The following is a 57671-nucleotide window of genomic DNA, read 5'->3' on the forward strand; positions in this document are numbered from 1 at the left end:
TCGGGGCGCGCGGGACCGGGCGCCTCGACGGATGCGATTTGTGGGTCACACTGGAGCCCTGCGCGATGTGCGCGGGCGCAATCGCCCATGCGCGTATCGACCGGCTTTATTATGGCGCGTCCGATCCCAAGGGCGGGGCGGTCGAGCATGGCCCGCGCTTTTTCGGACAACCGACTTGCCACCATCGTCCGGAAATTTTCGCTGGTATCGGTGAGGACCGGGCGGCGGCGCTGCTGACCGAGTTTTTCACCGAGCGGCGTTAGGGTTCTTTGTCAGAAACTTTCTGGCGAAAGTTCGCGGCACCCGCCCACTCCCCCTCCCGACCTCCCAAGAGTGTATCCTGATTGGGAGGTCGGGAGGGGGAGTGGGCCGGTGCCGCGCCTGAGCGAAGCGAAGGTCTGACAAACAGCGTCGGGTGCCGCGCTCGAACGGCACGTCTAGTCTGACAAATCAGTCTCCGACGGCGTTCACATCCTGCTGGGTGATCGGCACGATCCGGATCTCGACGCGGCGATTCTGCTGCTTGCCCGCTGCCGTCGCATTGCTGGCGATGGGCTGGCTTTCGCCGAACCCTTCGGTGGCGATGCGCGCGCGGTTGACGCCACGGCTCGCTAGATAGCTGGCGACGGACTGTGCCCGCCGGTTCGACAAATCGAGATTATAGGCGTCCGACCCGTCCGAATCGGTATGGCCGTACACATCGATATAGGTTTCCGGATAGCTGGCGAGGGTCTGCGAGATCTCGTCAAGCGTTGCCCGGAATTGCGGGCGAATCTGGCTCGAATCGACGTCGAATTCGGCCACCGAACCCGGCATCTGCAGGTAGAGATTGTCGCCTTCGCGAATCACATTGGTGCCGGTGCCCGCAGTCGCTTCTTCCAGCTCGCGTTGTTGGCGGTCCATATAGGTGCCGATCGCGATGCCCGCGACCGCGCCGAGGCCCGCGCCGACGATGCGTTCGGTCCGGTCGCGGCGTCCGCCGACGAGATCGCCGATCAGATAGCCGCCGACCGCGCCTGCGACGCCGCCGATGGCGGCGCGCGAAATGCGCTGTTCGCCCGTTTGCGGGTTGGTCGTGCAGGCGGCTGTCGTGCCGAGCACAGCGATGGCCGCGGTTCCCGCCAATAGCCCCTTGGAAAGTCTCATTGTCGTCCTCCTCATTTCCCATGCGATACGGCATCAACCCCCGCATTGACGCGCTTGTTCCCTGTCGATCGTGAACAGAAGCTGATCGCATGCTTGTCCCGCTTGCGAAAAGCGGGCAATGAGCGGGAGCGGTCCCATCATGCCACCCGACCTATCTCCCTTTCCCTGGTTCGATCTGTGCATCATCCTCGCGCTGGTGTTCCTGAACGGCGTGTTCGCGATGTCCGAGCTCGCCATCGTCTCCTCGCGCCGGGCGCGGTTGCAGGCGCTGGCGAAGGATGGTCGGCCGGGTGCGCAGACGGCCATCGATCTGGCGGCTGAGCCGGGCCGGTTCTTGTCGACCGTCCAGATCGGCATCACCCTGATCGGTATCCTCGCCGGCGCCTATTCGGGCGCGAGCCTTGGCGGGCCGGTGGGCGAGAGACTGGCCTATATCGGCGTCGAACCGTCGCTCGCCGAAACGCTCGGCTTCGCGCTCGTCATCATCCTCACCACCTATGCGTCGCTCGTGATCGGCGAACTGGTGCCCAAGCAGCTCGCGCTGCGCAATCCGGAGCGCATCGCCGTCGTCATCGCGATACCGATGCGCTCGCTCGCGACGCTTACCGCGCCGCTCGTCTGGCTGCTCGATCGCACGAGCGCGCTGATCTTCCGCCTGCTCCGGATGAGCCGCAAGTCCCAGTCGCGCGTGACAGCCGAAGAGCTGCACATGCTGGTTGCCGAAGCGACCAAGTCTGGCGTTATCGAGGAAAGCGAGCGGGCGATCATCTCCGGCGTGGTCCGGCTCGCCGACCGGCCGGTGCGCGAGGTGATGACGCCGCGCACGGAAGTCGACTGGATCGAGGCCTCGTCCAGCCCCAATGAAATTCGAGAGGCGTTGCTTGCCACGCCGCACACACGCCTGCCGGTCGCCGAAGGGTCGATCGACGAGATTATCGGGGTCGTGCAGGCGCGCGATATCGTCTCCGCGCTGTTCGAGGGCCGCTCGCTCGATCTGCGCGAACTGATGCGCCAGGCGCCGATCGTCCCCGATCAGGTCGATGCGATGGATGCGCTGGAGGAATTGCGCGAATCCGATGTGCCCATGGCGCTCGTGCATGACGAATATGGGCATTTCGAGGGGATCATGACGCCGCTCGACCTGATGATCGCGATCGCGGGCGAGTTCGTATCCGACCAGGAGGTCGGCACCGATCCCGCCTATGTCGAGCGCGCGGACGGCAGCTGGCTGTTCTCCGGATCGCTTTCGGCCGACAATATGGCCGAAAAACTGGAAATCGACCTGCCGGAAGACCGCGATTATGCGACCGTCGCCGGCTTCGCCCTGTCGGTCCTGAAACGATTGCCGACGACGGGCGAAATCTTTCAGACGGACGGCTGGCGCTTCGAGGTCGTCGACATGGACGGACGCAAGATCGACAAGCTGCTCGCCCAGAGCGTGGATACGGACCCGGACGAGCATTCTTGAAACCTGCGGCCCGATGTATTATGTGCGTAATACAGTAGGTGGAGAATAAACGTGTTGCGGATCATTCTGTCCATCGTCGCCGCGATCATCCTGATCGTCGTGGCCGTCGCCATCGTCCGTTCCGTCGTGTCGATGGTGCTGTACGGGCTGGCATTGCTGCTGATCGGCTATGTCGTCTGGTATTTTCTGAGCGGCGCCAAACGATCCGGCTGACGCGCGAATTTACGCCGCGCGGTTGGCGAGCTTCTTCTGACGCCGGCGTTCGACCGACGAACCGATACCCATCGCCTCGCGATATTTGGCGACCGTGCGCCGGGCGATATCGAACCCCTGTTCCTTGAGCAGCGCGACGAGCTTGTCGTCGGAGAGGATCTTGTCCTCATTCTCGATCAGCGTGCGGATATGGCTCTTCACGGCTTCCGATGATGCCGCTTCGCCGTCCGTGCCGGTGCTGATCCCGCTCGTGAAGAAATATTTGAGTTCGAACAGCCCACGCTCGCACGAGAGATACTTGTTGGACGTCGCGCGGCTGACGGTCGATTCATGCATGTCGATCGCCTCGGCGATTTCGCGCAATGTCAGCGGCTTGAGATGGGTCACGCCCTTGCGGAAGAAATCCGCCTGGCGTTTGACGAGTTCGCCGGCGACCTTGATGATCGTGCGCGCGCGCTGATCGAGCGCCTTGGTCAGCCAGTTCGCGTTCGCGAGGCACTCGTTGAGCCATGCGCGGCTTTCCTCGTCGTCGCCGGCTTCGGACAGTTCGTGATAATAGCTGCGGTTGACGATCAGCTTGGGCAGCGTCGCATTGTTTAGTTCGATCGCCCAGCCCTTCTTGCGCTCCGCCACGAAAATGTCGGGCACGACCGCCTGAACCGGCTCGCCGCCGAACTGGCAGCCGGGCTTGGGATCGTAATTGCGCAGCTCGGCGATCATTTCGGCCATATCCTCGTCGTCCACCCGGCACATCCGCTTGAGTCGCCCGAGCTCGCCGCGCGCGACGAGATCGAGATTGTCGATCAGCTTCGCCATGCAAGGGTCGTAACGATCGGCCTCCCGCGCCTGGATCGCCAGGCATTCGGAGAGGTCGCGCGCGGCGACGCCTGTCGGTTCGAATGTCTGGATCGTTTCGAGCACGTCCTCCAGCATCGCGACCGGTACACCGAGCTGATGCGACAGGCGCAGCAGATCGGCGCGCAGATAACCGGTTTCGTCGATCCGCTCGATAAGCTGGCCGGCGATCATTTGCTCCTGCCCGGATAGCGCGCTGCCGGCCTGGGCCAAAAGATGATCGTGCAGCGAAACCTCGTCCGCGGCGAGCAGATCGAGATCGGGCCCGTCTTCGCCGCCCGCATGGCCGGCGATGCCGCCCATGCCGAGCGCGCCGTCCATGCCGGCATCCGAACCCGTGTCGTCCGATAGCGCGCTCTCCTCGATGTCGAGCCGCGCCTCGTCGTCGGCCCCGCCGTTTTGCAGCAGGCTGTCCGCGGTGGCCGGGTCTGGCGTGTCCTCGAAACCGTCGCCTTCGCTCGGCGCCGCCGCCTCGCGGCTTTCCTCGCTCGCGGTTTCGAGCAGCGGGTTCTTCTCCAGCTCCTCGGCGATAAAGCCTTCGATTTCGAGGTTGGACAGCGCCAGCAGCTTGATCGCCTGCTGGAGCTGCGGCGTCATCACCAGAGACTGGCTCTGCCGAAGGTCGAGGCGTGGTCCTAGTGCCATCCCGGCACCCTAACGCTGGAACCCTTCGCCGAGGTAAAGCCGCCGTACCTCGTCATTGGCCACCAGATCGTCCGGTGTGCCGGAAAACAGCACCTTGCCGTCATAGATGATGCAGGCCTGATCGACGATCCCGAGCGTTTCGCGGACATTATGGTCGGTGATCAGCACGCCAATATTCCGGTTCTTGAGGTCGGCCACGAGATCGCGAATATCGGCGATGGAGATCGGGTCGATGCCGGCAAAGGGCTCGTCGAGCAGCATGATCGAGGGGTTCGCGGCCAGCGCTCGGGCGATCTCGCAGCGTCGCCTTTCGCCGCCCGACAGCGCCATGGCCGACGAATCGCGCAAATGGCCGATCGAAAACTCCTCGAGCAACTGTTCGAGCCGTTCCGCGCGGGCTGCGGGATCGGGCTCGCTCATTTCGAGCACCGCAGAGATATTTTTTTCGACGCTCAGCCCCCGGAAGATCGACGTTTCCTGCGGCAGATAACCGAGGCCGAGGATCGCGCGGCGATACATGGGCAGGCCCGTGATATCCGCGCCATCGAGCATGATCCGCCCCGAATCCGGCCGGACGAGACCCATGATCGAATAGAAGCAGGTCGTCTTGCCCGCGCCATTGGGGCCGAGCAGGCCGAGGACATGACCGCGCCCGATATGCAGGGAAACGTCCGACAGGACCTGCTTCTTGTCATAGGATTTGGCGATCGAGATGACCGACAGGCCTTCGGTCTCCGAATCGAGCCCCTCCGGCGCCGCGGGCGGTTCTATGATCTCCGCTTTGTTCATCGTTTCGCTATCTGGCATTATCCATGCATGTTGGAAAGCGGGGCGGCAGTTTCAACAGGTTTTTCCCGGAAATCCGGCCCGTCGGCCGGGCGGCATCAATTGCCGCGCTGGGGAACCGTGAAGCGGCCGGTCACACGGCCGCTTGGCGTTCCTTCCGTGACAATGCCGTCTGCGCCCTGCGAGCGTCCGTCGATTACGGCGCGGCCGCTGTTCAGATCGATCACGAGCCGCCCGCCGCGAATGACATTGCCGTTCTGGTTGAGCTCAACTCCGCCCACCAGCGTGATCAGCCGGCGATTGAGATCGTAGACGCCGAACTGGCCGCGCGCCGTCTCGCTGGGGCTGCGCACCACCACGCCACCGCTCGCATCGAGCCGCTGTACTTCGACGCCGCCGGTAACGCTGCCCGTATAGGCGACGGTGATCCGCGCGGCGTCGAGCGAAAGATTGCCCTGGCGGACCTGGACGTTGCCGGAAAAGATCGCCCGATCGGCCCGGTCCTGCACTTCGATCCGGTCGGCCGCGACATCGACCGGCGCATTCGTGTTCATGCCGCTCAACGCCGACTGGCTGGACGCCGGCACGGCTGCGAGCATCGCCAGGGCGAATCCGGTGATGAGCGGGGCGAGGAAGGGTTTGGCCATGGCCGCTATCTGCCCGCCCCTTGCACGATCCGCAAGCGTGCGCGGCCGTCGAGAAATACCGTCCGGCTCGGCAGGTCGACGCGCATACGCTCGGCGCTGAACGCGCCGAGCGGGATTTCGCCGTCGACTTCTCCGGCGCTGCGCATCTCGCGTTCGCTGAGCTCGACCAGCACATTGCTCGTGCGCAGCCGGTATCCGTCCGCGGCGCGGAATTCGAGCGGCCCGTCGATCGTGACGATTTCCTCCTCCAGATCGTACAGGCCGTGATTGGCGACGATGAAGGCGAGGCCGTCCTCCAGCTCGAGTTGCGCGGACATATCGTCGAGCTCGACGATCGGCGTCGCCGAGCTGCGCTGCAGGGCCGAGGCGGCATTCAGTTCGAACGGGCGCCCCACGCCGTCTATGCCGCTGTAGCGGGCGGCCTCCACGCGCAGCCTTTCATTGGCGACTTCCACCGTATCGCGCGACAGGAGGAAGCTTAGCTCGTTGCTCTTCTGGAGCGGTGCCATCGCCAGGAACGCCGCGAGTATGCCCACGGCGCTCGGCAGTATGAACTGCAGATATTTGACGATCCTGTCGTGCCGGCCGCCCGGCGCGGCCCAATCCTGCCGCCGATCGCGTTGTTCGCGGGCTGCCTCAGACATGCGCGAAAATGTCGATCTCGGGCCAGCCGGCGAGATCGAGGCGGGCGCGATGGGGCAGGAAATCGAAACAGGCCTGGGCGAGATGCATGCGGCCCTCGCGCTTCAGCCGGGTATCGAGTTCGTCCTTCAGCCGGTGCAGGAAACGGACGTCGGAGGCGGCATAGTCCTTCTGCGCGTCGCTCAGATCGGGCGCCCCCCAGTCGGACGATTGCTGCTGCTTCGATATTTCCGCGCCGAGCAGCTCGCGGCACAATTCCTTCAGGCCATGCCGGTCCGTATAGGTGCGCACCAGCCGCGATGCGATCTTCGTGCAATAGACGGGGGCGGCCACGACATCGAGATAATGCTCGATTGCCGCGAGATCGAACCGGGCGAAATGATAGAGTTTCAGCCGCTCCGGATCGCCGAGCAGCGCCTTCAAGACGGGCGCCGCATAATCGCTGTCCGGCGCGAAGCGCACCAGATGCTCGTCCCCGTCGCCGTCCGAAAGCTGCACCAGGCACAGCCGGTCGCGCGGCGTCTGCAAGCCCATCGTCTCGGTGTCTACGGCGATCGCGCCCGGGCCGATGGCGTCGGCGGGCAGGTCTTCTTCGTGGAAATATACGGTCATGCCTGCGCACATAGGCGCAAAGCGGCGGCCGCTCAATGGTTCGGCGCATTGCCTTGACGGCGATGACCGGGCAGAAACGGGAGCGATTTGGCGCAGAACGGGTGACAAGGATGAACGACGATCGCGAACGGGGCAGCAAGCTCGAAGTAGAGGCACCCAATACGTCGCGGCCGCCACGCCAGGACCGCGAGACCGTGCGCCTGAAAACCGGCGAAGAACGCAGCGACGATGCGCCAGAGCCGCCGCGCGAGACGTCCACGGGCGCCGCCCGCGGAGCGGCCGCATCCGATACCAATCGCCCGGTCATCATCTCGGCATTGTACCTGTCGAGCGTCGTGCTTGGCCTGACGGGGCTCGTCGCCTTCATTCTTGCGCTGGTCTGGAAGTCCGAGCCGGGCGAGCCGTGGGAGGCTTCGCATTATGATTATCATATCATGACTTTCCTGCTCTGGGCCGGGACGACGCTGTTCGCCGTGATCCTGATCTTTACGATAATCGGCGCGCTGCTCGGTTTCCCGCTCCTGCTCCTCGCACTGGTCTGGCTGCTGATCCGTTCGATCATGTCGCTGATCCGGGCGTTGAACAGGGAGCCGATGCCCAATCCGGGCACCTGGCTGGCGTAAATCGCTCGCGAAACAGGCTGATTTCGGCTATACCGAATCGCGGCACGGCTGAATCGTGCCATGAAGTTGGCGCGCATCGCCCTGCGCGAGCTCCTTCGATTTAGAGCTTTGGGCGAACAGGAAGACCTTAGGACAAATGAGTTTCGACAGGGACCGGCGGGGACGCCGGCGGGATAAGCGCGACAGTTTCGGCGACGAAAACTACCAGGGCTATAACGAACAACCGGGCGGGTTTGGCGGTTTCCGCGAATCCGGCGGCTATGAAGATCGCGGCGGCGGCGGTGGTGGCGGTGGCTATCGCGGCGGCGGTGGCGACCGGATGCCGGCCCAGGTCGTCGGCGAAGGCAAGGGCGTCGTCAAATTCTTCAACGCGCAAAAAGGATTCGGCTTCATCGTCCGCGACGATGGCGGCGACGATGTCTTCGTGCATATCAGCGCGGTCGAGCGCGCCGGACTGACCGGCCTCGCCGAAGGCCAGCCGCTGAGTTTCAATCTCGTCGACCGCAACGGCAAGGTTTCGGCCAGCGATCTCGTGATCGACGGCGAGCCGCTGCCGGTTCCCGATCGGCAGGATCGCGGACCGCAGCGCCAGCTTACCGGCGAGAAGGCGAGCGGCACCGTGAAGTTCTTCAACACGATGAAGGGCTTCGGCTTCATCCAGCGCGACGACGGCCAGCCCGACGCGTTCGTGCATATCAGCGCCGTGGAACGTGCCGGTATGCCGACGCTCAACGAAGGCGACCGGCTCGATTTCGAACTGGAGGTCGACCGGCGCGGCAAGCATGCCGCTGTCAATCTCGTGCCGAAGCACGACTAGCGACCAAGCGATAGCGGGGTTCGCGGCAACGCGGATCGCGCATGAAAAAGGGCTCCGGCAGATTGTCTGCCGGAGCCCTTTTCTTTAGCTGGGGCGCCTTTCCTAGAAGCGGAAGGTCGCCGTCGCGCGGTACGTCTGGTTGCGCACATCATTGCGCCAGATCGTGCTGTCGACCGCAAAGTCGATGTCGAAGTTGTCGGTCACGAACTGCAGACCGCCGCTGACTTCCACCCAGTTGCTGTCCTGCGCCACGCCGAGGGCGAACGGGGCAAAGGCGCCGCCGCTGCCGCCGACGAAGTTGGCGAGGAAGACAGCCGGCGTGTCCGCGAAATCGTGGACATAGGTGGCATTGAAGCGCGGGCGGAACGAACCCGTGTTGGCCGTCACGTCGATGCCCAGGCGGCCCTGCAGGCTGTCGAGCGTCGCGCCGCGGCGGAACTGCATGGCCGGTCCACCGCCCGTTTCGGACGAGTTGCCGAAGCCCAGATAGCCGTAGCGCAGGGCCGCGTTCGGCGTGAACTGGATCGCACCCGACTGGAATTCCTTGCCGAGCATGACCTCAGCCGAAACCGCCAGTGCATCTTCGTCAAGCTGCAGGTTGAACGTGTTCGGCCCGACTGCGACAGTGCGCCGCGTCTGGTTGTCGAACACACCGGCGCTCGCCTGGCCCGAGAGAACCAGTCCGTTGGACATTTCCCAGGAGCCGTACAGCGTGCCCTGCCACAGCTTGCCATCGGCCGTCTGGCCGGCCGACGCATCGGCATCCAGATCGGAGAAGGAGAGCGAGTAACCGATCAGCACATTGTGGCTCGCCATATGCTCGATACCGGCGGCAAGGAAATAGCCGTCGAAATTGTCGCGGCCCGTTGCGATCGCCGCAGGCATGGCCCGCGAGCTGCCGTCGATAAAGCCGCCGGCGAGGTAGATGGCCATGGTTTCGTCGAGACCGCCATGTTCGCTCATCGAGCCTTCATGGTTGTCCATCGCGACCTGGCTCTGCCACGGCGCGCCGAGATTGCCGGCTGCCGCGACCTGGATCGGCTGGCCGATCGAGGCGATCGTGCCGCCCTGGAAACCGCCCGAGCGCGCGGCCCGGATGCGATCCCGGTAGAAGCGCGACATGCTCTCCGTCGCGGCCATGCCAAGCGCGGTCCGCGTCGTTTCGGTGAGCGGAGCGAGCCCTTCGAGCGTCGACTGGATCGTCGCGGCATCGGCGAAATCGAGGAAACCGTAGATTTCGGGGAACCCGCCGGCCCGGCTGCGATTGTCGTCGAGGATCGACGCATAGGAAGTCTGCACCGCTGACGCCGGATCCACGACGCTCGCATAGGTGCCGATGTCGATCGTTACCTGTGCGCTGTTCGCGGTGTAGCTGAACACCGGCTGCAGGATGGCACTGAGCGTACCGTCGTTGAACGTGCCCGTAACGCCGCCAGCTGCGGTCAGGAAGGTGTAGGTCGTATCTTCGGTGAAGATCGAACCCGGCACCGCACCAAAGGCCACGTTTCCGCCGAGATTGGCGGCGCCGGTAACGGCGACGACATCCGAAGCCGGTGCCGTGCTGAGATCGATCATCAGGACCGAGCCCGATGCGAGGATCAGATTACCGTCAACCGTCAGCGTGCCGATCGTGCCCATCGTACCCGGTGCGATGCCGCCCGCGACGTTGGTCAGGAACGGCGTCTGCACGGTGCCGGTGCCGGAAAGTACGCCGGTAACCATCAGGAAGTCGCCGAGCGTATTCAGCGATCCGTCGACATTGATCATGCCACCCGTCTGGGTGATGTCGATCAGCGAGGTCAGATCCCCTCCGGTCGCGACATTCAGGCCGGCAGCGCCGGTGACCGTCAGGCGGTCGATCGTGACAGCGCTGCTGAGCGTCGTCGTGCCGGCCCGGCTCAGCGTGACGTCGAAATAGCGGCCGTTGATGCCCGCGGCGACATCGTCATTGATGTTATCGGGCACGAAACCGGTTGCGCCCGGAAGGCCGTTGTCGAGCGTCGGCGCCGGGTTCGGCGTGTCGGCAAACTCGGGTCCGCCGCCATTGATACCCTGCGGCTGCTCCTCAGCCATCTCCGCGCCGTCGCCATCATGCGGCTGGTTCTCGACCAGGTCGACGCCATTGTGCGGTGCTTCGATGGCGAATTCGACGCCGTTCTGCGACTGATGCTCGGCGCCCATGATCATACCGGCGCGGGTGCCCGGCGCGCTTGCCGATGCTTCCGTACCGGCCGCCGGAGCCGCATTCGCAGCGACAGCCTCGCCTTCGTCGCCCGAATCCGGGCTGACATTCGGGTTCAGCAGATCGTCGACATTGGCCGTGCCGATGCCAGAAACGACCGTACCACCGGTTTCGCGGGCTGGCGGTGTCGGATCGCCGCTTTCGAGATCCTGGCAACCATCGCCCGGGTTGGCGCCTTCGGGGTCGAAACAGACTTCGCCGAAATCGGGCGAACCGCCTTCCGGCCCAAGACCCGGCGTGCTCGGCAGGCCGTTAACGACCGCACCCGTGTCGTCTATGATCCGGTAGATCGGATCGAGCTCGGTGACCCAGTGGCTGGCGTCTTCCCAGTTGCCGTCGCCCTCGACCGCGCTGACATAGCGATACGGGTTCGTTGCGACGATATAATCCCAATAGAGATAGAGCGGCTGATAGAAGCTTTCCGTGCCATAGCTCGAAAAGACCTGCGGGCCGAAGAACCGGCTGCCGCCGGAGAGAACGCCGATCTGGAGATCTTCGTCGGACAGATCGTTGTTCGCTGCGTCGAGGATCAGCGGACCGCCGGAGTCGCCGCCGGCCGTCGTCGCTTCGCGCTCGCGCGGTTCGTCCTTGTAGAGGTTGAAGTCGAACGGATTGGTCTTGTTCGGATCGTCGAAATCGAGGCGATACAGGCTCTGCGGCAGATCGCCGAACGGATTGCCGAACAGGAACTGGTTACGCTCGTCGAACGAGGTCAGCGCGCCGAGCATGTTCTCGGCCGCGCGGCGGCGCCAGTCGATGCCCTGCGAAGCGCCGGTCGTGCCGCTGCCCGAGCGGCCATAGCCGGTGATATTCACATGATAGCCCGTGCCATCGACTGGATCGATGCTGTCCGGCGTCGGAAGCGGCGAGAAGAGCAGCGCCCAGGTCGGAATGATCGATTGAAGGGTCTGCGTTGCCGGATCGAGTTCCGTACCGACCGGCATGGCGAGGCTGGCAAGCGCGATATCGGCTTCGAGGAAGCCGAAGGCGTTCGGATCGTCCAGCGAGCGCGGATCGTACGAGATCCGTGCGATGTCGTAGACGCCAAGCTCGTTGCTCGAACGGAAGCCGTTGTTGATCCAATCGATGAAGCCGGGCAGCGCATCATCGTCGAACGAGAAGGCCGAGCGGATGATCGTTCCGTAATCGCTTTCCGGGCGGTCGTTCACGCAGTGCGCGGCGAAGAGCACCGTACGCGGATTGATCAGCGTACCCGAGCACACGAACCCGTCATTGCGGAAGAACATGCCGACGCCGTTAAAGCCGGTGTCGTCGATAATTTCATCCGGCGTGAAATTGTCATTGGGAACGATCGCCTGGGCTGGCGTAGCGAGCGCGAGCGCCATCGCACCACAGGCGGTGCTCGTCGCGAGTGAGAGAAAACGATTGGATTTTACCGACATTGTCGATGCCCCTTTTTGGAAGTCACGGAATAGTAAACTCTGGTTGCTTTTCTGACGCTCGCGCCGGGATTCAGCAAGTTTTTTCCGCGGACCTTCGGAAGCCTCTGGAATCAGAGCTTTTCGCCGTTTGGCCACCGGCTTCCATGCGGCGAACTGATGCATTTTTGCATCAGTCGGTGGGTGTCCAAGCGCCTGCAAACAAAAGAAAAGCCCGGCGGCCGATGGCCGGCGCCGAGCTCTTCCGATTAGGAATAATTAACCTTATTCTACAGTCAGCGAATAGGTGCCCGTGGCACCGCCGCCGAGTGTCGTCGCGCGGATCATCAGCGTGCCCGATTGCTGGAAGGTAACCGTCAGCCGGGAGTCGAGCCCCAGCGACTCTTCCCCGTCGCCCGCCGCGCCGTCATCATTGCTTTCCGACACGGCAAAGCCGAGCGGCGTCATCCCACCGACTTCAAGGAACGCGTCGAAGTCGCCGGACCGCAGCGTGATCGTGCGGGTATCGCCCGCGCGGCCGCGCAGTTCGTAGAGCGCGTAATGCCGGCCCTCCACACCATAGCTGTCCGACACATAGGTCGGGCTGTCCATGGTCAGCACGCCATCGGCCGTGCTGCCCGGGCGGATGCGGATCGGGTCGGGCGGCGGCGGGGGCGGCGGCAGCTCGGTGACTTCGATCGTATAGTTGCCGATCGAGTCCGGACCGAATGTCCGGGCGCGCACGACATAGGTGCCGCTTTGCGGGAAGGTGAAGATGAGCCGCGAGTTCAGCCCTTCGCCGCCATCGTCATCGACGAACATCTGCATGAACTGATCGCCTTCCATCTGGCCGAGTTCGAGCAGCGTATCGAAATCGTCGGACTGCATCGCGATCGCGATCCTGTCGCCAGCCTCGCCGGTGACCGTGTAGCTGTCGAGATAATAGTCGTTGGTCGTCACGCGTTCGCTTTCGCGCGTCAGCTCGCCCTGGGCAGGGCCGCCGGGCGTTAATGGCGTCTGGGCGTTGGCGCTCGCGGGCAGCGCGACGAGAAGCGCGGCGGCAAGGGCGTATCTGGAAAACTGGGTCGGCATTGAAATTCTCCCTGTCGATGGAGCCGCTCGGCTCCGCCTCATTATGTACGACCCGTCACCCCTATCGACGAACCGTTCTGTATCAGCGATGAACGGTGTATGTCGCAATGCGGATCGCCTCGATCGGCACCGCCACCATGGCGGCAATCCGGCTGATAGTCACTCGCTCCTCGACCATTGTGATCGAGATCATAGATGCGGCAATCCCGTCGCCTAGTCGATCATGTTTTTCAGCGTCGCGATCGTATCTGCCTCGTGCGCGGGTTTGTCGCGGCGCAGGCGGGAGATGCGGGGGAAGCGCATGGCGAGACCCGATTTGTGGCGTTTGGAGGCGTGGATGGAATCGAACGCGACCTCTACGACGAGCGTTTTTTCGACCTCGCGTACGGGACCGAACCGGTTGACCGTGTTAGTGCGCACGAAACGGTCGAGCCATTTGAGTTCATCGTCGGAAAAGCCGGAATAGGCCTTGCCAACCGGGTGCAGTTCGCCGTCCGCCGTCCAGCAGCCGAAGGTATAGTCGGAATAGAAACTCGATCGCTTGCCCGAGCCGCGCTGGGCATACATGATGACGCAATCGGCGATCAGCGGATCCCGCTTCCACTTGTACCAGAGCCCGGTCTTGCGGCCCGCCAGATAGGCGCTGTCGCGGCGTTTCAGCATCACGCCCTCGATTGCGGCATCGCGTGCGCCGTCGCGCAGTGCCGCCAGCGCCTCGAAATCGTCCGCGTCGATCGTCGACGACAAATCGAAGCGGTCGTCGGGCAGGCGCGGTACAAACGCCTCAAGCCGCTGCCGCCGTTCCGTCCAGGTGAGATCGCGCAGATCTTCGCTGCCGTCGAACAGGATATCGTAGAGCCGGACAAAGGCCGGATAGTCGGCCTGCATCTTCGCCGACACGTTTTTGCGCCCTAATCGCTGCTGCAACGCGTTGAAGCTCGCCGCGCCGCCCTCGGCACCCCCTTGTGCATCGCCGCGCACGAGCAATTCGCCGTCGAGCGCGCCCGCTTCGCGAAACGCCTGGGCGATATCAGGAAAGCTGTGCGAGATATCGTCGCCCGTCCGGCTGAACAGCCGGGTTTCCCCTGCGACATGGACGAGCTGAATGCGAATGCCGTCCCATTTCCATTCGGCGGCGAACTCATCCATCGACACTTGCGTCTCGCCGAGCGGGTGCGCGAGCATGAAGGGCCGGAACACCGGAATGTCCTCGATCGATGGCTGTTCGCCGCCATCCGCCCAGGCGAACAGTTCGGGATAGGGCGGTTTCAGCCCGTGCCACACTTCTTCGACCGCTTCGACGTCGAGATCGAAGGCCTGGGCGAAGGCCGTCTTGGCGAGCCGGGCCGAGACGCCGACGCGGAGCCCCCCCATCGCCAGTTTCAGGAGCGCGTAGCGGCCGGGCGGATCGAGCCGGTCGAGCATGTCGGCGAGCGCCGCCGGTGCATCGGCGCGGCCCAATGCGAGCAGCCGCTCGATGACGGCTGCAAGCCCCAGATCCGCAGTGTCGCCGTCTGCCAGTTCGCGCGTCGGCCAGATCAGCGAAACCGTCTCTGCCGTGTCGCCCACATAGTCCCGGCTCATCCTGAAGAGCACCGGATCGACGCGTTCGCTGACGATGGCGTTCACCGCCGCGCGCTTGACGCCGGGTATGTCGATGGCGCCGGTCAGGGCGGCGAGTGCCCAGCCCCGGTCCGGATCGGGCGTGGATTGCAGATAATCGCCGATCAGCCGCAACTTTGCATTGCGCGAGCGCGTATAGACGAGCCGGTCGAGAAGCTGGGCGAAACGGCGCATGACCAGTCATATAGGAGCGGCCGGCCGCGATCCGCTAGGGCAGGGCTATTCGATCCGGGTCAGCGCGAAGGTTTCGACGCGGGTTTCGTCGCCGCTGCGTAGCCGCAGATAGATGTTCAGCCCGTCTTCGCCGGCGCGTTCATAGGTGAGCCCCGAAAAATAGGCGGTCTCGCCCTCGATCGCGACGAGCGGGAATTCGACCGCCGATTCCGCGCTATTATCCTCCCAGCCGGACAGATCCCGATTGAAATGTTTGAGCCGCAGGACGAGCGATCCCTCGCGCTCCACGAACTGCAGGATCTCGTAGAATTGCAGTTCGCCGTCGCTGGTCTGGTGGAAGATGCCCGCCATCTGGCCGTTGACCGCGGGCAACCACGCCTCATGGCTCTCGCCGCCAAGCCCCGTGCCCTGCCAGCGTCCCTCGAGCCAGGCGATCTGGTCCAGCGTGGCGGGCGGCGACGTGCCGTCGCCGAGCGTGCGTACATTCTCGGCCAGCAGCGGCGACGGCAGCAAGAGCGCCATCAGGACGATAAGCTTTTTCATAGACCGAGCCTCCCCTCGGTCTTCTTTTTATACTAGAGGCGCCATTTGGGCAATGAAAAAGGGGCCGGCCCCACGGACCAGCCCCTTTGGCACCGTATAAACCGGTAATTACGCGTTGCGGCCGGCCTCGAAGAGGAACCAGGCGCGTTCTTCGGCCTGATCCGTCCAGTCGTCGAGCAGTCCGTCCGTCGCATTGTCGCCGGCGGCTTCGGCCGCTTCCTTCGCTTCGCGCAGCGATTCGACGAGCTTCAGATTGTCTTCGCGCAGCTCGCTCAGCATGTCGGCCGGGCTCACATAGTCTTCGTCATTATCCTTGATCGTCTGATGACGCGCGATGTCGCCGATCGAGCGCAGCGTCGTGCCGCCCGTCTTGCGTACGCGCTCGGCGATGTCGTCGGTCGTGGCAAGGATCGCCGCCGCCTGTTCGTCGAGCATCAGGTGATAGTCGCGAAAATGCGGGCCCGAGACGTGCCAGTGAAAATTCTTGGTCTTCAGATACAGCGCGTAGCTGTCTGCCAGAATGCCGTTAAGCGCCTGGGCGACGTCTTTCAGCTGGTTGTCGTTCAGATCGGTCGGTGTGGCGAGATTGGCTTCACCCATGATAAATGCCTCCTGTTATGCGTTCTTACTATTCGTCGTCTTCAACGCACATATAGACATTTGGGTCCCGGAAAACCGTGTCCTTTGGGGCAAAATCTCCCGGTCGCTGTGATCGACTATCTAAATCAATGAAAGCGCATTGATCGCAAGTATCGATGAAATAAACAGGAACAGGCCGCCGATGGACCGTCGAATGAGTGTCAGCGGCACCCGATCGCGCAATGCCGTGCCGAGCAGGATTGCCGGCGCGATGCCGATCAGCACGCCGAGCGTCGCGCCCGTTGCCGTGAACGGCCAGCTGGCCGACGTCGCGCCGAACCCGGCGGTGATGAACTGCGTCTTGTCGCCGAACTCGGCGGCGAGAAAGGCGAAAAAGCTCGTGAAGACCGCGCCGATGTTCCAATAACCGTCAACGTCGGGATCGGCGAAGGGCAGGAAGGCGGCGACCCCGGCGAAGAGGAAGCCGAGCGCGAGAAACAGCTGGATCGCGTCGGGCGTGATGATCGTCGTCAGCAGCGACCCGCCGAACGCCGCGAGGCTCATATGGGCGATAACCGCCGCGCCGATGCCGAGGAATACGAGAAGGGGCCGCGGAAAGCGCGCGGCAAGGAGCATCGCCAATATCTGGGTCTTGTCCCCCCATTCGGCGAGCGCCGCGGCCATCAGGGGGAGGAAGAGATCGTCCATCGCGGGCCGGGCTAACCGGTCAGGCGCACCGATATCGCGGCGAGCATGGCGTCGCGCGCCTCGTCGCCATCGGCATCGACGCATCCGGTGGCGAGCTTGAGCTGATCGAAATAGAGGCCGAAGGCCGTGGCGTCGCGATTGCGGGCGATGGACCGTTCAAAGGCGTGCGCGATGCCTTCCAGTGCGACGAGGCCGTGCGCGGTCGCTTTTGCGCGGATTTCATCAATCGCTTCGTGGAGTGCGGGCATCGTCATCGAACGGCAATTCTGTTCAAGCTGCTCGATCTGCGTGTAGAGGTCCGCGCCGACCGGCATGTTAGCGTCTTCGTGAAGCTGCATCGTCCTCGCTCCTTGCTGTCGCGATACCGTTGTGCGCCCTTATGGTTAGCAAAGCGTTAATCGGCGGCGGGCAGCTGCACCGGGTTGACAATCGGGCTCCGGGAGGGCAGATGGCCGCGCTTCGGGCAGGCGATGACGACTGTGTCCTTCGCGCCCTTCAAAGCATGTAATCGAAAAGGTTAGGGTCATGGCCAAACCGGCGACCGTGAAAATCAAACTCGTCAGCACCGAAGGTACGGGTTTCTTCTATGTAACGAAGAAGAATCCGCGCAACCTGACGGAAAAGATGGTCATGCGGAAATATGATCCGATCGCGCGCAAGCATGTCGAGTTCAAGGAAGCCAAGATCAAATAGGTTTGCCTTCTTCGCAAACCGTGCCGGCGCTCAGACCAGCGTCTTCACTTCCTCGATAAATTTGACGACCGATATCGGCTTGGAGATGTAGCTCTCCGCGCCCGCTTCGCGAATACGCTCTTCGTCGCCCTTGGCCGCATAGGCGGTGACGGCCATGATCGGGATGGCTTTAAGCCCGGCATCGCTTTTCAATTCGCCGATCAGGTCCAGGCCGCTGACATGCGGCATCTGAATATCCATGATGATGAGGTCCGGCGCTTTCGCCTTCGCCGTCGCCAGCGCCTCGCGCCCGTCGCTCAGCGGTTCGGGCTCATAATCATGCGCGCGCAGCAGATCGCAGAAAAGTTTTCGGTTGAGGTCGTTATCCTCGACAACCAGCACCTTTTTCGCCACGTCCCACCCCGATCCATTGTTCGGGAAAATGTCTAGGCGATGACGAGAAGCGATACAAACGCTGATGGCGATTCCGCCGCGCTGGCGCTGCGCGCGCTCGCCTGGACGCTGAGCGAAGAAGACCGGGCTCAGCGGCTGCTCGCCCTGACCGGGCTTACCGCTGATCATCTGCGGGGCGCACTCGGCGAACCGGCGACGCTCGCGGCCATACTCCGCTTTCTCGAAGCCCATGAGCCCGATCTCCTCGCTTGCGCGGAGGCCATCGGATCGCCACCTGAGACGCTGGTAATGGCCCGAAGGGAATTGGAAACATGAATCGTCCGCTCGTCATCTGCGATTGCGACGAGGTGTTGCTGCACATGGTCAGCCATTTCGGCGACTGGCTGGACGAGGCGCACGATCTCGATTTCGTGCTCGAAGGCGGCAACTTCATCGATGCGGTCCGGCCGCGCGACGGCAGCCCGCCTTTGAAGGGCGAGGAGATCTGGCCGCTCCTGAACGGTTTTTTCGATACGGAGATGCACCGCCAGACGATCGTGCCGGGAGCCAGCGAGGCGCTGGTCTCGATCTCGGAATATGCCGAAGTCGTGATCCTGACGAACCTGCAGGACGAATTTCGCGACGCCCGGGCGCAGCAGCTCCGCCGCTTCGGGATCGAATTCCCCGTCCATACCAATCAGGGCGGCAAGGGCGACAAGGTCGAACAGTTGTTGGCAGACCATGCGCCGTCGGTCGCGCTGTTCGTCGACGATCTCGGCGTGCATCATGAATCGGTCGCGCGCACGGCCCCGCATGTCTGGCGGCTGCATATGATCGCCGAGCCGTCGCTCGCGCCGAACGTGCCGCCCGCCGACCATGCCCATGCGCGCATCGACGACTGGCACGAGGCCCGGCACTGGATTATCGATCGGATCACGGAAGGAGAATCGGCATGAGCGGCACCGTCGAAGCGCGGCTGGCCGAAATCGGCCTGACCCTGCCCAAGCCGGCAGCGCCCGTGGCGGCCTATGTCCCCGCCGTCGAGCAGCACGGCTTCCTGCATATCTCCGGCCAGTTGCCGTTCGACGATGCCGGCGAACTGATGCGCGGCCGGCTTGGCGAGGATCGCGATATCGCATTCGGCCAGATGGCGGCGCGCGCCTGCGCGTCGATGCTGGTCGCCCAGATGAAGGCGGCGCTCGGCGATCTCGACCGCGTCGCGCAGATCGTGAAGCTCGGCGTGTTCGTGAATTCCGATCCCCGTTTCACCGATCAGGCGCAGGTCGCCAATGGCGCGTCGGAACTCATGCAGGAGATTTTCGGCGAACAGGGCCGCCATGCGCGCAGCGCGGTCGGCGTGCCGGTCCTGCCGCTCGGCGTTGCGGTCGAAATCGATGCCATCGTCGCGGTGTCCGATGGCTGATCTCGGCTTTCTCACGCGTACGCCGCATGCCCATCGCGGGCTGCACGGGCCGGACGTGGTGGAGAACAGCCGCGCGGCCTTCGAGGCCGCAATCGCCGCCGGCCATGGCGTCGAAACGGACGTCCAAGTCAGCAAGGACGGCGTCGCGATGGTGTTCCACGATTACGAGCTGGATCGACTGACGCGAAAATCGGGCCCGGTGATCGAGCGCAAGGCGGCAAAGCTGGAAAAGATCAAGTTCAAGGACAGCGACGAGACGATCCCGCGGCTGACCGAGATGCTGGCGCTGATCGACGGCCGCGCGCCGGTGCTGATCGAACTCAAGGCGAAGAACCGCAAGGTGAAGAAATTGTGCCGCTCGGTTGCGGATGCGTTGGCCGATTATGACGGCGAGGCGGCGGTGATGTCGTTCAACCCCGAGGTCGGGCGCTGGTTTGCGCGCAATGCCCCCGACATCGTGCGCGGACTCGTGGTCACCGAGCATGACGAGATCACGCTGGCCGCGCGGCTGAAAGGCGCGATGCAACGGTCGCTCTCGGTGTTTCGCGCCGAGCCGCATTTCCTCGCCTATGACGTCCGCGATCTGCCTTCGGCCTTCGCCGATTCGCTGCGCGAGAAGGGCGTGCCGGTCGTCACCTGGACGGTGCGGACCGAGGGCGAGCGGGCCTGCGCGGCCGAGGGCGCCGACCAGATCATCTACGAGAACCCATGAGCGAGGGCGATCCCGAACCGCTCGTCGCACATATTGCCGATGGCGTCCGGTCGCTGGACGCCGCGCAATGGGATGCCTGCGCGGGCGGCGACAATCCCTTTCTCAGCCACGCCTTCCTGTCGATCCTCGAAGAATCGGGCAGCGTCGCGCCCGGCACCGGCTGGCAGGCACTCCCCGTGTCGATCGCGGGCGCCGATGGAACGCTCGACGCCGTCGCGCCCGCCTATGCCAAGGGCCATAGCCAGGGCGAATATGTGTTCGACCATGCCTGGGCCGATGCCTGGGAGCGGGCGGGCGGGCGCTATTATCCCAAGCTCCAAGTCGCGGTGCCGTTTACGCCGGTGCCGGGGCGCCGGCTGCTGGCCAAGGACACGGGCCGCATCCCGGCGCTGATCGCGGCGCTCGAAACGATTACGCGCGACAATGGCATGTCGTCCGCCCATGCGACGTTCATCGCCGAAGACGAGATCGTCTGGTTCGAAAATGCCGGCTGGCTGATCCGCGAGGGCACGCAGTTTCACTGGGAAAATGACGGCTATGCCGATTTCGACGCTTTTCTCGGCGCGCTCTCCTCGCGCAAGCGCAAGACGATCCGCAAGGAGCGGCGGCGGGCCGTCGAGGGCCTCGAGATCGAACATGTCACCGGCGCCGACCTGACCGAAGACCATTGGGATATATTCTGGGATTTCTACCAGGATACTGGCATGCGCAAATGGGGCCGGCCCTATCTGACGCGCGAATTTTTCTCGCTGCTCGGCGAGCGGATGGGCGACCGGACACTGCTCATTATCGCCCGGCGCGACGGTGCGCCGATTGCCGGGGCGCTCAACCTGATCGGCGCGGATACGCTGTACGGCCGCTATTGGGGCTGTCTCGCGGACGTGCCCTTCCTCCATTTCGAGCTTTGCTATTATCAGGCGATCGACGTCGCGATCGCGCGCGGGCTCAAACGGGTGGAGGCCGGGGCGCAGGGATCGCACAAGATCGCGCGCGGATACCGCCCCGTCAAAACCTGGTCTGCCCATTATTTCCCCGATGCCGGTTTCCGCAACGCTGTCGCCGATTTCCTCGCTGCCGAGCGCCATGCCGTCGAACGCGAGATCGCCTTTCTTGGCGAGATGACGCCGTTCCGAAAGGGCGGTTAGTCGAAGCGGATTGCGGTTTACGGCGTGCGCTATGGTCGGCCGCGCCGCTATATGCTTTACGATCCCGCAAAACGGAAAATGGGGATGCCGATGATCAAGCGACTTTTTGCGGCCATTCTGCTGTTCTTCGCCGCGCCGGCGCTGGCGCTGCAGGATACGGGACCGGAACGCGTGTTCACCGGCGCGGATCTGTTCTCGCTCGAAATCGCGGCAGACCCGCAGATCAGCCCGGACGGGCGCTGGGTCGCCTATGTCCGCCGCTCGGGCGATATCATGACGGACCAGTTCCGGCCGACGATCTGGATGGTCGATACGCGCTCGGGTGACCAGATGCCGATTGCCGCGGGGCCCGGCTCCCATAGCAGCCCGCGCTGGTCGCCGGACGGCAGCCGCCTCGCCTATATCTCGTCGGCCGAAGGCGGCGCGTCTCAACTCTTCGTACGCTGGATGGAAAGCGGCGAGGCCGTGCGGCTTACCGGGCTCGCCAACGCGCCCGGCAGCATCGCCTGGTCGCCGGACGGCAGCCGGATCGCCTATGACATGCTCGTGCCGGGCGAGGCGGAACGGATCGGATCGGCGCCCGATACGCCCGAAGGCGCGGAATGGGCCGAGCCGCTCGAAGTGACGAGCGCGATCCGCTACCGCGCTGACGGTGCCGGCTATCTCCAGCCCGGATACAGCCAGATCTTCGTGATTCCGTCGGACGGCGGCGCAGCGCGGCAATTGAGTTTCGGCGATTTCCATCACGGCGGTCCGCTGTCCTGGACGGCGGATGGCGGGACGATCCTGTTCAGCGGAAACCGTTCTGCCGATTGGGAGCTCGACCCGATCGAGAGCGAAGTCTATGCGCTCGACGTCGCGACGAGCACGATCAGTGCGCTTACCGATCGCGACGGCCCCGATTTCAATCCCACCGTTTCGCCCGACGGCCGCTATATCGCCTGGCTCGGCTTCGACGATCAGCGGCTCGGCTATCACAATACGCTGCTCCATGTAATGAACCGCGATGGATCGAACCGGCGCGTGCTGACCGGATCGCTCGACCGCAGCGTCGATGCGGCGACCTGGTCTGCCGACAGCCGATCCATCTATATCGCCTATGACGATCTTGGCGGCACCAAGGTCGCGCGGGTTTCGCTGTCCGGCGGCATCCGTACGGTCGCCGAGGGGCTAACCGGCGCGACGCTCGACCGTCCCTATTCGGGCGGCGCGTTCAGCGTTTCGGACAATGGCACGCTCGCCATTACGGGCGGCCCGGCGACCCGGCCGGCGGACGTCGTGCTCGTGCGCGGCGGCAATAGCCGGCAATTGACGCGGCTCAACGCAAACCTGCTCGAAACCAAGACGATGGGCGAAGTCCGCCGCGTCGAGACGACCTCTTCGGTCGATGGGCGCAGGATCGAATCCTGGCTGACCCTGCCGCCGACCCATGTCGAGGGACAGCGCCATCCGCTGATTCTTGAAATCCATGGCGGTCCGTTCGCCGCCTATGGCCCGCATTTCTCGACCGACAACCAGCTCTATGCCGCGGCCGGCTATGCTGTGCTGTCGGTCAATCCGCGCGGTTCGACTTCCTATGGCGCGGAATTCGCAAACCTCATCCACCATGCCTATCCGGGCGACGATTATCACGACCTGATGAGCGCCGTGGATGGCGTGATCGCCGATGGCTATGTCGATCCGGACCAGCTGTTCGTGACCGGCGGGTCGGGCGGCGGGGTGCTGACGTCCTGGATCGTCGGCAAAACGAACCGTTTCCGCGCCGCCGCGACGCAGAAGCCCGTGATCAACTGGACGACCCAGGCGCTGGTCTCCGACATTCCGGTCTTCGTGGCGCAATATTGGTTCGGCGCGCTGCCCTGGGAGGATCAGCAATCCTATTGGGCGCGCTCGCCGCTATCGCTGGTCGGCAATGTCGAAACACCGACGCTCGTGCTGGTCGGCGGCGAGGACGAGCGGACCCCGGTCAGCGAGGCCGAGCAATATTATATGGCGCTCCGCATGGAAGGCGTGCCGACCACGCTGATCCGCGTGCCCGGCGCCAGCCATAGCGGCCTCGCCGCCCGCCCGTCGCAAAGCGCGGCCAAGGCCTCGGCGATCCTTGCATGGTTCGAGCGCTATCGGACAGGCGCGGCGGACTAAGCCGCCGAACTCCGTCTAAACCTCCGCCAATGCCTGGGTGAAGTCGGCGATCAGATCGTCTGCATCTTCCACGCCGATCGAGATGCGCACCAGATTTTCGGTGATGCCGAGCGCGGCCTTGCGTTCGTCGGGCACCGAAAGATGCGTCATGGCGGCCGGATGGCTGGCGAGCGTCTCGGTGCCGCCGAGGCTCACCGCAAGCTTTGCGATCTTGAGCGCGTCGAGGAAGCGGAAGCTTTCCTCTTCGCCGCCCTTGATGAAGAGCGAGAAGGTCGATCCCGCGCCCGTGCAGTGGCGGTCGTAGATATCGCGCTGGCTCGATCCCTCTTCGAGGAAACCGAGATAACCGAGCCCTTCGACCTTGGGATGATCGCGCAGGAATTCACAGACCTTTTCCGCATTCTCGCCGGCCCGCGTCATGCGCAATTCGACCGTTTCGAGGCTGCGGAGCAGCATCCAGGCCGTGTTGGGATCGGTGATTGTACCGATCGTGTTGCGCATCGCACGGATCGGATCGAGATGCGCTTTCGAACCCATCACCCCGCCCGCGACGAGATCGCTATGCCCGCCGACATATTTGGTGAGCGAGTAGATGGTGATGTCCGCGCCATGTTTGAGCGGTTGCTGCCAGAGCGGGCCGAGGAAAGTGTTGTCCATCGCGATGGGCGGGCCGTCTTCGCCGAACGCCGCGTCGCGCGCCTCTTTCACCATCTCGATATCGACCAGCGCATTGGTCGGGTTGGCCGGGCTTTCGAGATAGACGATCGCGACTTTGCCGGACCCCGTCGTCATGCCCTTCGCCTTCTCGAGCACGGTGTCGACCTCTTCGCGGCTCGCTCCGGCAGGAAAATCGAGAAAGGTGATGCCGAACCGGCCGAGCACGCGATTGATCAGCGTTTCGGTCGCGGCATAGAGGGGGCCGGAATGCACGACGACATCGCCCTGATGGACATTGGCAAGGAGCACGGTGGCGATGGCCGACATGCCGCTTGAAAAGACCAGCGCTTCCTCGGCTTCTTCCCACACCGAAAGCCGGTCTTCGCAGATCTCTTGGTTCGGGCCGTTGAAGCGCGAATAGACAAGGCCTTCCGCTCCGCCCGGGCGCTTGCCGGTAATCCCTTCGAAATGGCGCTTGCCGGCTGCGGCGTTTTCGAAGGCGAACGTCGAGGTGAGGAAGATGGGCGGTTTGAGCGAACCTTCCGAGAGCGCCGGATCGAAGCCATGGCCCATCATCAAAGTGGCGGGTTTCAGCTTGCGGTTGCCGATCTTCTCGATTTCGGGCTTGGGCTTGCGGCGCGGAGTCGTGCCGGTCAGGTCTTTCGGATTGCTATCGGGTCCGTCGGTCATGCGGAGTGGCCTTCCAGTTTACGCTCCCAGGAAGGCAGGAGCTCGATTTGGGGCGGTCGGGGCCCCGGGCGCCTAACCTCCGCAGGCGCGCATCTCCCTCAACCGGCCATAGCGACGACGCCCCATGTCACGAGGACGATCATCGGTATACCGCAAATATCGAGCAGAAATCCGGATTTCAACATGCTCGGCAGCGCGATGTGATTGGAGGCCCAGGCGATGGCGTTGGGCCCAGTGCCGGAGGGCAGCATGAAGCCCCAGCTCGCGGCCATCGCGGCCGGCATGGCGAGCAGCATCGGGTCCGCGCCCGTCGCCACGATCAGCGCGGCGACGACCGGGATGACGGCGCTTGCCGTCGCGACGTTTGATGCGAATTCGGTGACGAGTACGACGAGCGCGGTAACGGCGAGCGCGATCACGATCACATCCACCGCCTGGAGCGGCTCGAGCGCTTCGCCGAGCCAAGTGCCGAGCCCGGATGCCATGATCCCGGAGGCGAGCGCGAGCCCGCCGCCGAACAACATGATCACGTCCCATGGCGCGCGATTGGCTTCCGGCCATTTGAGCATCGGCCGTCCGCTGCCGTCGGGCAAGACAAAGAGCAGCAATCCGCCGAGGATCGCGATCGTCCCGTCATGGATCGCGCCGTCGGGCAGGTAATCCTTGATGAGGGGCAGCGCGACCCAGCCCGCGACCACGAGCAGGATCACCGGCATCAGCCGTTTTTCCGCGCCCGACCATTCGCCCGGATCGCCGATGGCAGCCTGGGCGGCCGCGGTATCGAATGCCGCCCGGCCGACGCGCTGCATGCGGACGAGGATGAACAGGCAAAGCGGAATGCCGATGGCGACCACCGGCAGGCCGAACATCGCCCAGGTCAGGAAGTCGATCTCCGTCCCGATGGCGCGGTTCATGAGCCCCGCCGCGATGGCGTTGGTCGGCGAACCGACGAGCGTCCCGATCCCGCCGATCGATGCCGAAAAAGCGATGCCCATCAGGAGCGCGCCGGCAAAGCCCTTGGTTTCGCCCTCCGCCACGCCGCCCGCGGCCAGCACGGCGATGGCGATCGGCACCATGATCAGCGTCGTCGATGTATTGGAAACGATCATCGAAAGGATCGCGGTCGCCGCCATGAAGGCGAAGAGCAAGCCCCAAGCGGTCTTGCCCGCGCGCCCGATGATCGCGAGTGCGAGCCGGCGATGGAGCCCGGTGCGTTCGATGGCCAGCGCCAGGAACGCACCGCCCAGTATCAGGAACAATATCGGAGAATAATAGGCACCCGCCACCTCGCCGGTGGTCATCACGCCCATGAAGGGCAGGCTGACGAACGGCAGCAGCGCGGTCGCGGTCAGCGGGAGCGCCTCGGTCATCCACCAGCTCGCCATGAGGACGACCAGCGCGGTGACCCGCCAGGCTTCGATAGGCATGCCGCCCGGCGCGGGCATCATGAGCAGGATCGCAAACAGCGCCAAGCCGCCGAAAAATCCCGCTCTTTTCGCTGTCATCCGCCCCTCCGTAGATACGCGCCTATCATCATTTGGCCCGTCCGCGAAAGCGGCACCGGGACAGGTTTACAAAGCGATCACGGACAATTGCCGGCCATAATCGGGTTCGTTCCGGTGCGTCGCGCGACGGTAGCTGAAGAAGCGGTCCTCATCGGCATAGGTATCGAGGCTCAGAGTCTCGACCGTCTGTACGCCCGCAAAGGCGAGCCAGGCGGCGACATAGGCTTCGAGATCGAAATAATGATGGCCGGGCGCGCCGTCGCGGAAATATTGTTCGTTCTCGGGCTCGATGGCTTCGAAGCGTTTGCGGAACGCGTCGTCCACCTCATAGGAGCCGCGCCCGATGCACGGGCCGATCGCCGCCGCGATCCGGTTTCGCTCGGCCCCCAGCTCTTCCATCGCATCGACGACCGATTTGGCGACGCCCGTCATCGCCCCCTTCCAGCCGGCATGCGCCGCGCCGATCACGCCCGCCTGCTTGTCGGCGAGCAGGATCGGCGCGCAATCGGCGGTCAGTATTCCAAGGGCCAGGCCCGGCCTGTCGGTCACCATCGCATCGGCTTCCGGCCGGTCGTCCTCGGGAATGGCATGGGTCACGCGCACCGCATCGGACGAATGCACCTGGTGCAGCGTCACGAGCGCTGCATCGGACGCGACGGCTTCGACGGCCCGGCGCCGGTTCGTGTCGACATCCGATTTGATATCGTCCGATCCCAGCCCGACATTCAGGCTTTCGTAGATACCCGCGGACGCGCCGCCCGTGCGCGCGAGAAAACCGTGGGCGACATCGCCCAGCGCTTCGGCGCGGATGACTTCGATTTTTGCGACCATGATCTCCTGCCCGGCGATTGTCGGGCCGGTCTTCTTAGCGGCGTTTCCGGCGGTTGCAACGCGGGGATTCAGAATGCCGCCGGAACGGGCCAGTCCTTGCCGGTCATCGCCAGCGCCTTGAAGAGGGTGCCCATTTCGTCGGCCCGCGTGAGGCGATTGCGGGCCGTTATCAGCTCCTCCTGCTGATAGGGCGCGGCCTTTACGAGGGCGGCCGTCCGCGCACCGATGCCGAGCGACTCGAGCCATTGCCCCTGGCCGATCGGGCCGTGCACGGTCAGCCCTTCGCCCCGGCCGACGGCGTCGAGAACGGCGAAATTGACATGGGCCGTCAGATCGCGCTCGCCCGGCTCGGCGAAGACATCGGCATGCTCGTGACGCGATACGGCCTGCAGCGTGTCGCCCGTCGCCAGCCCTTCATAGCCGTAGTCGACGATCAGCGCCGCGCCGCCCTGTTTCGCGATTCGCTGCGCCAGAGCGCGCGCCGCGCTTTCGACGGCGGGCGAGGTTTCGATGATGCTGCCTTCGGGCGCGTCGCGCAGCGGTTCGGGTACCAGATCGTCGAGCGCCGGGCCGGAGCTGACCGGCACGAAGCGATCGTCGCGATGATCGACCATGATCTCGCGCCAGCCCTTATCGGTCTTGAGCACCTGGCGGATCGGCAGCGCATCGAAAAACTCGTTGGCGACTACGAGCAGCGGCCCGGTTTCAGGCAGGCTGTCGATATCGTCGTGCCAGCGGGCCGTGGGGAGGCGCGTCGCCTGGTTCTGGCGCAGAACGGGGCTCGTCTCGACGAGATGGATCGGCGGTTCGAAGCGCACCGCGCGCATGGCGCGCAGCGCATCTTCGGCGAGCGTGCCGCGCCCCGGGCCGAGCTCCACATAATGCGCGTCCTGCGGCGATCCGACGCGCGTCCACAGATCGGTGAGCCACAGCCCGGCCAGTTCGCCGAACATCTGGCTGATTTCCGGCGCGGTGACGAAATCGCCCTCCGCGCCCAGCGGATCGCGGCTCGCATAATAATGCGCATTGGCTTCGGCCATATATTGGGCGAGCGAAATTGGGCCGGTGGCGGCGATCAGTCCGGCGAGCCGTTCGGCGAGCGGTGTGGCCTCAGGCGGCATCTGCCGCAGGCGGCACGGGTTTGACGCTGTCGGCACGCCCTTTCGCGGTTGCGATCAGCCACCCGCCGACGATCAGCATAGGGATCGTCAGCCATTGGCCCATCGAGAGGCCGAGGCTCAGCAGGCCGAGATGCTCGTCGGGCTGGCGGAAGAATTCGACGATGAAGCGCGCCGCGCCGAGGCTCATAAGGAACGCGCCGACCAGCATGCCAGGATAGCGGCGCGCGTCCGTCTTCCAGAACAGGAACCAGAGCAGCAGGAAGATACCGATTCCCTCGAGCCCCGCCTGATAGAGCTGGCTCGGATGCCTGGGCGGGCCGAGCACGGCATTGCCGTTCTGCACCTCGACGAAGCGCATCGCCCAAGAGACGGTCGTTTCGCGGCCCCATAATTCACCGTTCACGAAGTTCGCCATGCGGCCAAAGAACATGCCGAAGGGGATCGTGCAGGCGACATAATCATGGATGCGCAGCCAGTTGAGCTTGTTCTTCCAGGCCATGAACAGGATGGCGAGGCTGACCCCGATCACGCCGCCGTGGAAGGACATGCCGCCATCCCAGACGCGGATGATGTCAGCCGGATTTTCCAGATATTCCATCGGTTTGTAAAAGATCACATAGCCCAGCCGCCCGCCGAGCAGGATGCCGAGCGTCGCGTAGAAAACGAGATCGTCCGCATGGCGCCGGGCCATCGGTGCGCCGGGCTGGGCGATGAGCTTTAGCAGGTACCACCAGCCGACGATGATGCCGGCGATATAGGCGAGGCTATACCATCTGAGCTGGAAGAACCCGAGGTCGAGCGCGATCGGCGAAAGGCCGAGATCCTCGAACCGCAGATACTCGCCGGTCGCGGCCATTATTGGTGCCAGAAAGTCCAAGGCTTTCCCCTTCGCTTTTTTGCCCTCATAATGGTGGCGGACGAAAACGGAAAGCGCCGTCGGCAATCGGCGCAGGAGAGAGACAATGGCAACCCAGGCCCCCGAAGCGGAAGCCCCGGCAAAATCATTCACGCGCATGCAGGACGGCAAGCCCGAACACTGGATGGTGATCGCGAAAGAGCATCAGGATCACTACAAGAGCGATGCGCCGAAGCGCATTCTCAAGCATCTCGAAGATCTCGGCGAATTGACGCTCGGCTTCGGATGCGACCAGTTGCAGCACAGCCTTATGACGGCGACGCTCGCGCGGCGTTCGGGCGCGAGCGACGAGGAAGTCGTCGCTGCGCTGTGCCACGATATCGGCAAGACGATGTCGGTGCCCAATCACGGCGCGATCGCGGCCGAAATCCTGAAGCCCTATGTGAGTGACGATCTCTACAACGTCATCAAATATCACCAGGATTTCCAGGGCGCCTATTATTACAACTATCTCGGCAAATCGACGACGATGCGCGAGGATCACAAGGACAAGAGCTGGTATCCGCTCGCCTGCAAGCTGGTCGACGAATGGGACGCCCCGGCCTTCGATCCCGATTTCGAGGTGGACAGCCTCGAAAGCTTCGAGCCGGAAATCATGCGGGTCTTCGGCACGCCGAAAATGATGTGACGCAGATTGGATTGCGTCGCGAGGCACCGGCGGTCTGGGCGATGATGAGGGGATAGCAGCATGTCCGACTTCGCCGTAGCCGTCAGTTGCGCAGCAGGCCTGTTGCTGCTCGCGGCATGTCAGACCACCCCCACGGCCGCGCAGCTCGAGCGGGGTTATGTCACCGATTTCGCAAGCTGCGCCGCGGCTGGCCATCCGGTCGTTCAGGGCTATCCGCGCCGCTGCCTGCACAACGGGCAGTATTTCGTAGAGGATAGCTGACATAGCGACCGAAGCGCCGTTTGGCGGGGATGTCGCCTCGCCGGTTGCCGCCAAGCCGGTGGCGCATCACGGCGAAGGCGGCGCGCTGGGCAAGACGGGCTTTGCCTGGGCGATCTTCGAATGGGCGCGCAATCCCTATTATATCCTGATCGTCATCTACATTTTCGCGCCCTATTTCGCGCGCGATATCGTCGGTGCGGACATATTGGCGAGCGGCGAACTCGCCGGCATGGACGCCGAAACGGCGCAGCAGACGGCGAATGCCCGGGGGCAGGCGGCCATCGCATCCGTCACAAAATGGGCCGGGCTCATCGCGGCGCTGACCGCACCCTTCCTCGGCGCCGCGCTCGATCGCGGCGGGCGGCGCAAGCCGATCCTCGCCGTCATGCTCGGCACCATCGCCCTCATGTCCTGGCTGCTCTGGTATGCGATACCGGGCGAGGAAGGCCTGCCGACCGGCGTCGTGATGGCGATCCTTGTCGTCGCCTATGTCAGCTACACCTATTCGGAGGTTACGCATAACTCGATGCTGCCCGCGGCGGGGCGGCCCGAAGCGCTGCCGATGATCAGCGGGCTGGGTTTGGGGCTCGGCAATCTTGCGGCGACGCTGATGTTTATCGCATTGGTCGGCCTGTTCGCGCTGCCGGGCAGCATCGGCTGGCCCTTCGCCGAACCGCAATTCGGCTTCGATCTCGCGCGCTACGAACATATGCGGATCGCGGGGCCGCTGTGCGGTGTGTGGCTGGCGCTCTTCGCGATCCCCTTCTTCCTCTACGCCAAGGACCCCGGCCGCCCCGGCGCGAGCTGGACCATGGCGACGATCGACGGCGCGAAGAGCGTCGTGCGGACGGTGCGCGAGGCGGCGCAATATGCGCAGCTCATGAAGTTCCTGATCGCGCGGATGTTCTACGCCGATGCCATGGCGGCGTTGCTCGCGCTCGGCGCGGTGTATGTATCGCTCTTCCTCGGCTGGGGATTTCTCGAAATGACCGGCTATGCGATCTTCGCCTCGGCCTGGGCGTTTCTCGGCGGGCTGGTCGGTGGCTGGCTCGACAATAGAGTCGGCGTGAAGATGGCGCTTATCCTCGAAATTCTCGGCATGGTCGCAGTGCTCGCGCTGCAGCTCTCGGTCACGAACGAGACGCTGTTCTTCGGCCTTGTCGACAATTACCAGGTCTGGGAGGGGCTGGTATTCCAAGACCTTTCCGATCTCGTCTATCTGGGCCTCGCCGCAGTGCTGGCGGTGACTGCGACGGCGAGTATTTCCTCGAGCCGCACCATGCTGGTTACGCTCGCCCCGCCCGGGCGCGCCGGTGAGTTTTTCGGGCTCTATGCGATCGCCGGTACGGTAACGGTGTGGCTCGGCCCGCTGCTCGTTCAGGTCTTCACGACCGCCTTTAACAGCCAGCGGATCGGCATGGCGTCTATTGCGATACTCTTCGCCATCGGCCTCGCATTTCTGGCCTTTGTGAAAGTCGAAGCTGCGCATAGGGCATAGGCCGTCCGCAGCGATTCCGGTCGGATCCAAACCCTTTCCCGCCCTGTTCTCCGGGGCGGCTAGCGTCATCGTGCGCCAGTCTCTACAGAGCCTTGCATGTCGGAGAAGTCCCGCTTTGGAATCACGCGCCGCCGCGTCCTGATCGGGGGCGGGGTCGGTGCCGGCCTTGCCGTCGCCTGGGCCATTTGGCCCCGCCAATATGTCCATAATCTGATCGCCAATGAGGGCGAGACGATCTTCAACGCGTTTCTCAAGATCGGTGAAGACGGCAATGTGAGCGTCGTCGTGCCGCAGGCCGAAATGGGGCAGGGCGTCTGGACTGCACTGCCGCAGGCTTTGGCCGACGAACTCGGCGCGGACTGGCGCACGGTCGGCGTCGAAACCGCGCCGATCAACCCGCTCTACGCCAATGACTTCCTCGTGACCGGCGAGGCCGAGGACGGGTTTTTCGGATCGATCGGCCAGTGGGCGGTGCGCGAATTCGCTGTCCGCAACGCGCTGATGATTACCGGCGGGTCGACCTCCGTGCGCGGTTTCGAACAACGGTTCCGCGAGGCGGGAGCGGCCGCGCGCGCCGTGCTCTGCAAGGCGGCAGCCGCGCGCTGGGATATCGATTGGCAGGCCTGCGACACGGCCGACGGGTTCGTCACCTATGGCGAGCAGCGCTTGCGGTTCGGTGAGCTTGCGGCGGAAGCGGCCGACTATTCCCCGCCCGGCACGCTTGAGTTGCGCAATCCGTCCGGCCGGCCGATCACCGGCCAGTCCGTGCCGCGCATCGATCTGCCGTCCAAGGTCGATGGCTCGGCGCGTTACGCGGGCGATGTGCGGCTGCCCGAAATGGTCTTCGCCGCCGCGCGCCAGGCGCCGTCGCGCCAGCATCGGCTCGCCGCGGTCAATCGCGATGCGGCGAACAATGTGTTCGGCGTGACGGCTATCGTCGAGAATCCGCGCTTTGCCGCGTGCGTCGCGACCAATTGGTGGGCGGCCAATCGCGGCGTCGAAGCGCTGGCGCCAGAATGGGAGAGCGAGCGCGAGACCGTCACCGACGATGCGAGTATCGATGCGGCGCTGCAGTCGGCGCTGGATGGCGATAGCGGGCGGCGCTTCGTCGACGAAGGCGATCTCGCCGCCGCGTTCGGCACGTCCGGCGCGCATCGCGCCACCTACGATGTCGGTCTCGCTCCGCACGCCGCGATCGAGCCGTTGACCGCGACCGCCCGCGTCGCCGGCGACCGGCTCGAGATCTGGGCGCCGACCCAGGCGCCGGGCCTGATGCGCGCAGCGGTCGCCGAGGCCATCGGCTATAGCGAGAGCCAGGTGACCATCTATCCGATGCTGCTGGGCGGCGCTTTCGGGCGCAAGATCGAGCATGACGCGGCGGTGCAGGTCGCGATCATCGCGCGACGGATGAACCGGCCCGTTCAGCTCACCTGGTCGCGCGAGGAGGAAACGCGCAGCGATTATTTCCGGCCCGCCGCGCGCGGACGGCTGACGGCCAAGCTCGCGCCGGACAATACGATCGCCGCCTGGCACACGCGCATTGCGGCACCGGCGACGAACAACCAGATGTTCCAGCGGATCATGCCAAACATGCTGATCGGCGAGGTCGACGAACCCGAAGCCGGCGCGGTGGAAGGCGCGCGCCCGGCCTATCGCATCCCGAATATCGCCGTGGAGCATATGCCGGTCGATATCGGCGTCGAAACCGGCATCTGGCGGTCGGTCGGCCATAGCTACACGGCCTTTTTCACCGAATGTTTCATCGACGAACTCGCCATACGGGCGGGCGTCGAGCCGCTGTCGTTTCGCATCGCCATGCTCGGGGATTCGGCGCGGCTGGCCCGCTGCCTGACCCGGGCCGCGACGCTGGGCGGCTGGGACGGCGGCGAACAGGGCGGCGGCATGGGACTCGCGGCGCATAGCTGTTTCGGCAGCCATGTCGCGCTCGTCGTGCGGCTCGGCATTGGCGACGATCAGCGGCCCGTGCTGCAGAATGTCGCTGCCGCCGTCGATTGCGGCCGGATGGTCAACCCGGAGATCGTGCGTCAACAGATCGAGGGCGGCATCGTCTTCGGCATGTCGCAGGCGCTGGGGCGCGCGATCGGCTATGCCGATGACGAGCCGACCGCGATGAACTTCCCAGATCTCGGACTGCCGATCCTCGCCGATATTCCGGACATCGAGATCGAACTGATCGAGAGCGACGAGGAACCGGGCGGCGTCGGCGAGATTGCCGTACCGCCCGTGGCGCCCGCGATCGGCAACGCGATCTATGCGGCGACCGGCCAGCGGTTGCGCTCCTTACCCTTCGTCGTGGGCGGGGTGGCATGACCGAAAAACCCGATTTCCACCCGGATATCGCGCCGCCCAAGGTCGGTGTGCTGCTCGTCAATCTGGGTACGCCGGACGAACCGACCGTGCCCGCGGTGCGCCGGTATCTGGCCGAGTTCCTGTCCGACAAGCGGGTCATCGAAATCCCGGACATATTCTGGAAGCCGATCCTCTATGGCCTCGTCTTGAGCACTCGCCCACGCCGGTCCGCCGCCGCCTACGCCAAAGTGTGGATGGAAGAGGGATCGCCGCTCGCGGTCTATACCAAGCAGCAGGTGGAGGGGTTGCAACAGCGCCTCGGCGATAGCGTGCATGTGAGTTACGCCATGCGCTACGGGCGGCCCGGCATCGGTTTCCGCCTCGAACAGATGAAGGCGATGGGCTGCGAACGTATCCTGCTGGCGCCGCTCTATCCGCAATATTGCGGCGCTACGACGGCGACGGCGGTCGACGAGGCCGGGGCAGAAATCGCCGAGATGCGTTGGCAGCCGGCGCTCAGAACGCTGCCGCCCTATCATGACGATCCGGCCTATATCGATGCGCTGGCTGCGTCGGTCGAGGCGGGGCTGGCGGGCCTCGATTTCGAGCCCGAAGCGCTGATCGCGAGCTTTCACGGCATGCCCCGCCGTACGCTCGAACTCGGCGACCCCTATCACTGCCAGTGCCAGAAAACGTCTCGCCTGCTCAGCGAAAAGCTGGGCCGGCCGCTCTTCACGAGCTTCCAGTCCCGCTTCGGCAACGCCAAATGGCTTGAGCCTGCAACGGCCGATCTCCTGAACGCGTTACCGGAAAAGGATATCCGTAAGGTTGCGATTTTCGCGCCGGGTTTCTCGGTCGATTGCCTGGAAACGCTGGAGGAACTCGCGATGGAAGGCCGGGACGATTTCCGCTCGGCTGGCGGCACCGATTTCGCCTATATCCCCTGCCTCAATGCGAGCGCACCTGGCATGGAAATGCTGGAGGCGATCATCCGGCGTGAGCTTGCCGGCTGGATCGACTAGCCGGACGCGGCGCGCAGCACGGAGCGTTTGGGCTTTTCATTCGAATCGTTGAGGCGCTCCAGATCGAAGTTGCGGGCGAATTCGACGCCGATCCGTTCCTTGTCCGACCAGCGGACCGTGCTCTTGAACATCTGGCCTTCGATGATCTCGATCAGAACGTCCGTACCCGCGTCGATATCGCCTAATCCTTCAACCATGGCGCCCGTGGCGGAGATGTTGCGGACGACGCCCTTGCGATTGCCGCCATCGACTTCGAGATTGGCCGACCGGAGGATGCGGCGGCGCGGGCTGCGGCTCGCCCGATGCCCTTGCGCGGTCGCCACGCCTTTGTCTTCGCCGAGCTGTTTGAGGACTTCCTCGTGCGGCATCGGCTTGCCGTAGATATAACCCTGGATGTGCGAGCAGCCGAGCTGTTTGACCAGTTCGATCTCGTCTTCCATCTCGACGCCTTCGGCGGTGGTCTCCATGTACAGCGTCTCGGCGAGCGAGACGATGGCCTTGATGATCGCGGCATTGCGGTTGCCGACGACGGCCGCACCGCGGATGAAGGACTGGTCGATCTTGATCTTGTCGAAGGGCGCCGTCTTCAGATAGCCGAGCGCGGAATAGCCGGTGCCGAAATCGTCGAGCGCCAGGCGCACGCCGATCCGCTTCAGCGTCTTGAACATGGTGACCGGGTCGGCATCCTCGTCGAGAAAGACGGACTCGGTCAGTTCGAGCTCGAGCCGTTCGGGCGGGAGTCCGGCATTGGTGAGTGCGCTCGTGACGATCTTCGGGAAATTCGGATTGGCGAACTGGATCGGCGACACATTGACCGCTACGCGCGCATTGCCCGGCCATTTGGCGGCATCTTCGCACGACTTGCGCAAAATCCACTCGCCGATCTGCTCGATCAGCCGGATGTCCTCGGCCACCGGTACGAAATCCTCGGGCGAAATGGCGCCCCGGCTCGGATGGTTCCAGCGTACCAACGCCTCGTATCCCACAATCTTCTCGGTCGTCGTGCTGACCTGCGGCTGATAGGCGACATGCAACTCGTCTTTCGACAGTGCGATACGCAGATCGTCTTCCACGCGTTTGCGCTTCTTCGCCCCGGCGTGCATTTCGCGCTCATAGAAGCGGTGCACGCCGCGGCCATCGGCCTTGGCAGCATAGAGGGCGAGATCGGCGTTGCGGACCAGCTCTTCCGACGTCTTCCCGTTCTCCGGTGCGACCGCGATGCCGATCGAACAGCCGATCGTCAGCGTCACGCCGTCGATCATATAGGGCTGCGAGAGTTCGCCGATAATCTGCCGCGCGAGCTCGGCGGTGTTTTTGGGATTGACGAATTCCGGCAACACGACTTCGAACTCGTCGCCGCCGAGCCTTCCGACCATGCCGAGATCGCCGACGACCCGGAACAGGCGTTTCGAAACCTGTTTGAGGAGCTCGTCGCCGACCGGATGACCCATGGTATCGTTGACGACCTTGAAGCGATCGAGATCGAGTAGGAACAGTGCGACATCTTCCACGCTGTCGCCATTCTCACCCAGTGCGCGCTCCAGCGCGAGCCGCATTTCCTGCCGATTGGCAAGACCGGTCAGCGCGTCATAGCGGGCGAGGCGATTGGCCTCGGCTTCGGACCGGCGTTTTTCCGTGAGATCGGTGCCGCTGCCCGCATAGCCGCGGAACTGGCCGATCTGATCGATGATCGGGCGGCCCGAGATCGACCACCAGAGCTCTTCATCTTGGACATTTGCCTGCACGGTTACGTCGGTGAAGGCGCTGCGGGTCGAGAGGTGAAAACCCAGGGTCCGTTCGCCATCGAGCGATCCACCCTCGCTGCGGATCAGCGAGGTGAAAGGCTTGCCGATCAATTCCTGGCCCGGGCGGCTGAGTGCGCTCGCCAGGCGCGGCGAGAGATAAATCAGCGCGCCGCTGCGATCGGTTTCCCAGAACCATCCATTGCCATTGGCTTCGAACTCCTCGAGCAGGCGGTTGGCGCGCAGCGCCTTGCGGTCGGCTTTCTCGCGCATGCGGCTGTCGCGCGTGTCGAAACGCGCATTGACGCGGCTCGCGATCCAGAAACAGAAAAGTGCGACAGCGCCGACGGCCGCCACCCGATAATCGCCGTAAAGAACCGTTCCGGTCACGAAAATCGCGGCAAGAAAAACGAGCGCCGTCGCATGCATCGAAATCAGCACCGTGAGCATGAGTATCGCACTCATGCCGAGCGCGATCATGCACAGCCAGCCCGCGACGCTTTCAGTCAGCGGCACGATCTGCCCCGCGAAGAGCGTCAGGCCGACGCCGACCGTCGCGGCTAACGGCAGAGACAATAAGGTGACCAGATGCGGTTTGGCGCGTTTGAAGAACCCCGTCCGGCTGACCAGCAACGCTGTGACGCAGATGCCGAACGTCGTGCCCGCATAGACGCCGATCCAGGCCGCAAGGTCATAAGCTCCGGCGAAGATTGCGGTGGTCAGCGCGACGATGATGGCCGCAAGCTGCGCGGCGATGACGGCCGGCCACATCGCCACGACGCGTTGGATCTTGCGGATCTGGTTTTCGGTCTCGAACGGGCTATCGGCCGCCGCAAGCCCCATGCCCACGGCCCAGCTCGATTGCCGATCATCCTCGGCCTCGCCCACAACGCTCCTCAGGTCCATGGCAGATCGATAGGCAATAATGGTGAGCGTTCGCTTGTCGGTAATGGTTAACCGGCCGCTAATGGCGGGTCGCCGCGGTCGCGTTATGCCGCCCGATTGCGCTTGCGAGTCCGACAGCCTCTATCCTACACATCGGGGAGGGCAGCCAGCACAGGAAGAGGATAGGATATGCAGCGCGTTGCGATAGTGACAGGCGGAACCCGGGGTATTGGCGAGGCGATCAGCATTGCGCTCAAGGACCTGGGGATGACGGTCGTCGCCAATTATGGCGGAAATGACGAAAAGGCGCGGGAGTTCAGCGAACGAACCGGCATTGCGGCGCATAAATGGGATGTCGGCGATTACGATGCGTGCCAGGAAGGCTGCGCGAAAGTGGCGGAGGAGGTCGGCCCCGTCGATGTGCTCGTCAACAATGCCGGCATCACGCGCGACGGCACGCTCGCGAAGATGAGCTATGACGACTGGAACGAGGTGATGCGCGTCAATCTCGGCGGCTGCTTCAACATGGCCAAGGCCTGCTTTCCCGGCATGCGCGAGCGCGGTTGGGGCCGGATCGTCAATATCGGCTCGATCAACGGGCAGGGCGGCCAATATGGCCAGGTCAACTATGCCGCCGCCAAGTCCGGCATTCACGGCTTTACCAAGGCGCTGGCGCAGGAGGGCGCGAAAGCTGGCGTGACCGTCAACGCGCTCGCGCCCGGCTATATCGATACCGATATGGTCGCCGCCGTGCCCGAGCCCGTCCTGGAGAAGATCGTCGCGAAAATCCCGGTCGGCAGACTGGGCAAGGCGAAAGAGATTGCGCGCGGCGTCGCTTTTCTCTGCTCCGAAGATGCAGGCTTCGTCACCGGATCGACCATGTCGATCAATGGCGGCCAGCATATGTATTGATGGCGCCGCGCGGCGGGTTGCCGGACGCGGAGGAGCTGTATCGGCCGCCCGTCAAGCGCAGCATAACCATCGCCGGGCACCAGACCTCGATCACGCTCGAACCGTTATTCTGGCGCGCGCTCGAAGCGGCGGCGGAGAAGGCCGGCCTGCCGTTGAGCGCGCTCGTCGCGCGCATCGACGCCGACCGGCTGGAGGCGGTTGAGCCGCCCAATCTGGCGAGCGCGCTCCGCAGTTGGCTCTACGCGAATGCGACAGACGTAGACTAGCCGCTACCCCTCGCGTTTCAGCAGGATGCGCGCCTGAGCGGCGATCTGCGCGAGCATCGCGGCGCTCGGCGCCGGCGCCAGCCGCGCCCGGTCGATCACTTCGGTGAACTGCCGGATACGCGGCCGTTGCCGCACCAGCCAGCTCTCCACATCGGCGACCGGGTCGCTCGTGCGGTTGCGCGCGAGGAAATCGAGGCGGAGTTGTTCGAAGTCCCGGCTGAGGCCGGCGGCCAGCAGACGCTCCCAGGGGTCGCTCGTGCCGAAACGGACGGCCGCCGCCTTGGCCCAATCGAGGCCCAGCGCTTCGCCGAGCCGCGTATAGGCCCGGGTGACATCCATCTCGCTGACGTCGAGCCGTGCGGCGAGCGCGGACGTACCGACCGCACCGTCCAGTTCGTAGAGCCGGACAATGCGACCGATCAGCGCCGGATCGACGTCTATGTCGGAGAGCCGCTGGCGCATCGCGTCGGACTCGTGCCGGGCCTCTTCCTTGAGCAGATCGTCTGCTGCCGCGTCGAGCCGGGCGATGCCGGGCGCCAGCAACTCGGCGATGGCGCTCGGCATCGTCGTCGCATCGCTGTTGCGCAAAATATCGGACAGGTGCAGCCGCAAACTCATGCGCGCGCTCGCGAACAGGCGGAAACGTTCGGCTTCGCTGATCTCGGCCGTTTCGATCGCTTCCCATAGCGATTCCAGTTCGAACAATGTGTCGGCCGCGAAATAGGCGTTCGCGACCTGAGCGAGGCCGACGCCCTCCTCTTCGGCAAGTTCGAACGGCGCGACGATGCCGATCCGGTTGATCACGCGGTTGGCGATCTTGGTGGAGATGATCTCGCGCCGCAGCCGGTGCTCGGCGATCGCGTCGCCGAACCGCTCGCGCATCGCCGTCGGGAAGGCTTGGCGCAGCAGGGGTTCGAGGATCGGGTCTTCGGGCAGTTCGGTCCGCTCGACCGCGTCCTGCAGATTGAGCTTGCTGTGCGCGAGCAGCACGGAGAGTTCCGGGCGGGTGAGCCCGCGATTGTCCTGTCCCCGGCGCAGCAGTTCCTCGTTCGTGTCGAGGCCCTCGACCATCCGGTCTATCCGCCCATTGGCCTCCAATATCTCGATCACGCGGACCTGACTGGGCAGCGCGTCGTGCCCGTCATTTTCGGCGAGCGACAGGGCAAGCGTCTGCAGGCGGTTATCCTCGAGTACGATATCGGCGACCTCGTCCGTCATCGACACGAGCAGCGCGTTGCGCTCGTCGAATTCCAGCCCGCCTTCCAGCATCAGGCGGTTGAGCGGGATCTTGATATTGACCTCGTTATCCGAGCAATCGACGCCCGCGCTATTGTCGATAAAGTCGGTATTGATCCGCCCGCCATGCATCGCGAATTCGATGCGGCCGGCTTGGGTGAGCCCAAGATTCGCGCCCTCGCCGATGGCCTTGGCGCGGACATGTTTGCCGTTCACGCGCAGCTTGTCGTTCGATGGATCGCCGACCTCGATATGCGCTTCGCTCGACGCCTTGATATAAGTGCCGATGCCGCCGAACCAGATCAGGTCGATCTCCGCCTTGAGGATCGCGGAAATCAGTTCGGACGGGCGCATCACCTCTTCGGTCACGTCCAGCATTTCGCGCACTTCCGGCGAGAGCGGAATCTCCTTCATGCTGCGCGGAAAGATGCCGCCGCCCTCGGAGATCAGCTTTTCGTCATAATCCTCCCAGCTCGACCGGGGCAGGGCGAACATGCGCGCGCGTTCTTCCCAGCTCTTCGCCGGGTCGGGATTGGGATCGAGGAAGATATGGCGATGATCGAAGGCCGCGACGAGCTGGATCGCCTTCGACAAGAGCATGCCGTTGCCGAACACGTCACCCGACATGTCGCCGCAGCCCGCCACGCGGATCGGGTCGGTCTGTACGTCGACGCCCATTTCGAGGAAATGGCGCTGCACGGAAATCCAGGCGCCTTTGGCGGTGATCCCCATCGCCTTATGGTCATAGCCATAGCCCCCACCGCTTGCGAAAGCGTCGCCGAGCCAGAATTTACGTTCCAGCGCGATGGCGTTCGCGACATCGGAGAAGCTTGCCGTGCCCTTGTCCGCGGCGACGACGAAATAGGGGTCCTCGCCGTCGCGGATGACGACGCGATCGGGATGGACAATTTCGCTCTCGACAAGATTGTCGGTGACGGAGAGCAATGTGCGGATGAAGATGCGATAGCTTTCCGTGCCCTCGGCGATCCATGCGTCGCGATCTTCGGCCGGATTGGGCAGCGCCTTGGGGAAGAAACCGCCCTTCGCGCCGGTCGGCACGATCACGGCATTCTTGACCAGCTGTGCCTTCATCAGGCCGAGAATTTCGGTGCGGAAATCGTCGCGCCGGTCGGACCAGCGTAGCCCGCCGCGCGCGATCGGTCCGCCGCGCAGATGGATGCCCTCAACGCGCGGACTATACACCCAGATTTCCCGCCACGGGATCGGCGCGGGAAGGCCGGGAATGCCCGAACTGTCGAGCTTGAAGGCCAGCGCCTCGTTGGCCGCCGGCGCAAAGGCATTGGTGCGCAGACAGGCGGTGACAACCGAGCGGATCGCGCGCAGGATCGTATCGTCGTCGATCGCCGCGACGCCGGTCAGCGCGCTGTCGATCCGGCGGTTGACCGCCTCGGCCTCGGCTTCCCGATCGCCTTCGAAATCCGGATTGTGCAGCGTATCGAACAGGCCGATGATCGCGCGCGTGATATCGGGTTCGTCGCGCAGCGTTTCGACGACCGTGGCGAGGCCGTAGCTTAGCCCGGTCTGGCGCAGATAACGGAACCATGCGCGGAGCAGCGTTACGTCGCGCGGGTTCAGCCCGACCGAGACGATCAGCTGGTTGAACTCGTCATTCTCCGCGCGCCCTTCGAGTACCGCCGAAAGCGCGCCCTCCTTGATTCCGGCATGGTCGATCAGATCGTCGAGATCCGCGACATCGTCGATTTCGAGCAGGAAATCGTGAATATAGCCGAGCCGGCCGCCATCGAGCGGGGTGGGTATCTCCTCGAGCACGCGGAAACCGAAATTTTCGAGCACGGGGACGGTATCGGACAGCGGCATAGACGCGCCGCGGCGATAGAGCTTGAGCCGCAGCTGCGACCCGGAGTCCCCTTCGAGGCGATACAGGCGGACGCCGCGTTGATATTCGGTCAGGCCGCGCAGCCGGAGGATGTCCTTGGCGGCTTCGGCCGCGCCATATTCGCCGCGATAGCCGTTCGGAAAGGTGTTGGCATAGGCGAGCGTCAGGCGTGCGGCACGGGCCGAGGGCAGCCGTTCGTTGAGTTCGGCCTCGACCGCTGTCGACCAGCCGCGGACCATCTGCTCGATTTCGGCATCGAGCGCTTCAGCGTCCGCTTCTATCGGATGTTCGCCGATATCGAGCGTGTAGCGAATAAAGGCGAGATCGCCATCGCCCAGTTCGATCGACCAGCTCGACATCATCGCTCCGGTCGCCTCTTCCAGGCGCCGGCCGATCGTCACGCGCCGTTTCGTCGACATCTCGTCGCGTGGCATCCATACAAAGGCGAAGAGATGGCGGCCCATCGGGCCCTTCACGAGGAGCAGCTTGGGCCGCGGCCGGTCGGCCAAGGACATCGCGGTCAATGCGGCCTGTTTCATCGATTCCGCGTCGAACGCGATCAGGATGTCGTGCGGCAGGCGCGAGAGCGCATGTTCGAGCGCCTTGCCCGCATGGCTATTGGGCGCGAAGCCGAGATCGGATTCCAATGCTTCGAGCCGTTTGCGCAAAACGGGCACCTGGTCGGCCGGCGCATTAAGCGCGGCGCTCGTCCACAGCCCGGCATGGACGGACAGTTCGGTCAATTCGCCTTTCTCGTAAATCGGCACGATAGCGAGATCGAGCGGCACCCGGCGATGCACGGTCGAAATCCGGTCCGCCTTGGACAGCAAGGGCGCTGCGCCGCCATTCTCGAAATAACCGAAGGCGGCCTGACGGGTTCGCGCGTTCCAGCAGGATGGGCCCGGCTTGGCGAAGATACCGAGACCCTCGCCGCGTTCGCCGTCGCGATCTTCGGTGTAATGGCCGATCTGGGTGAAATGATGATCGGCGAACCATTTCAGCAGCGCGCGGCCTTCGTCATTGTCGATATCGGCCGCGTCGGCCTTGATCCGCTCCTGCATCGCCGGCCAGTCGCGCACCGCCGCACGCACGTCGAGCAGTACCTGATGGATGTCGCCGAGCAGTTCGAGCCGGGTACGGGCATCGGCGCGGTCTGTTTCCAGATAGACGAGCGATTCGTTCACCGCCTTTTCGGCTTCGGAGCGAAACTCGACGATATGGTGTCGGTCGTCGCGCAGGATGCTCACGATCGGATGGAGCAGGCGCAAGACGGTCAGGCCGTGGGCGCCGACCGCACCCGTGATCGAATCCACGATGAACGGCATATCGTCGTTGACGATGGCCATGCGCATGAAACGACGGCCCGTATCGTCGGTGATCGATTCCAGCCTGACCTCGGCCATGCCCGGCAGCCGTTCGGCCGCGGCGGCGGCGACGAAACGCGCCGCCTCCAGGGCTTCTGTATCGCTGAAATTGTCGGTTTCCCCCGGCAGCGCGCCATCGACAAGGGCGTCGGCGATCGCGGCGATATGGGCTTCGGTCTGCTCGCTTTGCGAGTCGTGCGGAACCTGGTTCATGGGGGCCGCATATGCGCCCCAAAACCGGGCTACTCAAGGCTAGAGTGGCGGCACGTTTTCAATTGTAATCGACGCGCCAGCCGGTGCGTCGATCTATCGCGCGATCTTGCGGATGGCCCGCTCGGTGAGCGCCTTGTCGTGTGGCACTGCGCCGATAACGGCCAGCCGTCCATCGGGCAGACGGCGCGCCATCAACAGCGCGAATTCCTCGTCGCCGTCGGCGTCCCCATCCAGCTCGACATAGGCCTGTGCCGGCGCATTGCGCAGCGCCTCGCGCGCCTCTTCCAGGCGATCCGGCTGCGAGGCCGGGCGCCGGGCGGCGCGTTCGGCAGCGACGATGGCCTTTAGGCCGCCTTTCTGGCGCTTCAGATAATCGGAGAACGCGCCGCGGGCGATATGCTCGCGCTTCGCGTGCGACAGTGCTGTCGCGAACTCGGTCAGCCGCGTCTTGTCGTAATCGATGCCGAAGACGAGCTTCACGATCGGCGTCATCGGCGCGCGCTCCTGCACGGCAATCCCGGCATCGTCGAGCAACTCCTGATAGTCCTCCGGCTCGTCCTCGGTGGTCAGCGCGAAATCATAGGCGCGGCCGAGCGCATCGTAGAGCGCGGCGCGGCTGCGCTGGTCGGCCGCCTTGGCCTGTTCGGCGCTTTCGCGCGCGGCGACGAGATGATCGGCCAGGCTCTCGGGTTCGTCGTCGGCCGCTTGCACCGGGCGTTCGGGCGCGACGAACGCGCTTTCGGACGGTTCGGCGACGGGTCCCGTATCGGGTTCGAAGCCGGGTGCCGGGCCGTCTGCCCAGACCGCCGCGCTATCGTCGATCGGCGGCAGTTCGGCCTGCAAGGCTTGGCCGACGGCGTCTTGCAGATCCGCTTGCAGTTCCGGCGCGGCGACTTCTTTCCAGTTGATGACGCCGTAGATGAAATCGATGGAATCGTCGTCCGAGGAGAAAGGCATCAGGATGCCGCGATACAGGGTGTTCGCGCCCCGATGGTTCTCGAACTCGGCTTCGAAACCGACCGGCGCCTGGTTGGCGATGATCTGCATATAATGATCGGTGAGCCGCGACAGCAGTGAACGGGGCGGCACGTCGGAGATGCTCTCGATACCGTCTTCGATATCACACTCCGCGCGCAGCGCGCCGCCGAGCCAGGCGATGGCCGGATCGCTGACATTGCCGGTGAAATCAAGGAGAACGCTGTTTGGGCCGAAATCGCCGATCGACGCGGGATCGAGATCCTCGATCGACGGATAGGCGCGGTCGCGCAACAGGGATGCCCAGTGGTTATAGGCGCGCACATGCATCCGCCGTTCGTCGGTGCCGATCTCCGGCGGCGCTTCGATCGCCGCATCGGCACTATCGGCTTCGTCGGCGTCGAATGGCCGAGGGTTTTCCATAGCGTTTCGCCCTTGCGCAAATGGTTTACGCCAGCCTTATGCACCGGGATGGTTTACGAACGGTAAAGGCTGTTCGTTAGCCATGGCGGCAAGCGGCGCAAATCCGGCTTGTTTCGCCGCGCCGTTCTTGGTAGGGGCCACCGCCCGTTCAGGTTATGGGCCGCTTTAGCTCAGCTGGTAGAGCACATCATTCGTAATGATGGGGTCGCGTGTTCGAGTCACGCAAGCGGCACCACCTGTGTCCGGAAGTTCGCCGGAACTCATCTGCCGGTCACACCGTCATCGATGTGCCGCGATAGATGCGTGAGCGGTAGCGGGAGTCCTCGGCATCGGGAAGCGGTGCGCCGACGAGCAAGACCGCCCGGGCGAAACGCGAGAGTTCTTCCTGATGCTCCTCCTCGTTACGCGGCTCCTCGGACCGGACGCGACGGGTGAGGTTGATCTGGTTGGCCGCGACATCATGGACGAGCCGCTCATTTTCGACCGCCAGCGTGGCGGTGAATGCGTGGAGCGTCGTCTTGATGAAATTGGCGAGCGCGAAGGCGGGCCCTTTCTTCCCGAACGGCACATCGGGCGACACCAGCACCAGCTGGCAGCCGTCATAGAGCGACGCCTTGCGCGAGACGCGGAAATGATGGGTCAGATTCTGTTCGACGACATGCCGGAATTCTTCGGGCGATAGCGGCGCATCGCTCTCGAACAGCCTGTCTGGCAGGCCCTCATAGGGCATCGAGACGACGGTGGTCGGCCGGCCCCATTTTTGCAGCGCTTCGTCCATCGCCGGTTCGATATCCTCGCCGGCGACGATCGTGTGGACATTGTCCGCCGGGCAATCGCCGAGCTTGTTGACGATCGCCTGACCGCCGGTCTTGCTCTGGGTCAGCAGCACCACTTTCGCGACGCCGAGGTCGCCGATCAGGTGGCGTACGGTCGCCGCGATATAGTCGGCGAGGTGCTGGCAGACGATCCAGACCGTCTTGCCCTTCATGGCTTCGAGACGCTCGGCCTTGGGGCTGCCGAACATTTCCCGCTCTACGGTCGAGCGTTCGACCGCGAGGCCGCCGGACGGCATAAAAGTCTCGCCGCTGACCGCGCGATCGGCGAGATAGAAGACCGTCGCCTGCGCGACATCGGCCTCGGTCGGCATGGCGCCGAGATGCAACTGGGACGTCACGCCCTTGCCGATCTTCTCGGCATCCTCTTCGATGCGTTGCTGTGGCAGGAACGGCACCTCTTCGGGCGGCACGACGGCGAGCCAGTCCTCGCCCTTTTCGGCGCGCCCGCTCCATTCGGACAGGTCGAGGAGATAACCGCCCATCGCGATCCGCTTGAGCAGGCGGGCGGCGAGTTCCTGCGTCATCAGGAACCGGTCCCAGGTGCAGGTGCCGTCGCCGTCGCGCGCGCAATCCAGCACCAGCTTGCGCAGCGCTTCCGGCGTTTCCTTGTCGTGCGACAGATAGGCGATGTCGTTGCGCTTGAGACGCCCGAGGACATGATCGACCTCGGCGCCTTCGCGCACCGCGCGGATCACCGCGGCATAGATCGCGTTGAGCCGCTTGTTTTCGAGGATCAGCCGGGCGCGGCGCTTGAACAGGCCGGGCCGCCCGCCAGTGCCCGCCAGCCGGTCGCCGGCGACGGGGCCGGGCGCGATCGCGTTGCACTGGATTTCCGGGCCTAGAAAGCGCGAGAAACTCTCGACCATCGCGCGCTGGCCTGCCTTGGAGACGGCATAATCGGCGCGGTTGGGATAGGCGACCGCGAGAAACTTCTCGCCGCCGAAATAGGAAGAGACGTTGAGGATGTAGCCGCTGCGCTGAGCGCGCATGAACGGCACCGCATGGTGCATGAGCAGATAGTTGGAGACGAGATTGGCATCGAGCGTGAAGCGCCAATCGTCGAGCGCCATGTCGACGACCATGTCTTCGGCCCCGGCCACGCCCGCATTGTTGATGAGGTAATCGACGCGGCCGAATATCTCCATCGTCTCGTCGAACGCGGCGCGCAGCGATTCGAAGTCGCTGACATCGACATTGGCGATATATTTGACCCGGCGATCGACACCGGAAAAGCCGACATCCTGCAGCTCGCCGACAATCCGGTCGCGCGCGGCAACGAGTTGGTCTTCGCTGCGGGCGACCATCATGACCTTGGCGCCGGCAAGCGCGAGCAGCCGAGCGACCTGGCCGCCGATCCCGGCCGAACCGCCGGTGATGAAGGCGACTTTGCCGAGATGCAGGCCGGTGATGTTTTCGGCAAAGCCGACCATGGCGCTGCTCGCCCCGGCCTCTTCGCCGATATTGCCGGGCAGGTAGAGCTTGGTCTCGGCGATCTTCTGTTCCTTGAAGACGATCCGCGTCGCATGGCCGCCTGCGAAGCGGAGGTTCTCTTCCTCGGCATTGGTGTGCCGGACGATGAGATTGCCCCATGCGGCGCGCTCGATCCGTTTCTGCTCGCGCTCGACCCGCGATTCGTCGCGCCAGATGGTGATCAACTGTGCGATACCGGCACCGTAGATCTCGCTGTAGATATCGCCCTTGCCGTCGCTCTTGTTCGTCATGAACACGAAGCGCGGATCCTGCAGCAGATCGGGATGCAACTTCCAGTAACGGCTCAGCGTGCGGCCGAGCGCGATCGCGCCGACCAGTTCCTGATCCATGAAATTCTCGACCATTTCGTCATCGGCCTCGAGCAAGGGATCGGCATAATATCCAGCCGGTTTGAGCGGCAGGACGATAGCGCTCGTAATCGGGCCATGCTCGGCGCTGTAACCAGCCAACACCTCTTCCATGCCCGTCGCCTCGGAGCGGCGCAGGCGGACGATGGTGAGGCCGTCGCCAGCCGGATGCGCCATCACCCGGGCCGTCGCCTGGGCGACATCGGCGGCGCGCGGCAGGCCGAGCAGCACCTTCGCGCCGCACGCGATCTGGATGCGCGCCATCTCCAGCGCGTCTTCCCAATCCTCTCCGGCGACGATCAGCACCGTGAGTCCGGCGCCGTCGAGCGAGCGCATTGACGGGCGGTTGAGATAGGTGGAGCGCGAATCCTTGCGCGCCCGCATGCCATGCGTGACGTCGATCTCGTTGCCGTTCATGCCCGCCGATTCCTCGCTGGCGAGGAAAGTGCAGGCGCCGGCGATATCGACGGGGAGCGGCAGCGTCTTTTTCGGCTCCGTGCCGCTGATCGAGCGGCTGAGCGACATGCGGCCGGTGAAATGATCGGCGGTCGCGCCTTCTTCGTCGCCCTGCAGCTCGTCCATGGCCGCGAAGACGGTGCGGATGCGGTCGCTTTCGATCGGGCCGGGGAACACCGTATTCACCCGCACGCCGTTCGGCCCGAGCTCCTCGGCAAGGCGGCGGGACAGCGCGTTGAGCGCGGCCTTGGGCACGACATAGGCGGTGCGGCCATAATAACGGGTGTGCGAGAAAATCGTCGAGATATTGATCACCGAACCGCCGGGCGGGATCAGCGGCGCGGCAATCCGGGAAAGATTCCAGGTGACGCCGAAGATATTGCGCATCGCGTCGGCGACGGTTTCGGTGTCGCCGCTGGCGTCCATTTCCTCTTCGGTCAGAGGCACATTTTCGAGCAGCTGTTTCGGCCCGGCAGACCCGGCATTGTTGACCAGGATACTGATCCGGCTGTGCTTTTTCTTGATCGCGTCCATCGCGGCGCGGATCGAGTCCGGATCGCCGCCATCGAGGATTGCGGTATCGATCTTGTCGGCCGCAACGCCGGTATCTTTGATCACGGCCTCGCGCGCCGCCTCGATTCGGTCCTTGGTCCGCCCGGTCATGATGACGGTCGCGCCCTCGCGTGCATAGGCGCGGGTGATTTCGCCGCCGAGATTGCCGGCCGCCCCGGTGATCAGCGCGACCTTGCCCGCAAGGCGCCCGTCTACCCCCTTGGCCGCCCCGGCCCCTGCCGCGGCGGTCTTCTTTTTCGTTTCGGCCATAGACTCTTGTCTCCGATGCAGCGCGCCGCTTGCGGGCGTCGTTATTCTTGTTGGGGCGGTTCGGCCTCGGCCGCCGCCCAATATTCGAACAATTCGTCTTTGCTGCGCAGGCCCATGGCGGGCAGCGCGTGGTTCACGACATAGGTCGCGCCGGAATGTTTATTGTCCCACATCGATTGATGCGCATCGGGAAGGCCTTCCCAGGGGACAACCAGTGGCTCGGTCACATCGAGCAATCCCGCTGATACCATATTATTCATCAAAGTCACCTCATGCGCATTGCACAGGTGCGTGCCGAAGATATTGGCGCCCGGCATGAATATCCGCCTTTGCCGCGTCCAGACCTGCGGCGCGTAGAAGGTGTAGCGGCGTCCGGCCATCTCCTCGGCATAGACGACGCGACCGCCGAACGGTTTTACCAGCGAAGTCGAAACGCCGAGCGTATCCTGCCCGGCCCGCTCGAACACGATATCGGGAACCCCGCGCGGATTGCCGGGCGATCTCAGCAGCTTGCCGATCGCCGTGCCGAACGGCTTCATCGTTTTCTGCTGGTAATCGCGCACGCCGATCTTGAAATTCTCGATATCCTGCTTCGCGTCCGGCAGGCGCGGCAGCGTATCGGGCCAGTGGAAATTCGCACCGTCGCGGCGTTTGAGCGTTTCCAAACTGACCACGCCCTCGATCGATTCTTCGAGGCCCAGCGACTGGAGGAATTCGCGCTGCCCGTCGGTCGTCGAAACGACCACGATCCGCGCCTTGAACAGCCGCGCTGCCTCGATCATCTCGAGGCCCGTCTCGTCGGCGAGATCTCGGCTGTTGGGGCCGTAATAGAGGAGCACGGATTCGCCGCCGCGCAGATTGGCCCGCTGCAGCATCTCCTCGGGCCGCGCCGCACCGGCCTTGCCCATGAAGCTGAAATGATAGCCGGACGAAGCGCCGTAAAAGGCCAGCGTCCCATGCTCTTCGAGCAGCTGGAAACTGCGCGGGAAAGCCCGTTCGCCCGCATGGCTGACGACATAATCGGCGAGCTTGCCGCCGGTCATCTCGCGATACTGGTCGAGCAGCGCCGCGCCATCGGCCTCCCATTGCCGCGCCTCGTCGGGATCGTCGGGCACGGGCGTGAAGCAATCGGCGATTTCCGGCGCCTTGCGGTTGATCGCGCCGACCGCGCCCTGGCTGCGGACAAACTCCGCGCGATCCGCGCTCGACACCATGCCGACGGCGGAAAGCCCGGTCCGTACGCTCGATTTGAGCGCATCGAGCCCGGTGCCGGTCGAAGCGCCCTCGACGAAGATTGTCCGGCCCGGCTCGATGCCGAGGGTCGTGAACAGGCAGCGCGTGATCGTGCCGAGATTGAGCGTGTAGGCGCCGGCCTGTTCGAGCGTCAGATCGCCGGGCACGCGGTGGAGCTGGGGCCCCTGTACGGTCAGGAACTGCGCATGGCTGCCGGTCTTCGTCTCATAGCCCTGGATCGCGAAACCCGCATACATCGGATCGTTACCGACCTCAGGCGAGAGCAGGTCGTTGGTGCCGGAATATATGTTCACGAGATCGCCGACCTTGAGCCGGCCTTCGGCCTTGAGCTCGCTGCCGAGCGCCGCCACCAATGCCAGCCCGCCCGATCCGGTCGTCTGGACATCCTCGTCATGCGCATCGAAGGGTGAGACGGGGATGCCGGTCAGCGCCCAGATATCGTTGAAATTCACCTCCGAAGACAGGAGATAGACGAGCGCTTCATTGGCCTCGGGCTGCGGCACGGGCACGATCAGTTCGTGCTCATGCGTCGCCGGCGGGCCAAAGCGCGGCGCGCCGGTATCGGGATCGCGGGCGATACCGAAGGCGAGCTGGTGATCGGGAATCGGCGTTATGCCCGGATAGAAGGGCGCACCGACCGGCAGCAGATCGCCCCGCTCGATCATCGCCGCCTTTCGCGGCTCATGCTCAGCATCGATCCAGACGCCGTCGCGGCGCACGGGCAGCGGCGGGCTCTGCTTGTCCATGAATTGCTGGATGCCGGTCTTGCCGCCTTCGGGATCGATGATCGCCTCGGCAAAACGCTGCGCCTCGCGTGCAAGGCCGGCCTCCATACCCTCGGTCCAGCCGGTGCGGATTGCATCCAGCGCGCGGTCTCCCGCCGTGTCGCGCCCCGCCCATGCGAGTTGCTTCAGAATGCGCTGGAGGAAATCGTCTGCGAGTACCGCATCGAGATCGATATCGGCCGCTTGCGACCAGCTTTCGGTCATCTTTTCTCGCTCGGCAAAAGCTTGGCCGAGAAGACTATCGGTCGGCGAGCGGACGAATTCGCGGACCATCGCATGGGCGCGCGACAGCGCATCGTCCGACCCCTCCGCGAGCACATCGACCGCGCCGATCGCCAGCGCTTGGTCGGCATCGATTGCCCGACCACCCAAGATCAAGTCGAGCGCGTCGCGCAGCCCGGTCTCTCCCCGCTTGGCGGCCAGCAGTCGGGGCAGTCTCTGCGTCCCGCCATAGCCGGGCAGCAAGCGAAGATTGATCTCGGGCTGGCCGAAGCGCGCCTTGGGATCGGCGATCCGGTAATGGCAGGCGAGCGCGAATTCCATCCCGCCGCCCAGCGCCACCCCCTGGATCGCGGCGATGCACGGTTTGCCCATCGCCTCGATCTTCGTAAAGGCGAGCTGCGCATTGTCCGGCAGCGCCTTGGCCTCGGCGACGCTGTTCACCTCTTCGAGCATCTGCCGGATATCGGCGCCGGCGACGAAGCTCTGGCTGCCCGCGCCGGTGAAGACGACCGCGACGACATCGTCTTTGCGCGCGAGGTGATCGACGATGATACCGAGTTCGTCGAGCGCGCGTTCGTTGAGCGCATTGACCGGCGGGTTGGTGACCGTGACCGTGGCGACGCGCTTGCCCGGCGCGACGCGGTTATACTGGATGATGAAGAAGCGGTAGCGCTCGAACAGTTGCTGCTCGTCGGAAAGCTGCTGCTTGCGCTTCCAGGCCTCGACGGAGCGAGCGAGATCGTCGAGGCTTTCCGGATTGCGCAGCGTCGAGACATCGCCGACATCCTCGCCCTCGACCACCGCGCGCACCATGCGGCGCATATATTTGCCGCTGCGCGTTTCGGGGAATTCGGCCAGCTCGATAAAATCGGACGGAACGGCGACCGCGCCCTTTTCGGTGCGGACTAGTCCGGCCAGCCGGTTGCGATCCTCCTGCGTGAGCCGCTGCCCGGCGGCCGGCGTCACAAAGGCGATCGGCGTCGCGCCCTTTTCGCGATGCGGCGCGCCGATCACGAGGACATTGCCGACCGGCGAATTGGGGTCGAGCGCCTTGTCGCGCAGGATCGCGCCTTCGATTTCTTCGGTGCCGATCCGGTGGCCCGAGACGTTGATGACATCGTCCGAGCGGCCATGCAGCGAATAGGAGCCGTCCTCATGCCGCATCGCGAAATCGCCCTGGGTATAGGCCCAGGCCCCCCGCCAGCGCTTCCAATAGGTGTCGGCATAGCGTTCGGAATTGCCGCGCCAGCCCGAAGCGATCCGCGCCGTCCGGTCATCTGTCTCTACGGTGAAGCCATCCGCATCGCCCCAGATCGTCCGCGCCAGATAGGGATAGGGCAGGCGGATGATGATCTCGCCCTTTTCGCCCAGTTCCGCCCGCCGCCAGGCGACGCCCGTCTCGGCATCGTCCCGCTCCAAAAGGACGGCATCAGCTTGGCCTTTCCCTTTCGCATCCTCGACCCAGACATCGCCCAGTATCCATGGCAGCGGATAGGTATGCGCGTCGGCGTTGAGCGGAAAATCGTCATTGCCATGGAAATGCGTCCAGACGATCCCGCCATGTTCGGTCGCCCAATAGCTGTTGATATAGCGCTCGACGACATGCTCCATCGCGAACGCCTGCACGGCGGGCGAGACGGGTTCGGCGCAGAAGGTCGCGACCTTGAGCGAAGAGAGATCGTAGCGCTCGATATCCTTCAGGTTCTCCGGATTCTGCATGACCGACTTCAGGAAGGTGACGCCGGCCTTGAAGATATCGACCTCGTAGCGCTCGATGATCGAAGCGAAGCGGCCCGCATGGGGGAAGACCGGCGAGCCTTCGGTGACGATCGTCGTCACCCGGCAGAGCAGCGAAGCGGCGATCAGATAGCTCTGGCCCGTGATCCAGCCAGGGTCGGCGACGACATACATGGTGTCGCCCGGTTCGGCGCCGAACGCGGCGGGCATCGTTGCGGCGACGCCCGCGCAATAGCCGCCATGGACATGGACGACGCCCTTGGGTTTGCCGGTCGAGCCCGAAGTATAGATGATGAAGTTCGGATATTCGGCATCGACCGCTAGCACCGGCGAAGAGGCCCAGACAGCACGGACGAAGTCCGTGTCGGGTAGCGCCAGTAACGCCTCTTCGTCGGCGACATCGAACCCGGCTTGGCGCGCAGCGGCAAGCAATTCCTCGCCCGCCGCATCGGTCAGCTCATGGCTCCACCGGTCGCGATCCGCGTTCCAGATCAGGTCGGGCTGCGCCGTATGGCGGACGACGATCACCGCCTCGACGCGCGGCGGAGAATCGACGAGCGCGCTCGCGACCGCGATTCGGAGCTGCGCCGACTGGCGCGCATCGATGCCGCCGGCTTGCCCCATCTTGGCCAGCGCCTTGCCAACGCCGCGCATCACGTCCGACCGCTCAACGGTGACTTCGCCGTCAAGCAGTTCGGCCACCGCATCGCGGATCAGCGCCGCCTGATCGTCCGTTACGCCGAGATCGTAATCCGCGAGCGCCGCGTCGAGCAGCTCCATCGCCACCGGCACGGCGACGAAATTGTCGAGCGCAGGATCGGTGTAATTCGGCTTGAACGGCGCCATCTGTGCGTTGCGATAGCTGCCATCGGCGGTGATTACGACGCGCGCGCCGGCATCGGCGATCCGGTCTGACAAAGTTTTGTCGCTGAAGCCGCCGAACACCGGCGTGTAGACGATGCCGAGCCGTTTCGCGCCTTCGGTCCAGTAGATCTGTTCGGCGATGCTCGGCATGTTGAGCGCGATCCGGTCGCCGGGCTCGAGGCCCAGCGCCTTGAGCGCCAGCGCGCATTTGGCGCTCTCTAGCATCAGTTTCTTGCGGCTGATGACCTCGCTGTCGACCGGCCCGCCACGCCCGCCATCCTCGGCCATGTTCCAGCGGTCGCCCTCGAAGATCAGCGCGGCTTCGTCGCCATGGCCGGCGAGCACATGACGGTCGACCTCGTTGAAGGCGGCGCTCGTCAATCCGCCTTCGAACCAGCGCCAATTGGGTGGATCGTCATCGTTGAACGCGCGGTCCCAAGGTTCGAAATCGGCCGGCAGATCGGGGGTAACGGGTTGGCCCGTCGCCCCATCCCATCCCGACCAGCTTTCGCGCTCCTCGTCCCAATGGATCCAGGCGCCGCCTTCACCCTGATCGGCAAGAAACCAGCAGATCGTGCGTTTTGCGATATCGCCGTGGAAAGCGCCGGGATCGTTCCGGCACGCCCGACTCATGGTTTCCCAGGAAACCCGGTCATGGATTCGCAATTCGGCGCCCTTTCCTGTGCTGATCGGTGTTACCCCTCTTGAAAGTCATGTCCCAGCGCCGCGAGCGCGCCCCTCGATCGCAGAGTGTCGAGATCGGCGCCAGTTGACCAAAATCGATTCAGAATCGCTGGCACAAGCGTAGCTTGAACGCGACGAACAACGCAAACTCGGTAGAGAGTGTTGGATGAGCGGCTTTGACCCAGCCGCGCTGCGTACACGCGCTCCGGGTACGAAACGAACACCGGATCCATGACACAACCCGGCCCTGCCTCCCGGAGAACGTCAGGCGCATGATCCGGTTTCGCCGGATTCTCCGCTTCAATCCATGAGACCCGATCAACGGTTCTCGAGATGTTCGGGGATTCCATCCGACCGGCCGGCGGATGGCTCCCGAACAGGAGCGGGAGAGTATCATGGGGCCGCCAACGACGTGCTTAGGCCGTGCTGCGCGCGGGGCGACCGGCGCAGGCCGGAGACGCCGAGCCGCTGCGCGTGCGGGCAGATTTGCCGGCGTCAGCATGGCTGCGATTCTCGCCGGCATGACGGCGCTGCCCGCGCCCGTGTACGCGCAAACCGCTGACTCCCTCGGCACGATCTTCTGGGATGGCGGCAATTCGACGGACTGGTTCGATGGCGGCAACTGGTCCGATCCGATCGGCGGGCCGCGTGTGCCCAATGCGCTCGACAACGCGGTCATCGAGATCGGCGGCGCGGATGCGCCGATCGTCGAAGGCGCGACAACGGCGCAGGCGAATGCGGTGATCATCGGCGAGGCGGACAGCGGCGCGCTGACCGTACGCAATGGTGGCCGGATCGTCATGAATTTCGGCCGGCTCGGCGAACGGGCGGGATCGAGCGGAACGCTGCTCGTGACGGGCGCGGACAGCTATTTCGGTTTCCAGGAAACGCTGGTGATCGGCAATCTCGGCTCGGGTAACGCCACCGTGGCAGACGGCGCTATGCTGGAGGGAACGACCACATTTATCGGCGACGAAGGCACCGGTGAACTTACGATTACCGGCGCGGATTCGCATCTCAGGACATTGCAAATCCAGACCGGCAATAGCGGCACCGGAACCTTGCTCGTCGAAGATGGCGGCCTTGCCGAGGCCGAGGTCAATTTCGTCGGTAGCGATGCGGGCGGCGAAGGGACGGTCACGGTTCGGGGAGCAGGCAGCCGCGTGCGCTCGACGCAGCAGACCAATGTCGGGCGCAACGGCACGGGCCGGGTCATCGTGGAGAATGGCGGCCTCTTCCTCGCCCAGCAGGCGGCGTTCGGCATCGAGCAGGGCGGCTTTGGCAGCCTCATGGTGGACGGGCCAGGCTCGCTGTTCGAAGCGGCGGCGACGCGGATCGGCGATGCAGGCGAGGGCGCGGTCACGCTGGCCAATGGCGGGGCGATGACAGCTTTCGACATTACGATCGGCGCAGTCGACGGTTCCGATGGCATGGTTACGATAGAGAGCGGCGGGCGGCTGACCTCGCAACTGACCACCTTCGGGCGCGATGCGGGCAGCACGGGATCGGCTCTGTTGACCGGGGCCGGATCGGAATGGCTGTCCGAATTCCAGACCATCATCGGCGATGCCGGAACCGCCACGGTCGAAATCCGCGACGGGGCGATCTTCCGTCAGGGCCTTACGCGCTCGAGCGATCGGGACGACAATTCGGCTATCGGCCTGCAGGAGGGATCGAACGGCTCGGTGCTGATCTCGGGGCCGGGCAGCGCCTGGATCAGCGAGCGGCAGGAGCTGTTCAACGTCGGTAAGGCCGGCACGGGCACGCTGGTCATCGAGAATGGCGGCCTGATGCAGGTACGCGCGATGGCGATCGGCAGCACGAGCACGGGCGTCGGTACTGTCATCGTCGACGGGCCCGGCTCGCATCTGCAGATCGACCGCAGTTCCTTCTATGTCGGCGTCAACAATCTGCGCATCTTCAACAATGGCGGGTTCGACGAGCCGGACGGCGGGGACGGAACGCTCACCATCCGCAATGGCGGCCGGGTCAGCGGCGCCTTCGTGTTCCTGATCGGCAGTAATGTCGATGGCGCGGCGGGAGGTTTGGTTACGGTCACCGGGCGCGGTTCGCTGCTCGAAACCGAGGGCGTCGCCTTTTTCAGCCTCGGCCGGCTCGAAGTGCTGGACGGCGGTCTGTATGAAAGCACCGGCTTCTATTTCCAGAATCCGGGCTCGCGCGCGCTGGTCGATGGCAGCGGTTCGCTTATCCGGGTCCTGTCCGGGGCAGAGGTGGATGGGCAGTTGGTGGTTTCGAACGGCGCGGTGTTCGAGGCGCGCCGCCTCGGCATCGGCGAGTTCTGCGAACCGAGCAGCATCCTGTGCGACGAGACCGACATCCTGCGCGATCCCTTCGTGCGTGTGGACGGCGCGAATTCGGAAATCATCCTCAGCGGTACCGAATTCGAAACGACCACGCGCACGTTCCTCGGGCCGCTCTTCCTTTCCAATGGCGGTCGGCTGGTAATCGGCGATCGCTTCGTGAAGGCGCCCGCAGGGTCGCTCTTCGCGGACCGCGTCGTGTTCGAAGGCACGGGCAGCGCGATCCGGTTCAATCACACCGACAGCGATTTCCTGTTCCCGATGCCGATCAGTGGGAACGGCGCGGTCGAAGTGCGTGGTGGGACGACGCGGCTGACCGGCACCAGCAGCTATACCGGCCCGACCACGGTGACGGATGCCAGCCTGATCGTCGATGGCCGGCTCGGCGACACGGCGGTGTCGGTCGAGGGCTTCAGCCTGCTCGGCGGTTCCGGCGCTATCGGTGGGGATTTGACGCTGAGCCGCGGCGCGGTGCTCTCGCCGGGCGGGCTGCTTGGCAGCGAGCGCGGCGAAAGCCTGATCGGGACATTGGCTACGGGGAGTCTCACGCTCGATTCCTCGACGCTCGTGCAGATCGACGTCAACGACCAGGGGCAGGGCGACCGGATCGATGTGACCGGCACGGTCGATCTCGGCGGCGCGACGCTCAGCGTCAGCGAGATCGCCGGCGATTTCAGCGGCACCAACCCCTTCGTCTACACGATCATCGGCAATGACGGATCGGATGTGATCACGGGCACCTTCGGCAGCATTCTCAACCGGCTCGCCTTTCTCACGCCGTCGGTCGATTATATGGGCGGCGACGGCAACGACGCCATCCTCAGCCTGACGCCGAACAATGCGGTCGGCGGCAGCGGCTGCTTCATCGACGGCAATACGATGATCTGCGAAGGGGCACTGCCCGGCGGCGTCGCAGTCGACGATGGCGACGGCGTCGACCGGCTCGTCGTACGCAACCTGACCGAGCAGATCGCGCCGCCGAGCGGTACGAACGGATTGTCCTTCATCCGTGCGGCGAACCCCGTGGCCATCGTTACCCAGCCCGACGGTTTCGGCATTTCGGCAACGGGTGAAGCGTCCGCCATCTACGCCGAAAGCCGGGCCAGCCGCATCGTTGTCGACAACAGCATGGCGCTCAGCGCCACCGCACCGACCGGCTACAATGTGTCCGGCATTCGCGTCCTGAACCGCGAGAGCACGGCGCCGGCGAACCAGCGCAATCCCGGCACCGTGGAAATCACCAATTCTGCGCCGATCA

44 protein-coding genes and 1 tRNA gene (1 of these 45 running past the window's edge) are annotated in these 57671 nt (G+C 64.3%); 21 read left to right on the forward strand and 24 right to left on the reverse strand.

The annotated features are described in order from the left end of the window. Window positions 1-263, forward strand: a 263-nt coding sequence (locus tag ACTS1Z_RS06300; RefSeq protein WP_442623598.1) for a nucleoside deaminase, incomplete at its 5' end; no start/stop codon positions are given. Window positions 264-450: 187 nt separating this feature from the next. Here the strand turns inward: ACTS1Z_RS06300 and ACTS1Z_RS06305 are convergent. Next, window positions 451-1146: an OmpA family protein gene (locus ACTS1Z_RS06305; protein WP_442623599.1), complete on the reverse strand. Its 696-nt coding sequence runs from the start codon at window positions 1144-1146 to the stop codon at window positions 451-453. A 139-nt stretch (window positions 1147-1285) separates the two neighbouring features. Here ACTS1Z_RS06305 and ACTS1Z_RS06310 point away from each other — a divergent pair, with 139 nt between their 5' ends. Both ACTS1Z_RS06310 and ACTS1Z_RS06315 read left to right on the forward strand, forming a co-directional pair. Continuing rightward, window positions 1286-2614, forward strand: coding sequence for a hemolysin family protein (locus ACTS1Z_RS06310; RefSeq protein ID WP_442623600.1), 1329 nt, complete (start codon window positions 1286-1288; stop codon window positions 2612-2614). Window positions 2615-2665: 51 nt separating this feature from the next. Further along, complete coding sequence (locus ACTS1Z_RS06315) at window positions 2666-2827, forward strand: hypothetical protein (RefSeq protein ID WP_442623601.1); 162 nt, start codon at window positions 2666-2668, stop codon at window positions 2825-2827. A gap of 9 nt (window positions 2828-2836) precedes the next feature. On the opposite strand, the gene rpoN is transcribed toward ACTS1Z_RS06315, so the two are convergent. From rpoN to ACTS1Z_RS06340, 5 genes are all read right to left on the reverse strand, one after another. Beyond that, window positions 2837-4327, reverse strand: coding sequence for an RNA polymerase factor sigma-54 (gene rpoN / locus ACTS1Z_RS06320; protein ID WP_442623602.1), 1491 nt, complete (start codon window positions 4325-4327; stop codon window positions 2837-2839). 9 nt (window positions 4328-4336) lie between these two features. Beyond that, on the reverse strand, window positions 4337-5116 hold the full coding sequence (lptB, locus tag ACTS1Z_RS06325) for an LPS export ABC transporter ATP-binding protein (protein WP_442623603.1): 780 nt from the start codon (window positions 5114-5116) through the stop codon (window positions 4337-4339). Between the two features lie 95 nt (window positions 5117-5211). Beyond that, the gene (locus ACTS1Z_RS06330; protein ID WP_442623604.1) at window positions 5212-5760 is read right to left on the reverse strand and encodes an LptA/OstA family protein; all 549 of its coding nucleotides are present in this window, start codon (window positions 5758-5760) and stop codon (window positions 5212-5214) included. Between the two features lie 5 nt (window positions 5761-5765). Beyond that, window positions 5766-6404 carry an LPS export ABC transporter periplasmic protein LptC gene (locus ACTS1Z_RS06335; RefSeq protein ID WP_442623605.1) on the reverse strand — a complete coding sequence of 213 codons (639 nt, stop codon included), beginning with the start codon at window positions 6402-6404 and terminating at the stop codon, window positions 5766-5768. After that, window positions 6397-7014 (reverse strand): ribonuclease D, encoded by a 618-nt coding sequence (locus tag ACTS1Z_RS06340; protein WP_442623606.1) that lies wholly within the window; start codon window positions 7012-7014, stop codon window positions 6397-6399. Before ACTS1Z_RS06340 ends, ACTS1Z_RS06335 begins: the two co-directional genes overlap by 8 nt. Before the next feature lie 110 nt (window positions 7015-7124). Between ACTS1Z_RS06340 and ACTS1Z_RS06345 the strand changes: the two genes are divergently transcribed. Together ACTS1Z_RS06345 and ACTS1Z_RS06350 are read left to right on the forward strand one after the other, a co-directional pair. Next, entirely contained in the window at window positions 7125-7637 is a 513-nt protein-coding gene (locus ACTS1Z_RS06345; RefSeq protein ID WP_442623607.1) for a DUF4870 family protein, read from the forward strand. Between the two features lie 136 nt (window positions 7638-7773). Beyond that, on the forward strand, window positions 7774-8454 hold the full coding sequence (locus tag ACTS1Z_RS06350) for a cold-shock protein (protein WP_442623608.1): 681 nt from the start codon (window positions 7774-7776) through the stop codon (window positions 8452-8454). Window positions 8455-8556: 102 nt separating this feature from the next. Here the strand turns inward: ACTS1Z_RS06350 and ACTS1Z_RS06355 are convergent, their stop codons facing one another. The 7 genes from ACTS1Z_RS06355 to ACTS1Z_RS06385 all read right to left on the reverse strand — a co-directional run bounded on the left by ACTS1Z_RS06355 (window position 8557) and on the right by ACTS1Z_RS06385 (window position 17132). Beyond that, window positions 8557-12099, reverse strand: coding sequence for an autotransporter domain-containing protein (locus ACTS1Z_RS06355; RefSeq protein ID WP_442623609.1), 3543 nt, complete (start codon window positions 12097-12099; stop codon window positions 8557-8559). A 261-nt stretch (window positions 12100-12360) separates the two neighbouring features. Further along, window positions 12361-13167, reverse strand: coding sequence for a hypothetical protein (locus ACTS1Z_RS06360; protein ID WP_442623610.1), 807 nt, complete (start codon window positions 13165-13167; stop codon window positions 12361-12363). A 213-nt stretch (window positions 13168-13380) separates the two neighbouring features. Further along, a complete protein-coding gene (locus ACTS1Z_RS06365; protein WP_442623611.1) occupies window positions 13381-14964 on the reverse strand; it encodes a cisplatin damage response ATP-dependent DNA ligase in 1584 nt (527 codons plus the stop codon). 45 nt (window positions 14965-15009) lie between these two features. Next, the gene (locus tag ACTS1Z_RS06370) at window positions 15010-15507 is read right to left on the reverse strand and encodes a DUF6265 family protein (RefSeq protein ID WP_442623612.1); all 498 of its coding nucleotides are present in this window, start codon (window positions 15505-15507) and stop codon (window positions 15010-15012) included. Between the two features lie 108 nt (window positions 15508-15615). Continuing rightward, window positions 15616-16107, reverse strand: a complete 492-nt coding sequence (locus ACTS1Z_RS06375; RefSeq protein WP_442623613.1) for a Dps family protein — start codon at window positions 16105-16107, stop codon at window positions 15616-15618. Window positions 16108-16227: 120 nt separating this feature from the next. Continuing rightward, window positions 16228-16794, reverse strand: coding sequence for a TMEM165/GDT1 family protein (locus ACTS1Z_RS06380; protein WP_442623614.1), 567 nt, complete (start codon window positions 16792-16794; stop codon window positions 16228-16230). A gap of 11 nt (window positions 16795-16805) precedes the next feature. Then, entirely contained in the window at window positions 16806-17132 is a 327-nt protein-coding gene (locus ACTS1Z_RS06385) for a hypothetical protein (protein ID WP_442623615.1), read from the reverse strand. Window positions 17133-17319: 187 nt separating this feature from the next. Between ACTS1Z_RS06385 and rpmG the strand changes: the two genes are divergently transcribed. Next, entirely contained in the window at window positions 17320-17487 is a 168-nt protein-coding gene (rpmG, locus tag ACTS1Z_RS06390) for a 50S ribosomal protein L33 (RefSeq protein WP_442623616.1), read from the forward strand. Between the two features lie 30 nt (window positions 17488-17517). Here rpmG and ACTS1Z_RS06395 read toward each other — a convergent pair whose 3' ends face one another. Beyond that, the gene (locus ACTS1Z_RS06395) at window positions 17518-17880 is read right to left on the reverse strand and encodes a response regulator (protein ID WP_442623617.1); all 363 of its coding nucleotides are present in this window, start codon (window positions 17878-17880) and stop codon (window positions 17518-17520) included. Window positions 17881-17919: 39 nt separating this feature from the next. Between ACTS1Z_RS06395 and ACTS1Z_RS06400 the strand changes: the two genes are divergently transcribed. From ACTS1Z_RS06400 to ACTS1Z_RS06425, 6 genes are all read left to right on the forward strand, one after another. After that, window positions 17920-18195, forward strand: a complete 276-nt coding sequence (locus ACTS1Z_RS06400; RefSeq protein ID WP_442623618.1) for a DUF3572 family protein — start codon at window positions 17920-17922, stop codon at window positions 18193-18195. Continuing rightward, window positions 18192-18815, forward strand: coding sequence for an HAD family hydrolase (locus ACTS1Z_RS06405; RefSeq protein WP_442623619.1), 624 nt, complete (start codon window positions 18192-18194; stop codon window positions 18813-18815). Before ACTS1Z_RS06400 ends, ACTS1Z_RS06405 begins: the two co-directional genes overlap by 4 nt. Continuing rightward, entirely contained in the window at window positions 18812-19282 is a 471-nt protein-coding gene (locus ACTS1Z_RS06410) for a RidA family protein (protein WP_442623620.1), read from the forward strand. Before ACTS1Z_RS06405 ends, ACTS1Z_RS06410 begins: the two co-directional genes overlap by 4 nt. Then, window positions 19275-19994 carry a glycerophosphodiester phosphodiesterase family protein gene (locus tag ACTS1Z_RS06415; protein ID WP_442623621.1) on the forward strand — a complete coding sequence of 240 codons (720 nt, stop codon included), beginning with the start codon at window positions 19275-19277 and terminating at the stop codon, window positions 19992-19994. Before ACTS1Z_RS06410 ends, ACTS1Z_RS06415 begins: the two co-directional genes overlap by 8 nt. Further along, window positions 19991-21139: a GNAT family N-acetyltransferase gene (locus ACTS1Z_RS06420; RefSeq protein ID WP_442623622.1), complete on the forward strand. Its 1149-nt coding sequence runs from the start codon at window positions 19991-19993 to the stop codon at window positions 21137-21139. The genes ACTS1Z_RS06415 and ACTS1Z_RS06420 overlap by 4 nt, the downstream gene beginning before the upstream one ends. Window positions 21140-21229: 90 nt before the next feature. Beyond that, a complete protein-coding gene (locus tag ACTS1Z_RS06425) occupies window positions 21230-23281 on the forward strand; it encodes a prolyl oligopeptidase family serine peptidase (protein ID WP_442623623.1) in 2052 nt (683 codons plus the stop codon). Window positions 23282-23296: 15 nt separating this feature from the next. Here the strand turns inward: ACTS1Z_RS06425 and ACTS1Z_RS06430 are convergent, their stop codons facing one another. From ACTS1Z_RS06430 to lgt, 5 genes are all read right to left on the reverse strand, one after another. Next, window positions 23297-24628 carry a cystathionine gamma-synthase family protein gene (locus tag ACTS1Z_RS06430; protein ID WP_442623624.1) on the reverse strand — a complete coding sequence of 444 codons (1332 nt, stop codon included), beginning with the start codon at window positions 24626-24628 and terminating at the stop codon, window positions 23297-23299. A 98-nt stretch (window positions 24629-24726) separates the two neighbouring features. After that, complete coding sequence (locus tag ACTS1Z_RS06435; RefSeq protein WP_442623625.1) at window positions 24727-26133, reverse strand: SLC13 family permease; 1407 nt, start codon at window positions 26131-26133, stop codon at window positions 24727-24729. Between the two features lie 66 nt (window positions 26134-26199). Beyond that, a complete protein-coding gene (gene pgeF / locus ACTS1Z_RS06440; protein WP_442623626.1) occupies window positions 26200-26964 on the reverse strand; it encodes a peptidoglycan editing factor PgeF in 765 nt (254 codons plus the stop codon). A gap of 68 nt (window positions 26965-27032) precedes the next feature. Continuing rightward, entirely contained in the window at window positions 27033-28085 is a 1053-nt protein-coding gene (locus tag ACTS1Z_RS06445; protein ID WP_442623627.1) for a class I SAM-dependent methyltransferase, read from the reverse strand. Beyond that, window positions 28075-28941, reverse strand: coding sequence for a prolipoprotein diacylglyceryl transferase (gene lgt / locus ACTS1Z_RS06450; RefSeq protein WP_442623628.1), 867 nt, complete (start codon window positions 28939-28941; stop codon window positions 28075-28077). The genes ACTS1Z_RS06445 and lgt overlap by 11 nt, the downstream gene beginning before the upstream one ends. A gap of 106 nt (window positions 28942-29047) precedes the next feature. Between lgt and ACTS1Z_RS06455 the strand changes: the two genes are divergently transcribed. The 5 genes from ACTS1Z_RS06455 (at window position 29048) to hemH (ending at window position 34720) form a co-directional block, all read left to right on the forward strand. Next, entirely contained in the window at window positions 29048-29629 is a 582-nt protein-coding gene (locus ACTS1Z_RS06455) for an HD domain-containing protein (protein WP_442623629.1), read from the forward strand. 60 nt (window positions 29630-29689) lie between these two features. Beyond that, a complete protein-coding gene (locus tag ACTS1Z_RS06460) occupies window positions 29690-29890 on the forward strand; it encodes a hypothetical protein (protein ID WP_442623630.1) in 201 nt (66 codons plus the stop codon). A 58-nt stretch (window positions 29891-29948) separates the two neighbouring features. After that, a complete protein-coding gene (locus ACTS1Z_RS06465) occupies window positions 29949-31388 on the forward strand; it encodes an MFS transporter (RefSeq protein ID WP_442623631.1) in 1440 nt (479 codons plus the stop codon). Between the two features lie 96 nt (window positions 31389-31484). Then, window positions 31485-33719, forward strand: a complete 2235-nt coding sequence (locus ACTS1Z_RS06470; RefSeq protein WP_442623632.1) for a molybdopterin cofactor-binding domain-containing protein — start codon at window positions 31485-31487, stop codon at window positions 33717-33719. Beyond that, window positions 33716-34720, forward strand: a complete 1005-nt coding sequence (gene hemH, locus ACTS1Z_RS06475; protein WP_442623633.1) for a ferrochelatase — start codon at window positions 33716-33718, stop codon at window positions 34718-34720. Before ACTS1Z_RS06470 ends, hemH begins: the two co-directional genes overlap by 4 nt. On the opposite strand, the gene ACTS1Z_RS06480 is transcribed toward hemH, so the two are convergent. Beyond that, window positions 34717-37368: an EAL domain-containing protein gene (locus ACTS1Z_RS06480; RefSeq protein WP_442623634.1), complete on the reverse strand. Its 2652-nt coding sequence runs from the start codon at window positions 37366-37368 to the stop codon at window positions 34717-34719. The two genes, hemH and ACTS1Z_RS06480, sit on opposite strands and share 4 nt — an antisense overlap. A 168-nt stretch (window positions 37369-37536) precedes the next feature. Here ACTS1Z_RS06480 and phbB point away from each other — a divergent pair, with 168 nt between their 5' ends. Both phbB and ACTS1Z_RS06490 read left to right on the forward strand, forming a co-directional pair. Beyond that, window positions 37537-38259 carry an acetoacetyl-CoA reductase gene (gene phbB, locus ACTS1Z_RS06485; protein ID WP_442623635.1) on the forward strand — a complete coding sequence of 241 codons (723 nt, stop codon included), beginning with the start codon at window positions 37537-37539 and terminating at the stop codon, window positions 38257-38259. Beyond that, window positions 38259-38525, forward strand: coding sequence for a ribbon-helix-helix domain-containing protein (locus tag ACTS1Z_RS06490; RefSeq protein ID WP_442623636.1), 267 nt, complete (start codon window positions 38259-38261; stop codon window positions 38523-38525). The genes phbB and ACTS1Z_RS06490 overlap by 1 nt, the downstream gene beginning before the upstream one ends. Window positions 38526-38528: 3 nt before the next feature. On the opposite strand, the gene ACTS1Z_RS06495 is transcribed toward ACTS1Z_RS06490, so the two are convergent. Then, on the reverse strand, window positions 38529-43196 hold the full coding sequence (locus ACTS1Z_RS06495) for an NAD-glutamate dehydrogenase (RefSeq protein ID WP_442623637.1): 4668 nt from the start codon (window positions 43194-43196) through the stop codon (window positions 38529-38531). 93 nt (window positions 43197-43289) lie between these two features. Next, complete coding sequence (locus ACTS1Z_RS06500) at window positions 43290-44594, reverse strand: PAS domain-containing protein (protein WP_442623638.1); 1305 nt, start codon at window positions 44592-44594, stop codon at window positions 43290-43292. Between the two features lie 159 nt (window positions 44595-44753). On the opposite strand from ACTS1Z_RS06500, the gene ACTS1Z_RS06505 reads away from it, so the two are divergent. Further along, window positions 44754-44829: transfer RNA gene (locus ACTS1Z_RS06505), tRNA-Thr, on the forward strand. Window positions 44830-44865: 36 nt separating this feature from the next. Here the strand turns inward: ACTS1Z_RS06505 and ACTS1Z_RS06510 are convergent. Together ACTS1Z_RS06510 and ACTS1Z_RS06515 are read right to left on the reverse strand one after the other, a co-directional pair. After that, window positions 44866-48546 (reverse strand): SDR family oxidoreductase, encoded by a 3681-nt coding sequence (locus ACTS1Z_RS06510; RefSeq protein WP_442623639.1) that lies wholly within the window; start codon window positions 48544-48546, stop codon window positions 44866-44868. A gap of 41 nt (window positions 48547-48587) precedes the next feature. Further along, window positions 48588-54041, reverse strand: a complete 5454-nt coding sequence (locus ACTS1Z_RS06515) for an AMP-binding protein (RefSeq protein WP_442623640.1) — start codon at window positions 54039-54041, stop codon at window positions 48588-48590. Window positions 54042-54592: 551 nt separating this feature from the next. On the opposite strand from ACTS1Z_RS06515, the gene ACTS1Z_RS06520 reads away from it, so the two are divergent. After that, on the forward strand, window positions 54593-57671 hold part of the coding region annotated (locus ACTS1Z_RS06520) for a beta strand repeat-containing protein (protein ID WP_442623641.1) (this coding region is incomplete at its 3' end). 5130 nt of the annotated region lie beyond the right edge of the window; 3079 of 8209 annotated nt are visible.

The organism is Parasphingopyxis sp., from assembly GCF_052168295.1.
Classification (GTDB): Bacteria; Pseudomonadota; Alphaproteobacteria; order Sphingomonadales; family Sphingomonadaceae; genus Parasphingopyxis.

What these genes read in the sequence shown, in the direction of transcription:
- ACTS1Z_RS06455 (WP_442623629.1), top strand. Translation starts at nt 29,048, where the DNA reads ATGGCAACCCAGGCCCCCGAAGCGGAAGCCCCGGCAAAATCATTCACG.
- hemH (WP_442623633.1), top strand. Translation starts at nt 33,716, where the DNA reads ATGACCGAAAAACCCGATTTCCACCCGGATATCGCGCCGCCCAAGGTC.
- ACTS1Z_RS06410 (WP_442623620.1), top strand. Translation starts at nt 18,812, where the DNA reads ATGAGCGGCACCGTCGAAGCGCGGCTGGCCGAAATCGGCCTGACCCTG.
- ACTS1Z_RS06310 (WP_442623600.1), top strand. Translation starts at nt 1,286, where the DNA reads ATGCCACCCGACCTATCTCCCTTTCCCTGGTTCGATCTGTGCATCATC.
- ACTS1Z_RS06330 (WP_442623604.1), bottom strand. Translation starts at nt 5,760, where the DNA reads ATGGCCAAACCCTTCCTCGCCCCGCTCATCACCGGATTCGCCCTGGCG.
- ACTS1Z_RS06375 (WP_442623613.1), bottom strand. Translation starts at nt 16,107, where the DNA reads ATGGGTGAAGCCAATCTCGCCACACCGACCGATCTGAACGACAACCAG.
- ACTS1Z_RS06500 (WP_442623638.1), bottom strand. Translation starts at nt 44,594, where the DNA reads ATGGAAAACCCTCGGCCATTCGACGCCGACGAAGCCGATAGTGCCGAT.
- ACTS1Z_RS06420 (WP_442623622.1), top strand. Translation starts at nt 19,991, where the DNA reads ATGAGCGAGGGCGATCCCGAACCGCTCGTCGCACATATTGCCGATGGC.
- ACTS1Z_RS06510 (WP_442623639.1), bottom strand. Translation starts at nt 48,546, where the DNA reads ATGGCCGAAACGAAAAAGAAGACCGCCGCGGCAGGGGCCGGGGCGGCC.
- ACTS1Z_RS06425 (WP_442623623.1), top strand. Translation starts at nt 21,230, where the DNA reads ATGATCAAGCGACTTTTTGCGGCCATTCTGCTGTTCTTCGCCGCGCCG.
- ACTS1Z_RS06385 (WP_442623615.1), bottom strand. Translation starts at nt 17,132, where the DNA reads ATGCAGCTTCACGAAGACGCTAACATGCCGGTCGGCGCGGACCTCTAC.
- ACTS1Z_RS06370 (WP_442623612.1), bottom strand. Translation starts at nt 15,507, where the DNA reads ATGAAAAAGCTTATCGTCCTGATGGCGCTCTTGCTGCCGTCGCCGCTG.
- ACTS1Z_RS06400 (WP_442623618.1), top strand. Translation starts at nt 17,920, where the DNA reads ATGACGAGAAGCGATACAAACGCTGATGGCGATTCCGCCGCGCTGGCG.
- ACTS1Z_RS06305 (WP_442623599.1), bottom strand. Translation starts at nt 1,146, where the DNA reads ATGAGACTTTCCAAGGGGCTATTGGCGGGAACCGCGGCCATCGCTGTG.
- ACTS1Z_RS06365 (WP_442623611.1), bottom strand. Translation starts at nt 14,964, where the DNA reads ATGCGCCGTTTCGCCCAGCTTCTCGACCGGCTCGTCTATACGCGCTCG.
- ACTS1Z_RS06460 (WP_442623630.1), top strand. Translation starts at nt 29,690, where the DNA reads ATGTCCGACTTCGCCGTAGCCGTCAGTTGCGCAGCAGGCCTGTTGCTG.
- pgeF (WP_442623626.1), bottom strand. Translation starts at nt 26,964, where the DNA reads ATGGTCGCAAAAATCGAAGTCATCCGCGCCGAAGCGCTGGGCGATGTC.
- ACTS1Z_RS06350 (WP_442623608.1), top strand. Translation starts at nt 7,774, where the DNA reads ATGAGTTTCGACAGGGACCGGCGGGGACGCCGGCGGGATAAGCGCGAC.
- phbB (WP_442623635.1), top strand. Translation starts at nt 37,537, where the DNA reads ATGCAGCGCGTTGCGATAGTGACAGGCGGAACCCGGGGTATTGGCGAG.
- ACTS1Z_RS06515 (WP_442623640.1), bottom strand. Translation starts at nt 54,041, where the DNA reads ATGAGTCGGGCGTGCCGGAACGATCCCGGCGCTTTCCACGGCGATATC.
- ACTS1Z_RS06445 (WP_442623627.1), bottom strand. Translation starts at nt 28,085, where the DNA reads ATGCCGCCTGAGGCCACACCGCTCGCCGAACGGCTCGCCGGACTGATC.
- ACTS1Z_RS06355 (WP_442623609.1), bottom strand. Translation starts at nt 12,099, where the DNA reads ATGTCGGTAAAATCCAATCGTTTTCTCTCACTCGCGACGAGCACCGCC.
- rpoN (WP_442623602.1), bottom strand. Translation starts at nt 4,327, where the DNA reads ATGGCACTAGGACCACGCCTCGACCTTCGGCAGAGCCAGTCTCTGGTG.
- ACTS1Z_RS06340 (WP_442623606.1), bottom strand. Translation starts at nt 7,014, where the DNA reads ATGACCGTATATTTCCACGAAGAAGACCTGCCCGCCGACGCCATCGGC.
- ACTS1Z_RS06490 (WP_442623636.1), top strand. Translation starts at nt 38,259, where the DNA reads ATGGCGCCGCGCGGCGGGTTGCCGGACGCGGAGGAGCTGTATCGGCCG.
- ACTS1Z_RS06470 (WP_442623632.1), top strand. Translation starts at nt 31,485, where the DNA reads ATGTCGGAGAAGTCCCGCTTTGGAATCACGCGCCGCCGCGTCCTGATC.
- ACTS1Z_RS06495 (WP_442623637.1), bottom strand. Translation starts at nt 43,196, where the DNA reads ATGAACCAGGTTCCGCACGACTCGCAAAGCGAGCAGACCGAAGCCCAT.
- ACTS1Z_RS06335 (WP_442623605.1), bottom strand. Translation starts at nt 6,404, where the DNA reads ATGTCTGAGGCAGCCCGCGAACAACGCGATCGGCGGCAGGATTGGGCC.
- ACTS1Z_RS06360 (WP_442623610.1), bottom strand. Translation starts at nt 13,167, where the DNA reads ATGCCGACCCAGTTTTCCAGATACGCCCTTGCCGCCGCGCTTCTCGTC.
- ACTS1Z_RS06415 (WP_442623621.1), top strand. Translation starts at nt 19,275, where the DNA reads ATGGCTGATCTCGGCTTTCTCACGCGTACGCCGCATGCCCATCGCGGG.
- ACTS1Z_RS06480 (WP_442623634.1), bottom strand. Translation starts at nt 37,368, where the DNA reads ATGGACCTGAGGAGCGTTGTGGGCGAGGCCGAGGATGATCGGCAATCG.
- rpmG (WP_442623616.1), top strand. Translation starts at nt 17,320, where the DNA reads ATGGCCAAACCGGCGACCGTGAAAATCAAACTCGTCAGCACCGAAGGT.
- ACTS1Z_RS06435 (WP_442623625.1), bottom strand. Translation starts at nt 26,133, where the DNA reads ATGACAGCGAAAAGAGCGGGATTTTTCGGCGGCTTGGCGCTGTTTGCG.
- ACTS1Z_RS06430 (WP_442623624.1), bottom strand. Translation starts at nt 24,628, where the DNA reads ATGACCGACGGACCCGATAGCAATCCGAAAGACCTGACCGGCACGACT.
- ACTS1Z_RS06380 (WP_442623614.1), bottom strand. Translation starts at nt 16,794, where the DNA reads ATGGACGATCTCTTCCTCCCCCTGATGGCCGCGGCGCTCGCCGAATGG.
- ACTS1Z_RS06405 (WP_442623619.1), top strand. Translation starts at nt 18,192, where the DNA reads ATGAATCGTCCGCTCGTCATCTGCGATTGCGACGAGGTGTTGCTGCAC.
- lptB (WP_442623603.1), bottom strand. Translation starts at nt 5,116, where the DNA reads ATGAACAAAGCGGAGATCATAGAACCGCCCGCGGCGCCGGAGGGGCTC.
- ACTS1Z_RS06345 (WP_442623607.1), top strand. Translation starts at nt 7,125, where the DNA reads ATGAACGACGATCGCGAACGGGGCAGCAAGCTCGAAGTAGAGGCACCC.
- lgt (WP_442623628.1), bottom strand. Translation starts at nt 28,941, where the DNA reads ATGGCCGCGACCGGCGAGTATCTGCGGTTCGAGGATCTCGGCCTTTCG.